The sequence below is a fragment of the Blautia sp. OF09-25XD genome (genome assembly GCF_003482095.1).
GTDB lineage: Bacteria > Bacillota > Clostridia > Lachnospirales > Lachnospiraceae > Fusicatenibacter > Fusicatenibacter saccharivorans.
On record NZ_QUMG01000012.1, the window covers coordinates 1 to 57,671 of the forward strand.

Annotated in this window: 45 protein-coding genes and 7 pseudogenes (1 of these 52 running past the window's edge); 44 read left to right on the forward strand and 8 right to left on the reverse strand. The window is 49.8% G+C overall.

The annotated features are described in order from the left end of the window. Window positions 1-130 precede the first annotated feature (130 nt). The 3 genes and pseudogenes from DXA93_RS10610 (at window position 131) to DXA93_RS10620 (ending at window position 4,892) form a co-directional block, all read left to right on the forward strand. Window positions 131-1,869: pseudogene (locus tag DXA93_RS10610) on the forward strand (ABC transporter ATP-binding protein). After that, window positions 1,850-3,694 (forward strand): ABC transporter ATP-binding protein, encoded by a 1,845-nt coding sequence (locus tag DXA93_RS10615; RefSeq protein ID WP_119208285.1) that lies wholly within the window; start codon window positions 1,850-1,852, stop codon window positions 3,692-3,694. The pseudogene DXA93_RS10610 and the gene DXA93_RS10615 overlap by 20 nt, the downstream one beginning before the upstream one ends. A 19-nt stretch (window positions 3,695-3,713) precedes the next feature. Beyond that, window positions 3,714-4,892: a phosphopentomutase gene (locus tag DXA93_RS10620; RefSeq protein WP_055219378.1), complete on the forward strand. Its 1,179-nt coding sequence runs from the start codon at window positions 3,714-3,716 to the stop codon at window positions 4,890-4,892. 16 nt (window positions 4,893-4,908) lie between these two features. On the opposite strand, the gene DXA93_RS10625 is transcribed toward DXA93_RS10620, so the two are convergent. Then, complete coding sequence (locus tag DXA93_RS10625; protein ID WP_119208287.1) at window positions 4,909-5,526, reverse strand: hypothetical protein; 618 nt, start codon at window positions 5,524-5,526, stop codon at window positions 4,909-4,911. 168 nt (window positions 5,527-5,694) lie between these two features. On the opposite strand from DXA93_RS10625, the gene DXA93_RS10630 reads away from it, so the two are divergent. From DXA93_RS10630 to DXA93_RS10730, 22 genes and pseudogenes are all read left to right on the forward strand, one after another. Beyond that, a complete protein-coding gene (locus DXA93_RS10630; protein ID WP_118594951.1) occupies window positions 5,695-7,026 on the forward strand; it encodes an MATE family efflux transporter in 1,332 nt (443 codons plus the stop codon). Continuing rightward, on the forward strand, window positions 6,999-7,301 hold the full coding sequence (locus DXA93_RS17645; RefSeq protein WP_147326094.1) for a hypothetical protein: 303 nt from the start codon (window positions 6,999-7,001) through the stop codon (window positions 7,299-7,301). Before DXA93_RS10630 ends, DXA93_RS17645 begins: the two co-directional genes overlap by 28 nt. After that, window positions 7,277-8,644 (forward strand): MATE family efflux transporter, encoded by a 1,368-nt coding sequence (locus DXA93_RS10635; protein WP_055219374.1) that lies wholly within the window; start codon window positions 7,277-7,279, stop codon window positions 8,642-8,644. The genes DXA93_RS17645 and DXA93_RS10635 overlap by 25 nt, the downstream gene beginning before the upstream one ends. Window positions 8,645-8,745: 101 nt before the next feature. Continuing rightward, entirely contained in the window at window positions 8,746-10,296 is a 1,551-nt protein-coding gene (locus tag DXA93_RS10640) for a Mur ligase family protein (protein ID WP_119208289.1), read from the forward strand. Between the two features lie 503 nt (window positions 10,297-10,799). After that, on the forward strand, window positions 10,800-11,747 hold the full coding sequence (locus DXA93_RS10645) for an L-lactate dehydrogenase (protein WP_119208291.1): 948 nt from the start codon (window positions 10,800-10,802) through the stop codon (window positions 11,745-11,747). 206 nt (window positions 11,748-11,953) lie between these two features. Then, window positions 11,954-12,751 carry a CoB--CoM heterodisulfide reductase iron-sulfur subunit B family protein gene (locus DXA93_RS10650; protein ID WP_022461168.1) on the forward strand — a complete coding sequence of 266 codons (798 nt, stop codon included), beginning with the start codon at window positions 11,954-11,956 and terminating at the stop codon, window positions 12,749-12,751. Next, a complete protein-coding gene (locus DXA93_RS10655; RefSeq protein WP_055219367.1) occupies window positions 12,748-13,131 on the forward strand; it encodes a 4Fe-4S dicluster domain-containing protein in 384 nt (127 codons plus the stop codon). The genes DXA93_RS10650 and DXA93_RS10655 overlap by 4 nt, the downstream gene beginning before the upstream one ends. Before the next feature lie 33 nt (window positions 13,132-13,164). Further along, on the forward strand, window positions 13,165-15,153 hold the full coding sequence (locus DXA93_RS10660; protein WP_118594949.1) for a CoB--CoM heterodisulfide reductase iron-sulfur subunit A family protein: 1,989 nt from the start codon (window positions 13,165-13,167) through the stop codon (window positions 15,151-15,153). After that, window positions 15,144-15,596 (forward strand): hydrogenase iron-sulfur subunit, encoded by a 453-nt coding sequence (locus DXA93_RS10665; RefSeq protein WP_055265382.1) that lies wholly within the window; start codon window positions 15,144-15,146, stop codon window positions 15,594-15,596. Before DXA93_RS10660 ends, DXA93_RS10665 begins: the two co-directional genes overlap by 10 nt. Then, window positions 15,581-16,549: a 4Fe-4S dicluster domain-containing protein gene (locus DXA93_RS10670; RefSeq protein ID WP_119208293.1), complete on the forward strand. Its 969-nt coding sequence runs from the start codon at window positions 15,581-15,583 to the stop codon at window positions 16,547-16,549. Before DXA93_RS10665 ends, DXA93_RS10670 begins: the two co-directional genes overlap by 16 nt. 3 nt (window positions 16,550-16,552) lie before the next feature. Next, entirely contained in the window at window positions 16,553-17,578 is a 1,026-nt protein-coding gene (locus tag DXA93_RS10675; RefSeq protein ID WP_055227522.1) for a 4Fe-4S dicluster domain-containing protein, read from the forward strand. Beyond that, window positions 17,579-18,433: an FAD/NAD(P)-binding protein gene (locus DXA93_RS10680; RefSeq protein WP_022461174.1), complete on the forward strand. Its 855-nt coding sequence runs from the start codon at window positions 17,579-17,581 to the stop codon at window positions 18,431-18,433. Between the two features lie 16 nt (window positions 18,434-18,449). Next, entirely contained in the window at window positions 18,450-19,124 is a 675-nt protein-coding gene (locus tag DXA93_RS10685; RefSeq protein WP_055265389.1) for a 2Fe-2S iron-sulfur cluster binding domain-containing protein, read from the forward strand. A 14-nt stretch (window positions 19,125-19,138) separates the two neighbouring features. Next, complete coding sequence (locus DXA93_RS10690; protein WP_055265391.1) at window positions 19,139-20,749, forward strand: FAD-binding protein; 1,611 nt, start codon at window positions 19,139-19,141, stop codon at window positions 20,747-20,749. 126 nt (window positions 20,750-20,875) lie between these two features. Then, complete coding sequence (locus DXA93_RS10695) at window positions 20,876-21,718, forward strand: fumarate hydratase (RefSeq protein WP_022461177.1); 843 nt, start codon at window positions 20,876-20,878, stop codon at window positions 21,716-21,718. 2 nt (window positions 21,719-21,720) lie between these two features. After that, the gene (locus DXA93_RS10700) at window positions 21,721-22,284 is read left to right on the forward strand and encodes a Fe-S-containing hydro-lyase (RefSeq protein ID WP_118640236.1); all 564 of its coding nucleotides are present in this window, start codon (window positions 21,721-21,723) and stop codon (window positions 22,282-22,284) included. Window positions 22,285-22,428: 144 nt separating this feature from the next. Then, complete coding sequence (locus DXA93_RS10705) at window positions 22,429-22,749, forward strand: hypothetical protein (RefSeq protein ID WP_243109209.1); 321 nt, start codon at window positions 22,429-22,431, stop codon at window positions 22,747-22,749. A 320-nt stretch (window positions 22,750-23,069) separates the two neighbouring features. Further along, complete coding sequence (gene larB / locus DXA93_RS10710) at window positions 23,070-23,822, forward strand: nickel pincer cofactor biosynthesis protein LarB (protein ID WP_119208295.1); 753 nt, start codon at window positions 23,070-23,072, stop codon at window positions 23,820-23,822. Further along, window positions 23,815-25,193: pseudogene (gene larC, locus DXA93_RS10715) on the forward strand (nickel pincer cofactor biosynthesis protein LarC). The gene larB and the pseudogene larC overlap by 8 nt, the downstream one beginning before the upstream one ends. 5 nt (window positions 25,194-25,198) lie before the next feature. Further along, complete coding sequence (gene fliB / locus DXA93_RS10720; protein WP_055227514.1) at window positions 25,199-26,380, forward strand: flagellin lysine-N-methylase; 1,182 nt, start codon at window positions 25,199-25,201, stop codon at window positions 26,378-26,380. 40 nt (window positions 26,381-26,420) lie between these two features. Then, window positions 26,421-26,885: a hypothetical protein gene (locus tag DXA93_RS10725; RefSeq protein ID WP_055227512.1), complete on the forward strand. Its 465-nt coding sequence runs from the start codon at window positions 26,421-26,423 to the stop codon at window positions 26,883-26,885. A gap of 137 nt (window positions 26,886-27,022) precedes the next feature. Continuing rightward, window positions 27,023-27,508 carry a cytidylate kinase-like family protein gene (locus DXA93_RS10730; protein WP_119208297.1) on the forward strand — a complete coding sequence of 162 codons (486 nt, stop codon included), beginning with the start codon at window positions 27,023-27,025 and terminating at the stop codon, window positions 27,506-27,508. Between the two features lie 79 nt (window positions 27,509-27,587). On the opposite strand, the gene DXA93_RS10735 is transcribed toward DXA93_RS10730, so the two are convergent. After that, on the reverse strand, window positions 27,588-28,376 hold the full coding sequence (locus tag DXA93_RS10735) for a DUF975 family protein (RefSeq protein ID WP_055227508.1): 789 nt from the start codon (window positions 28,374-28,376) through the stop codon (window positions 27,588-27,590). Window positions 28,377-28,671: 295 nt separating this feature from the next. On the opposite strand from DXA93_RS10735, the gene DXA93_RS10740 reads away from it, so the two are divergent. The 4 genes from DXA93_RS10740 to DXA93_RS10755 all read left to right on the forward strand — a co-directional run bounded on the left by DXA93_RS10740 (window position 28,672) and on the right by DXA93_RS10755 (window position 31,974). After that, a complete protein-coding gene (locus DXA93_RS10740) occupies window positions 28,672-29,583 on the forward strand; it encodes a RelA/SpoT domain-containing protein (RefSeq protein ID WP_243109210.1) in 912 nt (303 codons plus the stop codon). A gap of 32 nt (window positions 29,584-29,615) precedes the next feature. Continuing rightward, the gene (locus tag DXA93_RS10745; RefSeq protein WP_055227506.1) at window positions 29,616-29,843 is read left to right on the forward strand and encodes a hypothetical protein; all 228 of its coding nucleotides are present in this window, start codon (window positions 29,616-29,618) and stop codon (window positions 29,841-29,843) included. Continuing rightward, window positions 29,840-30,394 carry a hypothetical protein gene (locus DXA93_RS10750; protein WP_022461914.1) on the forward strand — a complete coding sequence of 185 codons (555 nt, stop codon included), beginning with the start codon at window positions 29,840-29,842 and terminating at the stop codon, window positions 30,392-30,394. The genes DXA93_RS10745 and DXA93_RS10750 overlap by 4 nt, the downstream gene beginning before the upstream one ends. 140 nt (window positions 30,395-30,534) lie before the next feature. Further along, the gene (locus DXA93_RS10755) at window positions 30,535-31,974 is read left to right on the forward strand and encodes an alanine/glycine:cation symporter family protein (RefSeq protein ID WP_055227504.1); all 1,440 of its coding nucleotides are present in this window, start codon (window positions 30,535-30,537) and stop codon (window positions 31,972-31,974) included. A gap of 10 nt (window positions 31,975-31,984) precedes the next feature. Here DXA93_RS10755 and DXA93_RS10760 read toward each other — a convergent pair. Then, window positions 31,985-32,875: pseudogene (locus DXA93_RS10760) on the reverse strand (polysaccharide deacetylase family protein). A 136-nt stretch (window positions 32,876-33,011) separates the two neighbouring features. On the opposite strand from DXA93_RS10760, the gene recQ reads away from it, so the two are divergent. The 3 genes from recQ to DXA93_RS10775 all read left to right on the forward strand — a co-directional run bounded on the left by recQ (window position 33,012) and on the right by DXA93_RS10775 (window position 36,256). Further along, complete coding sequence (gene recQ, locus DXA93_RS10765; protein ID WP_118666492.1) at window positions 33,012-34,847, forward strand: DNA helicase RecQ; 1,836 nt, start codon at window positions 33,012-33,014, stop codon at window positions 34,845-34,847. 51 nt (window positions 34,848-34,898) lie between these two features. After that, a complete protein-coding gene (locus DXA93_RS10770) occupies window positions 34,899-35,780 on the forward strand; it encodes a hypothetical protein (RefSeq protein ID WP_117509205.1) in 882 nt (293 codons plus the stop codon). A gap of 137 nt (window positions 35,781-35,917) precedes the next feature. Then, window positions 35,918-36,256 carry a cyclic-di-AMP receptor gene (locus DXA93_RS10775; RefSeq protein ID WP_055227503.1) on the forward strand — a complete coding sequence of 113 codons (339 nt, stop codon included), beginning with the start codon at window positions 35,918-35,920 and terminating at the stop codon, window positions 36,254-36,256. A gap of 4 nt (window positions 36,257-36,260) precedes the next feature. Here DXA93_RS10775 and DXA93_RS10780 read toward each other — a convergent pair whose 3' ends face one another. The 3 genes from DXA93_RS10780 to DXA93_RS10790 form a co-directional block, all read right to left on the reverse strand. Then, on the reverse strand, window positions 36,261-37,028 hold the full coding sequence (locus tag DXA93_RS10780) for a TIGR03915 family putative DNA repair protein (RefSeq protein ID WP_118749949.1): 768 nt from the start codon (window positions 37,026-37,028) through the stop codon (window positions 36,261-36,263). Window positions 37,029-37,126: 98 nt separating this feature from the next. Beyond that, window positions 37,127-38,566 (reverse strand): putative DNA modification/repair radical SAM protein, encoded by a 1,440-nt coding sequence (locus DXA93_RS10785; protein ID WP_055265409.1) that lies wholly within the window; start codon window positions 38,564-38,566, stop codon window positions 37,127-37,129. Between the two features lie 322 nt (window positions 38,567-38,888). Then, on the reverse strand, window positions 38,889-39,368 hold the full coding sequence (locus DXA93_RS10790) for a COG2426 family protein (RefSeq protein WP_055265411.1): 480 nt from the start codon (window positions 39,366-39,368) through the stop codon (window positions 38,889-38,891). A 278-nt stretch (window positions 39,369-39,646) separates the two neighbouring features. Here DXA93_RS10790 and hisH point away from each other — a divergent pair, with 278 nt between their 5' ends. The 5 genes and pseudogenes from hisH (at window position 39,647) to DXA93_RS17860 (ending at window position 43,360) form a co-directional block, all read left to right on the forward strand. After that, complete coding sequence (gene hisH, locus DXA93_RS10795; RefSeq protein WP_055265413.1) at window positions 39,647-40,264, forward strand: imidazole glycerol phosphate synthase subunit HisH; 618 nt, start codon at window positions 39,647-39,649, stop codon at window positions 40,262-40,264. Between the two features lie 3 nt (window positions 40,265-40,267). Next, window positions 40,268-41,027: pseudogene (hisF, locus tag DXA93_RS10800) on the forward strand (imidazole glycerol phosphate synthase subunit HisF). A 19-nt stretch (window positions 41,028-41,046) separates the two neighbouring features. Continuing rightward, complete coding sequence (locus DXA93_RS10805) at window positions 41,047-41,742, forward strand: uracil-DNA glycosylase (RefSeq protein ID WP_055265417.1); 696 nt, start codon at window positions 41,047-41,049, stop codon at window positions 41,740-41,742. Next, window positions 41,735-43,072: a polysaccharide biosynthesis protein gene (locus DXA93_RS10810; RefSeq protein WP_119208301.1), complete on the forward strand. Its 1,338-nt coding sequence runs from the start codon at window positions 41,735-41,737 to the stop codon at window positions 43,070-43,072. Before DXA93_RS10805 ends, DXA93_RS10810 begins: the two co-directional genes overlap by 8 nt. 144 nt (window positions 43,073-43,216) lie before the next feature. After that, window positions 43,217-43,360: a hypothetical protein gene (locus DXA93_RS17860; protein ID WP_158582799.1), complete on the forward strand. Its 144-nt coding sequence runs from the start codon at window positions 43,217-43,219 to the stop codon at window positions 43,358-43,360. Window positions 43,361-43,475: 115 nt separating this feature from the next. On the opposite strand, the gene DXA93_RS10815 is transcribed toward DXA93_RS17860, so the two are convergent. Next, window positions 43,476-47,729, reverse strand: coding sequence for a 2-hydroxyacyl-CoA dehydratase (locus DXA93_RS10815; RefSeq protein WP_055265421.1), 4,254 nt, complete (start codon window positions 47,727-47,729; stop codon window positions 43,476-43,478). Between the two features lie 257 nt (window positions 47,730-47,986). On the opposite strand from DXA93_RS10815, the pseudogene tgt reads away from it, so the two are divergent. From tgt to DXA93_RS10855, 7 genes and pseudogenes are all read left to right on the forward strand, one after another. Further along, window positions 47,987-49,122 (forward strand): annotated as a pseudogene (gene tgt / locus DXA93_RS10820) (tRNA guanosine(34) transglycosylase Tgt). A 123-nt stretch (window positions 49,123-49,245) separates the two neighbouring features. Next, window positions 49,246-49,587, forward strand: coding sequence for a preprotein translocase subunit YajC (gene yajC / locus DXA93_RS10825; RefSeq protein ID WP_055265423.1), 342 nt, complete (start codon window positions 49,246-49,248; stop codon window positions 49,585-49,587). Between the two features lie 280 nt (window positions 49,588-49,867). Continuing rightward, window positions 49,868-50,951, forward strand: a pseudogene (gene leuB, locus DXA93_RS10835) (3-isopropylmalate dehydrogenase). Between the two features lie 30 nt (window positions 50,952-50,981). After that, window positions 50,982-52,643: a dihydroxy-acid dehydratase gene (gene ilvD / locus DXA93_RS10840; RefSeq protein ID WP_117801682.1), complete on the forward strand. Its 1,662-nt coding sequence runs from the start codon at window positions 50,982-50,984 to the stop codon at window positions 52,641-52,643. A 95-nt stretch (window positions 52,644-52,738) separates the two neighbouring features. Next, entirely contained in the window at window positions 52,739-54,427 is a 1,689-nt protein-coding gene (gene ilvB / locus DXA93_RS10845) for a biosynthetic-type acetolactate synthase large subunit (RefSeq protein ID WP_119208305.1), read from the forward strand. 184 nt (window positions 54,428-54,611) lie between these two features. Then, window positions 54,612-55,694, forward strand: a complete 1,083-nt coding sequence (serC, locus tag DXA93_RS10850; protein WP_119208307.1) for a 3-phosphoserine/phosphohydroxythreonine transaminase — start codon at window positions 54,612-54,614, stop codon at window positions 55,692-55,694. Next, window positions 55,694-56,857 carry a phosphoglycerate dehydrogenase gene (locus DXA93_RS10855; protein WP_119208309.1) on the forward strand — a complete coding sequence of 388 codons (1,164 nt, stop codon included), beginning with the start codon at window positions 55,694-55,696 and terminating at the stop codon, window positions 56,855-56,857. The genes serC and DXA93_RS10855 overlap by 1 nt, the downstream gene beginning before the upstream one ends. A 186-nt stretch (window positions 56,858-57,043) precedes the next feature. Here DXA93_RS10855 and cysS read toward each other — a convergent pair. Next, window positions 57,044-57,671 (reverse strand): annotated as a pseudogene (gene cysS / locus DXA93_RS10860) (cysteine--tRNA ligase); it runs 818 nt beyond the window's last position.

The window sequence follows — 57,671 nt, forward strand, 5'->3', positions numbered from 1 at the left end:
ATGATTTCGGTCAATCAAAAGTATACACACTGAAGCAGTAAGTAAGATTCGTGAGAACTTACATTATCTCGATGTGATAAGTATATTTAATCACATTTTGAGTGGCAGGACATGACAGAAGATGAATGATATGAAGCGTCTGCTCTCGTATGCAGGTCCCTACAAGCGGGATATGATTTTCGGAGCAGTGCTGGTATTGGTAGAAACGTGTTTTGAACTTTTTATTCCGATTCTGATTTCCAATCTGATTGACATCGGCGTTGCGAACGGCGATATCCCTTACATTTACCGCAAGGGAATCCAGATGGGAATCTGCGCGCTCTGTGCGCTTGTGACCGGAATTTTATACGCGCACTTTGCGGCGCGGGCGACGTACGGCTGGGGAGCCGAGATCCGGAAGGCGGAGTATGAGAAAATGCAGCAGTATGCATTTTCCAACCTCGATCACTTTGCGGTATCATCCCTGATCACCCGTATGACGACGGATGTTACCGTCATCCAGAATATGGTAAGCGCCGGCTTCCGCCCGATCACGCGCGGACCGTCGCTTCTGATTATGGGAATCGGCCTTTCATTCTATATGAATCCGCGGCTGGCATTTGTATTCCTTGTATGTACCCCGCTTCTTGGCTTTATTCTCTCCCTGATTGTGCGGAGAGTTGCCCGATGTACACAAAACTGCAGTCCATGGTGGACCGTCTGAACAACGTTGTCCAGGAGGGGCTGACCGCGATCCGTGCCGTCAAAGCTTTCGTGCGGGATGAGTACGAGGAAGGCAAATTCAACGAGGTCAACACCGACCTGACCGCAGCGAGCGAGCAGACGTTCCACTACGCCGTGCTGAATCTGCCGGCATTTCAGGGCGTCATGTATACCGCGATCGTGCTGATTCTGTGGTTCGGCGGAAATATGATTCTGAAAAAACAGCTTGCCGTCGGAAACCTGACCGGATTTCTAAGCTACGTCATGCAGGTCATGAACTCGATGATGATGATTGCAAACGTCTTCCTGCTCCTGACCCGTTCCATGGCGAGCGCACACCGGATTGTCGAGGTGCTCGATGAGAAAATCGTGCTCACCTCGCCGGAAAATGGTGTAACAGAAGTGACAGAGGGCAGCGTGGAGTTTGACAACGTATCGTTTAAATACAAAGAAGAAGCAAAAGAGTACGCACTCTCCGATGTTACGCTGAAGATCAAAGCCGGTCAGACGGTAGGAATCCTCGGAGGAACAGGTTCTTCGAAAACGACGCTGGTGCAGCTCATTCCGCGTCTGTATGACACCAGCCGCGGCACCGTCCGCGTCGGCGGAAAGGATGTGCGCGCGTACGATCTTGCCGCTCTCCGCGATGCAGTCAATATCATTCTGCAGAAAAACGTGCTGTTCTCCGGAACCGTGCGTGAAAACCTGAAATGGGGCAATGCGGATGCATCCGATGAGGAGATCTGGGAAGCATGCCGCGCGGCGTGTGCGGATGAATTTTTGAACCGCATGCCGGACGGCCTCGACACCGTGCTTGAGCAGGGCGCAAGCAACCTCTCCGGAGGCCAGAAGCAGCGTCTCTGCATCGCGCGTGCGCTGATCGGAAAGGCAAAAATCTTGATCTTCGATGATTCGACAAGTGCGGTCGACACGGCAACGGAGAAAAAGATCCGCGAGGCACTGGCGGCGCGGAAGGATGTCACAAAAATTATCATTGCGCAGAGAGTAACATCCGTCATGAATACGGATCAGATCATCATTCTTGATGACGGAAAAGTACACCGGATCGGCACGCACGCTGAACTGCTGGCGGATGACCCGATTTATCAGGAAATTTACGCCTCACAGATGAAAGGAGGAGACGAAAATGGCAGCGAGAGCTTATAGCGGAAAGAAACCAAAGAACCTGAAACACACGCTGCGCGTCTTCCTGTCTTATCTGGGACGGCACAAAAAAATGCTCGTAGTCGTAGCGGTACTGGTAACAATCAGCGCGGGAGCCAACCTCCTTGGAACGTATATGATCCGCCCAGTTGTCAACGGACTGGCGGACGGAGATGTGCACACACTGCTGCGCGGCGTGCTGATTACGGCACTCATTTTCGGGTGCGGCGCACTCGCAGCATACGGCTACACGCAGACCATGGTAAAAGCAGCACAGCAGGTTGTCTTTGATATCCGCCGCGATCTGTTCGAACACGTCCAGACACTGCCGCTGCAGTTCTTCGACAGCAGACGCCACGGCGATATCATGAGTCTTTTCACGAACGATATCGACACGATGGCAGATGCCCTGAACAACAGTTTTGCGATGGTTATCCAGAGCTTCATCCAGATTGTGGGAACACTGACCTTGCTGTATATCCTGAACTGGCGGCTCTCGCTGATTGTAACGGTGTGCTACGGTATCATGTTCTGGTATATCAAGTTCAGCGGAAAGCGCAGCAAGGGTTATTATACGAAGCAGCAGAACAGCCTCGGAGAACTGAATGGCTATATTGAGGAGCTGATCACCGGACAGAAAGTCGTCAAGGTGTTCCACCACGAAGAAGAGAGCTTTACGGAATTCTGCAAAAAGAATGAGGAGCTCCGGAAAGCGGGAACCGGCGCGCAGGGGTATGCGGCGACGATGGTTCCTGTCGTTGTCAGCATTTCGTATGTCAATTATGCGATTGTGGCAGTGCTCGGCGGCCTTCTCGCCCTGCACGGAAAAGCCGATATCGGAAGCCTGGCAAGCTACCTTGTCTTTGTCCGCCAGGCGGCGCTTCCGATCAACCAGTTCACCCAGCAGAGCAACTTCCTTCTCTCAGCGCTCGCCGGTGCGGAGCGTGTCTTCGACGTGATGAGCCTGGAGCCGGAAATCGACGAGGGAAAAGTGGAACTGGTCAACGTAAAAGAAGAGAACGGCGCACTTGCCGTCTGCGAAGAGACAACAGGCCGCTGGGCATGGAAGCGCCCGGACGGAACGATGACGGAATTAAAGGGCGATGTGCGTTTTGAAAACGTGGATTTCGGCTACACGGCAGACCGTCTGATCTTAAAGAACATCAGCCTGTATGCCAAACCAGGCCAGAAAATTGCTTTTGTCGGTTCCACAGGAGCCGGAAAAACGACGATCACGAATCTGATCAACCGTTTCTACGACGTCCAGGGCGGTGCGGTTGTCTACGACGGCATTGACGTAAAAGATATCGAAAAAGACGCTCTGCGCCACTCCCTCGGTATCGTTCTGCAGGATACCCATCTGTTCACGGGAACCGTAGCAGAAAATATCCGTTTTGGAAAACTCGATGCCACGCAGGAAGAAATTGAACGTGCGGCCAAAATTGCGAATGCGGATTCCTTCATCCGCCGTCTGCCGAACGGCTACGACACGATGCTGACCTCCGACGGAGCCAACCTCTCCCAGGGCCAGCGCCAGCTTCTCGCGATTGCCCGTGCCGCCGTTGCCGATCCGCCGGTGCTGATTCTTGACGAGGCAACATCTTCCGTTGACACCAGAACCGAGGCGCTGATCGAAAAAGGAATGGACCAGCTCATGGAGGGCAGAACCGTATTTGTCATCGCCCACCGCTTAAGCACCGTGCGAAACGCCAATGCGATCATGGTGCTGGAGCAGGGAAATATCGTAGAGCGCGGCGACCACGACGCACTTCTGGCACAGAAAGGAAAATATTATCAGCTCTACCATGGAATGTTTGAGCTGAGTTAAAAAGAAAGGAGTAAAGAGTATGAGAAAATATAACCGTATTTTTCTGATCGTCCTGGATTCTCTCGGAATCGGGGCGATGGCGGATTCGGAGAAGTTTGGGGATGTCGGTGTCAATACCTTCGGCCACATCTGGGAGAGTCAGGGAGGCCTTGAAATCCCGAACCTGCGCCGCCTCGGCATGGGAAATCTCTGCGGTGTGACAGAGGATGAGGCAAAGGGTTACGCCAGAAGACTGAACGAGGCGAGCAACGGAAAAGACACCATGACCGGCCACTGGGAGATGATGGGAATTTACACGACAAAGCCGTTCGTTACGTTCACCGACCACGGATTTCCGAAAGAACTGATCGACGAGCTGGAAAAACGAACCGGCAGAAAGATCATCGGCAATAAGGCGGCGAGCGGAACGGAGATCCTCGATGAGCTGGCAGAGCGCGAGATCGAAAACGGAGAACTGATTGTCTATACCTCGGCGGATTCCGTACTGCAGATCTGCGGCAACGAGGAGACGATGGGACTGGAGACGCTGTATCATTACTGCGAGATTGCCCGTGAGCTGACCATGAAAGACGAGTGGAAAGTCGGCCGTGTCATTGCAAGACCGTACGTCGGAAAGAAAAAAGGAGAGTTCGTCCGCACCGCAAACCGTCACGACTACGCTGTCAAACCGACGGGAAAAACCGTGCTCAACGCGATGCAGGAGGCAGGATATGATGTCATCAGTATCGGAAAAATCAACGATATTTTCTGCGGCGAGGGCATCACGGAGAGTCTGAAATCCAAGAGCAGCGTCCACGGCATGGAGCAGACGATTGAGACGGCAGGAAAAGATTTTACCGGACTGTGCTTTGTCAACCTCGTCGATTTCGATGCACTCTGGGGCCACAGAAGAAACCCGGAAGGCTACGGAAAAGAGATTGAAAAATTCGATGTGAACCTTGGAAAGCTGCTGGAGCAGTTAAAAGACGACGATCTGCTCCTGATCACGGCAGACCACGGCAACGACCCGACTTATACCGGAACGGACCACACCAGAGAACAGGTGCCGCTCCTTGCGTACTCACCGTCTATGAAGGAGAGCGGCCTTCAGGAGACGAAGGACACCTTCGCTGTGATCGGCGCATCCGTTGCAGAGAACTTCGGCGTAAAAATGCCGGAGGGAACGATCGGAACATCGATCCTGGAATCGTGGAAATAAGGAAGCGATGGCGTTTTCAGCTGAGGCGGTAAGAACCTTTCGAAAGTTTCACAAGCTGTCCTTCTTCGAGCAGCTTCTTTAAAACTCGCTGGAGCTGGCGGCGGCTGCAGTGGAGCTGCATGGCCATCTTTTCCACGCCGGAAAACGTCTGATCCGGACAGCGCTCTGAGAGATAAGAGAGGAAGGATTCCTCGAGCGTGGAAAAATTCGACTGGGAGCTGGAATAAAGCATCAGCTTTTCGGTGACAGAGTTTAAAAGATATCGTAAAAAGCGGTTGTCGTTCAGCAGAAGCTCTTTCGTGGAAGCGAGCGGCAGAACAATACAAAGCGCGGTGGTGCGTGCCTCGATCTGGTGCGTATCATCGCGTTTTCCGCAGAATTCCATATCGCCGATGCAGGTAAAGCCGTCGAGATAGCCGATCGGGTAGCTCGTGCCGTCGGCGCGGTTGGCGCTGATCTCGATGGAACCGTCCACGAGGAACGAGAGGTATTCCTCCGGATTCAGCGTGTCGAGCCGTTCGCCCTTTTCAAACTGATACAGAGAAAATGCGAGATCCGGGGTATCGAAAAGAGATGGGATCTCATGTTTCTGAAGATAAAAGTTCAGCAGAGCCGGATCAAAAATTCGTTTCATAGGAAAATCCTTTCACAGAAAAATTTTTTGGAAAACTTTTTCTTTATTGTGACATATGACACAAGAAAAAGCAAGAAAGTCTGCTAAGATAAACCAGAATGAAAAATGTTACAGTTTGCTGGGTACCAGTGAACTGTAACCGAAAAAGAGGAAAGGGGAGTTTTCAAAATGGAAAACGAATTATTTGAGAAAACAAAAGTGTCCAAAGCATATATGACGCTCGCACTTCCGGTCGTGCTCGGCATGGTCGTGTCGCTGATCTATAATATGGTAGATACTTTTTTCATCGCGCGGACCGGAAACACGGCACTGATTGCCGGCGTATCGCTCGGCACACCGATTTTCACGCTGATGATTGCACTCGGTGACATCTTCGGCGTCGGCGGCAGTTCCGTCATTTCGCGCCTCTTCGGTAAAAAAGAGTACGAGGACGGAAGACGGATCAGCGTATTCTGCTTTTACGCAGCGATTGCTGTCGGCATTGCGGTCAGCATCATCCTGCTTGCCGCCAAACAGCCGATCCTTGGCCTGCTTGGCTGTGATGAGACGACGTGGCAGTATGCGGGGGACTATTACCAGTGGATTGCACTCGGCGCACCGTTTATCATCCTGCAGCTGACGCCGAACAATCTTCTTCGGACCGAGGGCTTCGCAAAAGCCTCGATGATCGGAACAATGCTGGGAGCCGTTGTCAACATCATTCTTGACCCGATCTTTATTTACACGCTCGGCATGGGAGCAGCCGGAGCAGCGATTGCAACGGTGATCGGCAACATCTGCGGTGATATTTTCTATGTTATCTTTATGATAAAGAAATGCCGCTATCTCTCCGTCGATTTCCGAAAACTGAAAATGACCGGAGCAGAGGTGCTCGCCGTTCTTGCCATCGGCATTCCGGCATCCGTCACAAACTTCATGCAGAGCATCGGCGTGACGCTGACGAACCGATTTTTGCAGCCGTATGGAACGGACAAAGTTGCAGCGATGGGAATTGCTTTGAAAATTATTATGATTTCTGTTCTTGTGATGGTCGGCTTCGCTTTTGGCGGACAGCCGCTGGTCGGATACAATTATGGAGCGAAAAATAAAAAACGTCTCAGTGAGACGATCCGCTTTGCCTTCCTCCTGGAAGTGCTGACCGGTGCCGGAATGGCGGTTGTGCTCGGTGCGGCGGCTCCGCTTCTCGTGGGACTGTTCTTAAAAGAGGCGGATGTCATTGCAGTGGCCCAGCAGATCCTCCGCGTCCAGCTCATTGGTATGCCGTTTGTTGGTATCGTACTCGCATCGACCTGTATTTTCCAGGCGATCGGAAACGGGGCAGGAGCAATGATTCTTTCAGCAGGACGTCAGGGCGTGATTTTTGCCATTGTAATTTTCTGCGCTTCAAAACTTGCCGGTTTTTCCGGTGTTATTGCCTCCCAGCCGGTTTCTGATTTTCTGACCGCATTGGTGGCTGTGATGATTCTGCTTCAGTGGAAAAAGAAAGAATTTGCAAAATAAGAAAGAACAGCAAAGCGGCTGCGGCACAGCGTTCCGGAACGGGAACCTGCCGCAGCCGCTTTTGGCGTGCGCAAAAAAACAGAATTCCTGCACAGGCGGCCGCCATGTCAAAAACACGTAAAAGTGATGAAAAAACGTCTCTTAATTCGGCAGTATTACGGGATTGCATTCTGAGAAAACAAGATATAAAATGGCATGAGATTCGACAAAAAGGGGAAGCAAAAACATACGACAATAGGGAGGACATCACATGGCAACAAAGAAAAGTGCAGTAAAAGATCTGACAAACGGCAGCCCGGTAAAACTGATTCTGGGGTTTGCACTGCCGCTGCTGCTCGGCATGCTGTTCCAGCAGTTTTACAGCATGGTCGATACGATTATTGTAGGAAAATTCTTAGGCGCGAAAGCGCTCGCGGCTGTTGGAAGCACAGGTTCGATCAACTTTATGATCGTGGGATTCTGTATGGGAGTCTGCAGCGGATTTGCAATTCCGGTTGCGCAGATGTTCGGGGCAGGAGACCGGAAAGCGCTGTGCCGGTATGTAGGAAATGGAGCCGTCCTGGCCGGTATTCTTTCCGTGGTGATGACCGTTCTTGTCTGCATCTGGTGCCGCGACATTCTGATTCTGATGAAAACCCCGTCCGATATTCTGGACGGTGCATACGCTTACATCTTTGTTATTTTCCTCGGAATTCCGCTTATGGTGCTCTATAACCAGACATCAGCAATCATGCGGAGCCTCGGCGACAGCCGCTCCCCACTGATTTTCCTCGGTATCTCTTCAATACTGAATATCGTGCTAGATCTTGCGCTGGTCCGCCCGATGGGAGTAGCGGGAACCGCGTGGGCGACGATTATCGCGCAGGGAGTCTCTGGATTCCTGTGTCTCTTTTATATGAAGAAAAAATTCACCATCCTTGCTTTTACGAGAGAGGACTGGAAGCTGCACAAGCATTATGTGCTTAATCTGTGCAATATGGGAATCCCGATGGGACTGCAGTATTCAATCACCGCGATCGGAAGTGTTATTTTGCAGACCGCTGTCAACGGCCTTGGTTCCACTGCGGTTGCATCTGTTACGGCTGCCGGTAAAATTTCCATGTTCTGCTGCTGTCCGTTCGACGCGCTCGGCTCCACTATGGCGACGTATGCCGGACAGAACGTCGGTGCGAAGAAGATGGATCGTGTCAACACCGGTATTTTGACAAGTTCCATTATTGGAAGCGTGTATTCCGTGGTCATTTTAGGAGTCATGTTTCTGTGGTCCCGCCAGATTTCGCTTCTCTTTGTAGATGCATCTGAGACGGTCATCCTCGACCAGGCGCGTCAGATGCTGCTGATCAACATGGTATTTTACATTCCGCTGACCCTTGTCAATGTCGTACGATTTACCGTGCAGGGCATGGGCTTCAGCAAATTTGCAATCCTTGCCGGCGTCTGCGAGATGATCGGCCGTTCGGTGGTAGCCTTTTTCCTTGTTCCGTATTTTGGTTACACCGCAGTCTGCTTCGCAAGCCCGGTGGCATGGATTCTCGCCGATCTGTTTCTCGTTCCGGCGTACCTGTACTGCGCAAAAACGCTTCGTTCTCTTTTTGAGAAAAATGCGCAGATGATGTAAGCCGTGCCGCAAGATGGACAAGCTGTTTCAATTCTGGTATAATGGAGCCTGGATTTTAGGAAAGCTGAAAAAGAATCCCATAGAAGAGAGGAAGATATCCTATGAAACAGTCGGTATTAGAATATAAGAAACTTCTGGAGCAGGAAGGCCTTCTGGTGGAATTTGCAGAGCCGGAAGGAAAAGAAGGAGAGGACAGACCCGTTACCCTCGTAACGTATTTTTCGGGCGGAGCGGCTCAGGGAACTCTGTTTCTCTGCAAAGGAGCTGCATTCAAAGAGGCATACTTAAAAGACGCCGTAAACCGCGGTGCTGTTGCCTATGTAAGTGAAAAAAAATACGAAGCGGGAAAAGAAATTCCGGCGCTCATCGTCAACGATGCCAGAAAAGCACAGTTTGTGCTGGGTGAGGCGTTTTACGATTATCCGGCAAAGTCGCTGCATGTCACGGCGCTGACCGGAACAAAAGGAAAGACAACGACAGCCTATTACCTGCAGTCGATGCTCGATGCCTGCCTGAAAAAACAGGGCGGAAACGGATGTGCACTGTTAAGTTCGATTGAATATTACGACGGAAAGACGAGAGAAGCATCAACGCTCACCACGCCGGAATCCCTGGAGCTGTGCCGCCATATGCGCAATGCCGTAGATGCAGGCCTTTCCCATATGGTGATGGAAGCATCCTCCCAGGCGCTCAAATACGAGAGAGTCGGAAACACGCATTTTGATACCGCCATTTTCCTGAACATCTCCGAGGACCACATCAGCCCGACGGAGCACAAGGATTTTGATGATTATTTCCAGTCGAAATTAAAGATCTTCGACCGCTGCACCTGCGCCTGCGTGAACCTGGACAGCGACCATATCGAGGAAATCCTGAAAGCTGCGGCAAAATGCGAGCGCGTCGTTACGTTTGGATCGAAAGAAAATGCTGTAATCCGCGTGAGTGATATCAAGCCGGGCAGAGGAAAATTCTATTTCCATGTGGCAGGACCGGATTTCTCGGAAGATTTTACCCTGCCGGTGCACGGAGCCTTCAATGTGGAGAATGCCGTAGCTGCCATTGCGGCTGCCTGGTCGATGGGAATCCCGGTTTCGCTGATCAAGGAAAGCCTCCTTGGCGTCACCGTTCCGGGAAGGATGGAGACGTATGAGAGCAGCGCGGGCGAGGTCACGGCGATCGTGGATTTCGCGCACAATGGCCTGAGTTTTGAAAAAATGTTTGATACCGTAGCACTCGAATACCCGGGGAGCCGCGTAAGCGTTGTGTTCGGAACCCCGGGCGGAAAAGCATTCAACCGCAGAAAAGATATGGGTGAGATTTCCGGAAAACGGGCGGACCGGATTTTCCTCGTACCGGATGATCCGGGAAACGAAGATCCGCAGGCGATCTGTGAGGAGATCGGCGGGTACATAGCAAAGGAAGGTGCATCCTTCCAGATCCGCATGGACCGCGGAGCAGCAATCCGGGAGGCGATTCTTGGCGCCGTACCGGGAGAGGTTGTTCTGATCCTTGGAAAAGGCGCGGACGTGACGATGCACGTCGGAAACAGAAATGTGCCGTACCGGTCAGATGCCGTCTATGCAAAAGAGGCGCTTGCCGAATATGGAAATGCATTTGCCGAAGCGGCAACGGCTCGTGAAACAGAAGAATAGAAGCAAAAACAGAAAAAACAGAGCAAAAAAGACACGGAACAGAAAAATCCGTGTCTTTTTTGCGTCTGGCGGCAGCAGAAATGAAAATCAGACAGGAAATTTGGCGGATACATCCTACAAAATGTAGAAAAGAAGGACAGAAACTAGCCCGTATGACGAAAAGTTGTTAAAAATATAACGAACGAAAGTTAGACGTGTGAAACTAAACACAGAAAGCAAAAACCCGGGAACCATGCGGAAAAAGACGAATTCTGCGGGATGAAGGACAAAGCTGTAAGTTTTTGGAAAGAATTCTTGTGAAAAAGAACAAAAAATGGTATAATTGTATTGAAATATATCCAGAACACCCCTTCTGGAAGCGTACGGGCTCAGTGAGAAAAAAGATTTCACGAAAATGCTCGAAAAAAACACTTGTTAAATTCTTGTCATAGTGCTATGATAAGGAAAGTGAAAAATTTATCAATCACAAAAACCAACTAGGGGTATTTTAGAAAGGAGTATTTATGAGCAGCAAGATTACCATCATTGGAGCTGGAAGCGTTGGATCTACGATCGCCTATACACTGTCGAACGAAGACATCGCGTCTGAGATTGTTCTCATCGATATTAACAAGAAAAAAGTAGAGGGAGAGGTTATGGATATCGCGCAGGGTACCTGCTTCCGCGATCCGGTCTCCATCATCGCAGGTGAGTATGAGGATGCCAAGGACTCTGATATCGTAATTATTACTTCCGGTATTGCAAGAAAGCCTGGCCAGACCCGTATTGAGCTGACCCAGACCAATGTAAACATCTTAAAATCCATCACACCGGAAATCATAAAAGCGGCTCCGAATGCCATCTACATCATTGTAAGCAACCCGGTTGATATCATGACCTACGTGTTTACAAAGATCTCCGGACTTCCGGAAAACCAGATCCTTGGTTCTGGTACCATGCTGGATTCCGCGAGACTTCGCTGCGGACTGTCTGAACACCTCAACATTGCCCAGAAAAACATCCACGCTTACGTATTCGGTGAGCACGGCGATACTTCCTTCATTCCGTGGAGCGGCGCTTACGTTTCCGGTGTCAGCCTGGACGAGTACTACGAGACCGTAGAAAAAATGGGCAAGAACGTAACCAAGATCGACAAAGATGCTATGCTGGAGTACGTAAGAACTTCCGGCGGACAGGTTATTGCAAACAAAGGAGCTACTTTCTATGCAGTATCTGTTGCAGTATGCAAACTGGTAGCAACCATTCTTTCTTCTTCCGATTCTGTAGCAACCGTATCTTCCATGATGCACGGTGAGTACGGCATCGAGGATGTATGCTTAAGCACACTGACCCTCGTTGGACCGAAAGGCGTACAGGGCAAGATTCCGATGCGTATGACAAAAGAGGAAGTAGAAAAACTCAAAGCAAGTGCCGACGCATTAAAAGCAGTTATCGCACAGATCGAGCACTAAGAGCGGGCAATAAGCTCAAAACATAAAATTTATGGCAGTGGCAGAAAGTGCGAAAGAGCGGTATCTCCCACTGCCTTAACGTGCGCCTGAAGAAATTTTCCGCCGGGTGTACATAAAAAGAGTACCGGAAATTTTTCCGGTGCCGGACAGAAGATACCGCAGGAAAAATGGAAACCAACAGGAGCAAGTAAGAAAGGAGCAATTCCATGACCTACAGTTATTTTCCGGGCTGTACGCTGAAGAACAAAGCAAAAGATCTGGATCATTATGCCAGAGAGTGCGCAAAAGTTCTGGGATTTGAACTGGAAGAAATTGAAAACTGGCAGTGCTGCGGAGCTGTGTATCCACAGGCATCCGATGAAATCGCCACAAAACTTTCTTCGGTTCGCGCCTTAGCAGACGCCAAAGAAAAAGGACAGGATCTGATCACAGTCTGTTCCGCCTGTCATCACGTGATCAAACGCGTAAACGATGACATGGCGAATGTAGAAGACATTCAGACAAAAGTAAACAACTACATGGCTCTTTCCGAGCCATATCTTGGCGAAACGAAAGTACTTCATTATCTGGAAGTGCTGCGTGACGTCGTTGGATTTGACAAGATCAAAGAGAAAGTGGTAAACCCATTAAAAGGAAGAAAAATCGGCGCATATTACGGCTGCATGCTGCTTCGTCCGAGCACCACAATGCAGTTTGACGATCCGGAGAATCCGACAATCATTGAAGATTTTATCAAGGCCCTTGGCGCAACACCGGTCGTATATCCGATGAGAAATGAGTGCTGCGGCGGCTACATATCCCTGAAAGAAAAGAAAATGGCATCCAACATGGTAGACCAGATCATGGCATCCGCATCCTACAAAGGAGCTGAAGAGCTGATTACTGCATGTCCGCTTTGCATGTACAACCTGCGCAATAACGGAACAAAAGAAGGTCTTCCGGTTACCTACTTTACCGAGCTTCTTGCAGAAGCACTCGGCATCAAAGAGGAGGTGCAGGCATGAAAATTGCAACATCCGATGAAATCCGTGCCATCGCCGGTGTGGATACCAGAAAATGTATGAAATGTGGTAAATGTTCCGCATCCTGTCCTGCTTATAACGAAATGGACATCCGTCCGCATCAGTTTGTATCTTATGTACAGAACGGCGATGTGGAAGCACTGATGAACTCCAAGTCCATCTGGAAATGCCTCTCCTGCTTCGCATGTGTAGAGCGCTGTCCAAGAGACGTAAAACCTGCCAAACTGATCGAGGCAGTTCGTCTTTCCGTGATCCGTCAGAGAGGAGAGAATTATCTTTCTCCGGATGAAATTCCGGCTCTTCTGGATGATGAGACTCCGCAGCAGCTTCTGATGAGTGCATTCCGTAAATATAGAAAGTAAAAAACAACCCATCCACAGAAAGGTGAGAGAAAAGTGCAAAGAATAGGAGTATTTGTCTGCCACTGCGGTACAAATATTGCGGCTACGGTTGATGTCAAAAAAGTTGTTGACGTCATCAGCAAAGAGCCGGGTGTTGTTCATGCAGAGGATTATCAGTATATGTGTTCCGAAACAGGTCAGCAGAAAGTGATCGATGCCATTCAGAACGAGCATCTGACCGGCGTTGTCATCTGTTCCTGCTCTCCGCGTATGCATGAAGGAACGTTCCGCAAAGCAGCAGAAAAAGCGGGCCTGAACCCGTATCAGCTGGAGATTGCAAACATTCGTGAGCAGTGTTCCTGGATTCATAAAGACATGGAAGAGGCTACCGAGAAGGCCGTAATTCTGGCCCGTGCAGCCGTTGCTAAAGTTATGCTGGATACCCCGCTTACCCCGGGCGAGAGCCGCGTTGTAAAACGTGCGCTGGTGATCGGAGGCGGTATCGCAGGTATTCAGACTGCACTGGATATCGCAGATGCAGGCTATGAAGTAGATATCGTAGAGAAGACCCCGAGTATCGGCGGAAGAATGTCACAGCTTGACAAGACATTCCCGACCCTCGACTGTTCTTCCTGTATCCTGACTCCTCGTATGGGAGAGGTAAACGCGCATGAGAAGATCAACATCTATACCTACAGTGAGGTAGAGAGCGTTGGCGGATTCGTCGGTGATTTCAAAGTAGACATCCGTAAGAAAGCAAGATACGTAGATATGGACAAATGTACCGGATGTGGACTCTGTCAGGAGAAATGTCCTTCCAAGAAGAACCTGAGCGAGTTCAACAGAGGCCTGTCCAACCGTACTGCAATCTACACACCGTTCGCACAGGCAGTTCCGAACGTACCGGTTATTGATACTGCAAACTGTATCCACTTCAAAACCGGAAAATGCGGTATCTGCTCCAAAGTCTGTGCAGCAGGTGCAGTAAACTACGACCAGAAAGATGAAGTAATCACCAGAGAGTACGGCGCAATCGTTGTGGCAACTGGTTTCGATACCATCAGTCTGGACAAGTTTGACGAATATTATTACAACCAGAGCAAAGACGTAATTACCTCCCTTGAGATGGAGCGTCTGATGAATGCTGCCGGCCCGACAGGCGGTAAAGTAGTACGTCTTTCCAACGGCGAGCATCCGAAGGATATCGTATTTATCCAGTGTGTCGGTTCTCGTGACGTGACCTGCAGAGGAAAGAGCTACTGCTCCAAGATCTGCTGTATGTACACCGCAAAACAGGCTATGCTGGTGCGTGACCATTATCCGGATGTCAACGTACATGTCTTCTACATTGATGTTCGTACCCCGGGTAAAAACTTCGATGAGTTCTATCGCCGTGCGGTAGAAGAGTTCAATGTAGACTACATCAAAGGCCAGGTAGGAAAAGTATCCGAGGCTCCGAACGGACGTCTTCTGGTACAGGGTTCCGACCTGCTTGACAACCGTCAGATCAAAATGGAAGCAGACCTTGTTGTCCTTGCAACTGCTATCGAGCCGAGCAAAGATGCAAGAAAACTGGCTACCATGCTGACCGCAAGTATGGATACCAACGATTTCTTTACTGAGGCACACGCAAAGCTGCGTCCGGTAGAGTCCCCGACCGCAGGTGTCTTCCTCTCCGGCGTATGCCAGGGACCGAAAGATATCCCGGAGACCGTTGCACAGGCAGGAGCTGCTGCTGTCAAAGTAGTCGGACTGCTGGCAAAAGACAAACTGACCACCAACCCGTGTACAGCAGAATCCAATCCGCTGTTCTGTAATGGATGTGCATCCTGTGAAAAAGTCTGCCCATACGGCGCAATTTCCTACGAAGACCGTCAGGTCAACGACCATGGAATCCGTGAAACCAGACATGTGGCAGTCGTTAACGGCGCACTTTGCCATGGATGCGGTGCATGTACCGTTGCATGTCCGTCCGGCGCTATGGACCTGAAAGGATTCTCCAATAGACAAATTCTCGCGGAGGTAGATGCAATATGCCGATAGATAACAACGAAAACAAAGAATTTAAGCCAGTCATCGTGGCATTCTGCTGCAACTGGTGCTCCTACGCAGGAGCAGACCTGGCAGGTTCCAGCCGTCTTTCCTATCCGGCAGACGTAAAGATTATCCGTGTTCCATGTTCCTGCCGTGTCAATCCGCTCTTCATCTTAAGAGCATTCCAGAAGGGCGCTGACGGAGTCATCCTCTGCGGATGCCATCCGGGAGACTGCCATTACAGCACAGGAAACTATTATGCAAGAAGACGTATGACCCTGCTGTTCTCCATGCTGGATTACATGGGCGTTGAGAACGGACGTACCCGTGTGGAATGGGTATCCGCCGCAGAAGGTGTGAAATTCTCCCAGACCATGAACGAGTTCATCGAGCAGGTTACAAGCCTTGGTAAGAATGTCAGATTGGAGGATTTACGATGCAAGAAAAATTAGTATCCCGCGCAAAAGAGCTTCTGTCTGACGGTACCATAGTCCGTGTTCTTGGCTGGAGAAAAGGTGACACTGATTTCAGTGCAGAGCCTGCATTCTTCGAGACTGCCGAGAGCCTTTCCGAGTTTACCTACGACGGATTCTGCGGCGCAAATCTTAGCAAATACATGATTAAAGCATCGAAAGAAGAAGGAAAAACACTCGTTTTCTTAAAACCGTGTGATACTTACAGCTTTAATCAGTTAATCAAAGAGCATCGTGTGGATCGCGAGAAAACCTACATCGTCGGCATCGGCTGCGATGGAAAACTCGATATCGAAAAGATCCGTGAAGCAGGATGCAAGGGTATTACCGCTGTAACAGAAGACGGCGATACCATCAAAGTGGCAACTGTTTACGGCGACAAAGAGCTCGCAAGAGAGGATGTTATCCTGGAAAGATGCAAAGCCTGCAAGGGCGGAAAACACGTTGCCTACGACGAGCTGGCAGAGAACTGCGACGAAGAGAAACCGGCAAAAGAAGGCCGTTTTGAACTGGTTGAGAAGCTCGAGGCAATGGCTCCGGAAGAGCGTTTCGCATTCTGGCAGAACGAACTGTCCCGCTGTATCCGCTGTAATGCATGCCGTAACGTATGTCCGGCCTGCAGCTGTATCAAATGTGTCTTCGATAATGACCGTTACGATACCGCACAGAAAGCAAATACGACTACATTTGAAGAGCAGATGTTCCACATCATCCGGGCATTCCATGTTGCCGGACGCTGCACCGACTGTGGCGAGTGTTCCCGTGTATGTCCGCAGCACATTCCGCTGCACCTGCTGAACCGTAAATTCATCAAAGATATCGACGAGTTCTACGGAGAGTATCAGGCAGGCGCCGATACCGACAGCCGTGCACCGCTCACCAACTTCACACAGGAAGATGTAGAGCCAAGTATCGTTAAGGAAAGGGGTTAAGGGATGTATCAGATTAGCAGAGAAAAAATGCCGGAGCTCCTTGCCGCTGTTGCAAAGGAGATGGATCTTTTCCTTCCGGTACAAAACAATGGAATTACCAATTTCGGTTTCTGGACTGAGGACGCGAAAGTGGATCTCGATACCTTAAAAACCGTAAAATCCCCAAAAGACGCCTTTTTCCCGCAGAGTGAAGTTCTTTACTCCTGCTATCAGAAGGCAAACAAGACCAGCATCGAGCCGGCAGCATTAAAAGACGCGCCGTTCGCTATTTTCGGCGTTCGTCCATGCGATGTCCGCGCTTTCGATGTTCTGGACCGCGTATTCTTAAGCGAGCCGGCTGACGTTTACTATGCAGCAAGAAGAGAGCACGGCATTGTGGTTTCTCTTGCATGTCATGAGCCGGAAGACAGCTGCTTCTGCAAGACCTTCGGTATCGATGCGGCAGAACCGCAGGCTGATGTTGCGATGTGGCAGGTAGCTGACGGTTATGCATGGGAAGCAAAAACCGAAAAGGGTGAGAAGCTGACAGAGCTTGTGAAAGAATACCTTACCGAGCAGGATCTTGCAAAAGAGGTTGAGGCTGAAAAAGAAGCCATCCGTACCCTGATCGACAAGATGCCAAACAGCAATCTCTCCCTCGAGGGATGGGGCGTAGGCAAGACAAAAGAGCGTTTCGATGATCCGAAATGGAAAGAGCTTTCCGATGCCTGCTTAGGCTGCGGAACCTGTACGTTCTCCTGTCCGACCTGCCAGTGCTATGATATCAAGGATTTCAATACAGGAAACGGTGTACAGCGTTATCGCTGCTGGGATTCCTGTATGTACTCTGACTTTACGATGATGGCAGCAGGAAACAACCGTACCACACAGATGCAGCGTTTCCGTCAGCGTTTCATGCACAAGCTGGTTTACTTCCCGGACAACAACGATGGAATGTATTCCTGTGTCGGATGCGGACGCTGCGTAGAGAAATGCCCGCAGTCGCTGAATATCGTAAAAGTCATCAAACGCATGGGAGGTACCAAGTAAATGTGCAATTGTAGTTGTGGAAGCGAAGAAAAGAAAAACGCTTTGCTGCCGCAGGTCGGTATCATCACAGATATCCGCCGCGAAACACCGGACGTAAAAACATTCCGTATCGTTCGTCCGGACGGCACCAAGCTGTTTGAACATATGCCTGGCCAGTGCGCAATGCTCTGTGTACCGGGTGTCGGAGAGGCACTGTTTTCCATTACCTCTTCCCCGACAAACAAAGAGTACCAGGAGTTCTCCATCAAGGAGTGCGGTACTTTAACGAATTATCTTCACAACATGTCCGTAGGAGATGAAATCCTGGTTCGTGGACCGTATGGAAATCATTTCCCGGTAGAAACCGTATTAAAAGGACAGGATCTGCTGTTCATCGCCGGTGGTATCGGACTTGCTCCGCTGCGTTCCGTGATCAATTACGTACTGGACAACCGTGACAACTATGGTACCGTAGATATCGTTTACGGTTCCCGTTCCAAAGACGATCTGGTACAGTTAAAAGAGATCCAGGAAGTATGGGCGAAAGCAAAAGATGTCAATGTGCATCTGACGATTGACCGTGAACAGGAAGGCTGGGACGGCCATGTAGGATTCGTTCCGAACTATGTAAAAGAACTGAACATGTCCGTTGACAAAACAGCTCTGATCTGCGGACCGCCGATCATGATCAAATTTGTTCTTCAGGGACTTCAGGAGCTGGGCTATGAGAAAACACAGGTTTACACCACTTTGGAGCTTCGTATGAAATGCGGTATCGGAAAATGCGGCCGCTGCAACATCGGAGATAAATACGTCTGCAAAGACGGCCCGGTTTTCCGCTGCGACGAGATTGACGAATTACCGAACGAATATTAAACGGAGGTTGAAGAAAATGCAGGAAATGGTAAATATTTACGTTTACGGCAAAAAGTATTCCGTACCTGGCGATCTGACCATCATGACCGCTATGGAGTACGCCGGATATCAGTTAAAACGCGGATGCGGATGCCGTCACGGATTCTGCGGTGCATGTGCGACCATCTACAGAATCAAAGGAAAGAATGAGCTGAAAACCTGTCTGGCATGTCAGACACAGGTAGAAGACGGTATGTATATCGCAAGCCTTCCGTTCTATCCGATCGACAAGAGAACCTACGATATTGAAGAGATCAGCGCAGAGCAGAGAGTCATGATGGATCTGTATCCGGAAATCTACAGCTGCGTTGGATGTAATGCATGTACCAAAGGATGTCCGCAGAGCCTGAACGTTATGCAGTATATTGCATACGCACAGAGAGGCGACTTCAAGAAATGTGCAGAAGAGTCCTTCGACTGCATCGGCTGCGGAATCTGTGCATCCCGCTGTCCGGCTGGTATCTCCCATCCGATGGTAGGAGAACTGGCAAGACGTCTGAACGGAAAATACATTGCTCCGAAGTCTGAACATGTAAAGAACCGTGTAGCAGAGATCAAAGAAGGAAAATTCGATGATCTGATCGAGCAGGTTATGCAGAAACCGATCGAAGAAATGCAGGAACTTTACAACAACCGTGAGATCGAGAAATAAGGAGGGAATTTCGAATGTATACACTGGCCAATATGCAGGACTCTATTAAAAAGGTAGAAGCTACCAGAGCCCAGAGAATGGCAACAGAGCCAAGAAGAATGACAGCGGATGAGAAAGATGCCCTTCTTGCAGCATATCATCCGGACTATAAAGAGGAAGGCTTCATCACCCTGAAAGTCGGTCCGAACAAAGGCGAGAAAGTTCCGACAGAGCTCGGCTATCTGCTGGAGTCCAACAGCCGTATCCTCGGTGTTGACATCGACCTTGACAAAGTAGATTATGACGTAGATGTACTGGTTATCGGTGCCGGTGGAGCAGGTTCTTCTGCAGCTATCGAGGCTCACGAGGCTGGCGCAAACGTTATGATTACCACCAAACTGAGAATTGGTGATGCAAACACCATGATGGCAGAAGGTGGAATCCAGGCAGCGGACAAAGAAAACGATTCCCCGGCACAGCATTATCTGGATGCGTTCGGCGGCGGACACTTTGCTGCAAGACCGGAACTGCTCCGCAAACTGGTTATGGAAGCTCCGGATGCAATCTCCTGGCTGGAAAACCTGGGCGTTATGTTTGATAAAGATGAGAATGGCCGTATGGTAACTACGCACGGCGGCGGAACTTCCAGAAAACGTATGCATGCATGCCGTGACTACTCTGGAGCAGAGATCATGAGAACACTGCGTGATGAAGTCATCAACCGCGGTATTCCGGTGATCGAGTTCTCTTCCGCAGTAGAGCTGATCAAAGACGATAAGGGACAGGTTGCAGGTGCTGTTCTCCAGAACATGGAGACTGGCGAGTACCAGGTAGCAAAGGCAAAAACCGTTATCATCGCAACAGGTGGTGCGGGACGTCTTCACTACAACAACTTCCCGACATCCAACCATTACGGTGCAACCGCTGACGGTCTGATCCTTGGATACCGTGCAGGCGCTCCGCTTCTGTATCAGGATACCATTCAGTACCATCCGACCGGAGCTGCTTACCCGGCTCAGATCTTCGGTGCTCTGGTAACCGAGAAAGTACGTTCTCTGGGCGCAATGCTCGTAAACGTAGACGGCGAAGCATTCATGCATCCGCTGGAAACCCGTGATGTATCTGCAGCAAGCATCATCCGCGAGTGCTCCGACGACCGCAACGAGGGCGTTGAGACTCCACAGGGCAAGGCTGTATGGCTGGATACTCCAATGATCGAGCTGATCCACGGAGAAGGCACCATTGAGAAGAGAATCCCGGCTATGTTCCGTATGTTCATGCAGTATGGCATCGATATGAGAAAAGAGCCGATCCTGGTTTACCCGACGCTGCATTATCAGAACGGTGGACTGGAAATCAACGGCGAAGGCTTTACCAACACCGTAAGCAACCTGCTCGTAGCAGGTGAGGCAGTTGGAGGAATCCACGGAAGAAACCGTCTGATGGGTAACTCTCTGCTGGATGTTATCGTATTTGGCCGTGATGCAGGAAAAGCTGCAGCAGCAAAAGCAAAAGACGTAACACTTGGAAAGATGAATCTGGATCATGTGGAGAAATATGCTGAGACCTTAAAAGAGGCAGGCATTGACACCGGTATGGTATCTCCGCAGCTTCTGCCGGATTATGCAGGAAAGAGACACCTGTAAAATGCAGTAACCGCGAAAAAGCGTGGCCCGGGGCAGAAATACTGTCCCTGGACACGCTTTCCGTGCTGAAAATCCATTGGATGATCGGTATGATAAAATAGCAAGGAAAGAAAGGTGGAGAATCCCATGCGTGAAATTCAGGCTAGTACCATTACGGATGTGGTAGAGAAACTTTGTATCGAAGCAAACTACCATCTTCCGGAAGACGTAAAATGTGCCATCACAGGCTGCCGTGCCTGCGAGGATGGCGAGATTGCAAAAGGTGTTCTGGACAAAATCGTAGAAAACTATGAGATCGCAGACGCACAGAACGTGCCGATCTGCCAGGATACCGGAATGGCATGTGTTTTCCTGGAAATCGGACAGGATGTGCACATTGCAGGAGGGGATCTTGCAGAGGCAGTCAACGAAGGTGTCAGAAGAGGATATGACAAAGGATACTTAAGAAAATCCGTTGTCAAAGATCCGGTCAGAAGAGGAAACACCGGCGACAATACACCGGCTATGCTCTACACCGAGATCGTTCCTGGCGAGCAGATCAAAGTTACCGTAGGCCCGAAAGGCTTCGGAAGCGAAAATATGAGTATGATCCGTATGTTCAAACCGTCCGCAGGTCTTCAGGGAATCAAGGATTTCATCCTGGAAGTTGTTGAGACAGCAGGCCCGAACCCATGCCCGCCTATGGTAGTCGGCGTTGGTATCGGTGGAACCTTCGATAAATGTGCACTGCTTGCGAAAAAAGCACTGATGCGCCCGATCGATTCCGAGAACCCGGATCCGTTCTACGCAGATCTGGAAAAAGAAATGCTGGAGAAAGTCAACAAACTCGGCATCGGACCGCAGGGCTTCGGCGGAAAAACCACAGCCATCGGCCTCAACATCGAGACAATGCCGACTCATATCGCGGGAATGCCGTGTGCAGTCAACATCAACTGCCATGTTACCCGTCATAAAACGGAGGTGATCTGATCATGGAAAAACATATTCAGCTGCCTTTAACAGAAGAACTGGCAAAAACACTGCATGCCGGAGATACCGTATATCTGACCGGAACTATCTATACTTCCCGTGACGCCGGACATAAGAGAATGTGTGAAGCGCTCGCAAGAGGAGAAAAAATCCCGTTTGATCCGACAGACGCTACGATTTACTACGTAGGACCGACCCCTGCAAAACCAGGCCAGGTCATCGGATCTGCAGGTCCTACCACCAGCGGCCGTATGGATGCGTATGCTCCGACCATGATGTCCGTAGGCGCAAGAGGAATGATCGGTAAGGGCGCACGTCTTCCGGAAGTTGTAGAAGCCATGAAGAAATATCATGGCGTATACTTCGGAGCCATCGGCGGAGCCGGCGCACTGCTTGCAAAATGCATCAAAAAAGCAGAGCTGATCGCATACGAAGATCTCGGTGCAGAGGCACTTCGTCGTCTGGAAGTAGAGGATATGCCACTTTTCGTTATCATCGACTGTGAGGGAAATAACCTGTATGAGATGGGAAGAAAAGAGTATTTAGAAGCGCATAAAGAAGACTAAAGGTTACATTTGTAACGACGAAATACAAGAGAGACCATAGACCCGTCTGATTATTTCAGACAGGTCTCAAGCTGAAAAGACATCAGGGCATTAACACTTGCAAGCGACTTTCGGCAGAAAAAGAAATGAAAGAGGAAGAAAAACATGACTGTAGAAATGATAAGCCACTTACTGGAAGCACTGATGATCCTGTGCTTTGGCCTGTCCTGGCCGCTGTCCATTTATAAATCCTGGACTTCAAGAACAGCAAAAGGAAAGAGCCTTTACTTTGAGGTGTTCATCTGGATCGGATATATTTTCGGTATTGCCAACAAATTTATCAGCTATATGAACAACCCGGACAAAGACTGGATCTTTTTCCTTGCATGGGCTTTCTATTTCCTGAACATTGCAGAGATCACCGTAGATATGGTGCTGTACTTCCGCAATGTAAAACTGGATAAGAAAAGAGAAGCAGGGAAATAAAGCAGCGGAATACAGTTAAACTTACAGAATCCCCGGCGGTGCGGCATTTGAGGCGGCATCAGCGGGGATTCTTACGTTAAAAAAGGTAAAGGGGTTCTTCTAAAAGAGGGATTGCGGGAACCGGAAAAGAACGGTATACTTGTGTATAGAATCTGCTTGACTTAAAGTGCACTTCATAGTTTAAAATAAAGAAAGCTGGAGATTTGCCGTGTCAGAAAAGAGAAGGTTCTGGCAGAGCAGAGGTTTCAGCTTTCTTTTTATGTTGTACCGTAGTGGGTACGAAAGAAAAGAGTTGAAAAACGAAAACGAGGTGAAATGTTTTGGAGGCAAGAGAGGTACTGGAAAAAGTAAAAAACAACGAAATCTCCATCGAAGAGGCAGAAAAATATTTCAAAAAAGAGCCGTTCGAGGAGATGGGATATGCGAAGCTTGACACGCATCGTGAAATCCGAAGCGGGTTTCCGGAGGTGATTTTCTGTGCGCGGAAGGCGGATGAACATCTGCTGAAGATTTTTACGCGCCTGTATGAGCAGGACGGCGAGGTTTTCGGAACGAGAGCCAGTGAGCACCAGTATGAGCTGATCCGGGAAAAGTTCCCGGAAGTGGTTTATGATCCGCTGTCGCATATTTTAAAAATAGAGAAGAAAGACAAAAAGCGAATCGGCAAAATTGCTGTCTGTACGGCGGGAACCGCAGACATTTCCGTTGCTGAGGAAGCGGCGCAGACGGCAGAATACTTCGGAGCAAACGTCGAGCGAATTTATGATGTCGGCGTGAGTGGTATCCACCGTCTGCTGTCACGCCTCGATACGATTCAGAGTGCCAACTGCGTTGTAGCCGTTGCCGGTATGGAAGGAGCGCTGGCAAGCGTGCTCGGCGGCCTGGTGGATAAGCCGGTCATCGCAGTTCCGACCTCTGTGGGCTACGGGGCCAGCATGAACGGTCTTTCGGCGCTGCTTACGATGATTAATTCCTGTGCGAACGGAATTGCTGTCGTAAACATCGACAACGGTTATGGGGCCGGATATATTGCAACACAGATTAACAGAATGGGAGTGCATAAAGATGAGTAAAAGTTTATATCTGGAGTGCGGGAGCGGAATCAGCGGGGATATGACCGTTGCAGCTCTGCTCGATCTGGGAGCAGACCAGGAGGTACTGGAGAAGGCACTGGAAAGCCTTCAGCTGCCGGGATACAAACTGCCGTTACGAGAGTGAAAAAATCGGGGCTGGATGCCTGCGACTTCAATGTCATTCTGGATGCGGAGCATGAGAACCACGATCATGATATGGCGTATCTGCATGGGGATATGGCGAAAGCGCATGGACATGGAGAGGAGCATCCTGCACATGAACAGGAACACACGCATGACCATGACCACAATCAGGAGCATCCGCACGATCATAACCATACACACACACATGACCATGCATACAGCCATGACCATGCGCACGCAGGAGAGCATCATCACCATCATGAGCACCGCGGCCTGCCGGAAATTCTTACCATTATCCGCCGCGGTGATCTGACACCGGGAGCGAGAGCTCTGGCAGAGCGGATTTTCCAGATTCTTGCAGAAGCAGAAGCAAAAGCGCACGGTGTGCCGCTCGATCAGGTGCATTTTCACGAGGTAGGAGCGGTCGATTCCATCGTAGATATTGTTGCCGCCGCCGTCTGCCTGGACAACCTGGCGCCGGACGAGGTGATTGTGACGGGGCTCTGCGAGGGAAGCGGTTTTATCCGATGCCAGCATGGACTGATCCCGGTTCCGGTACCGGCCGTTTTAAATATCGTGCAGACGCACGGCCTGACGCTTATTCCGACCGGAATCAAGGGCGAGCTTGTTACACCGACCGGTGCAGCTATTGTTGCTGCTATCCGAACAAAAGAGAAACTTCCGTCCTCATTTAAATGCACGAAAACAGGTCTTGGAGCCGGAAAACGGACGTATGAGCGGCCGTCACTTTTACGGGCTATGATGCTGGAAACCGAGGAAAATGACGAAAAAGATACGATCTGGAAGCTGGAATGCAATATCGACGACTGCACCGGTGAGACGCTTGGCTACTGTATGGGAAAACTGCTGCAGGCAGGTGCAAGGGATGTTCATTATATTCCGGTCTATATGAAGAAAAACCGTCCGGCATATCAGCTGGATGTGATCTGCGAGGAAGAAAAGCGGGAAACACTGGAGAATATTATTTTCACGGAGACAACCACGATCGGAATCCGTCGCTGCCAGATGGAGCGTACCGTGATGAAACGCGAATTTGCAACGATCACGACCGAATACGGGGATGCCGCTGTCAAGATCTGCCGTCATGGAGAGATAGAAAAAGTTTACCCGGAGTACGAGAGTGCCGCACTCATTGCTGAAAAAAGCGGTATGCCGGTTGGTGAGGCCGGTGCGTGGATCGTACAGAAATATAAAGAAGGAAAGTAAAAAACATGAGATATTTGAAACCACATTTTTACGATCAGTTTACATGCACAGCAGGAGATTGTCCGGATACCTGCTGCGCCGGCTGGCAGATTGTGATCGACGAGGATTCTCTGGAGCGGTACGGAAAGGAGCAGGGCGAGTTTGGAAAACGTCTGCGCAATTCCATCGACTGGGAAGAGGAGTGTTTCTATCAGAAGAACCGCCGCTGTGCTTTTTTGAATGATGAGAATCTCTGTGACCTCTACAAGGCACTGGGCCCGGATGCGCTTTGCGATACGTGCCGTCTGTACCCGAGACATACGGAAGAATATGAGGGACTGCGGGAGCTTTCCCTGTCCCTTTCCTGCCCGGAGGCGGCGCGAATCATTCTGTCCTGCCAGGAGCCGGTGCGCTTCCTTGCGGAGGAGACCGACGAGGAGGATGATTTCGAAGAGTTCGATTTCATGATGTTCTCGCAGCTGGAAGATACCAGAGATGTTCTGTTCAAAATTCTGCAGAACCGTACGATGCCGCTGCAGGAGCGCATGAGGGCGGCGGAACAGCTTGCCGAACAGTATCAGATCTGCATGGAAGAACAGCGGGAATACGATATTGATGATCTGCTTCGGAAATATGAGAAGCATTTGGAAGAGGGAACCCTAAGCGAGTGCGCGGCGGAAAGTCTGGCCCAAAAAGGTGTGGACGCTGCGGGATTCCACGTATGGGAACGTCAGAGAAAAGAACTGGCTGTTCTCCGAAGCCTCGAGCGCCTGCGCCCGGAATGGGATGAGGTGCTTGACGGTACAGAAAAAGTGCTGTACCAGAATGGCGAATCTGCTTACCAGGCTATCTGTGAAGAATTCCACCGCACCTTTGGAGCGAAAAGCAGCCGTCGTGCCGAGTGGGAAAACATAGGCGAGCAGCTTCTGATGTTCTTCGTCTACACCTATTTCTGCGGTGCCGTCTACGATGATATGGTCTGTTCCAAAATGGAACTTGCCCTTTTCTCCGTTCGCTGGATCCAGGAAATCCTGCTTGCGCGGTGGCTGGAAAACGGAAAAACACTTTCCATGCATGACGTTGAGGAGCTTTCCTGGCGTTACGCACGCGAGGTTGAGCATTCCGACGATAACCTGAATGCGCTCGAGGACTGGCTGTTTGAGACTTACGCGCCGGAAGGATGTGTACTGGAAGAAGAACAGGAATAGAAGAGGAAGAAAAATCATGCAGGAAAAGCAAAAGAAATAGATGCTGCGTATTGCGCTTTATCTGGTTGGAATTATTGTGCTGGCACTTGGCATCACATTGAAAACAAAGACGAACCTCGGCGTGTCGCCCATCATCTCCATTCCGTACGCTGTGGCACAGATTTTTGGCTATGAAACAGGAACGGCAGTCTTTGTGGCGTATCTGATCTTTATCGTATTACGGATTGTGCTGCTGAAAGGAAAATTTCCACCGTTCCAGCTCTTACAGGTTGCGGCCAGCTACCTGACCAGCGCCTTTATTACCATCTTTGACCGGGTTCTCCCGGTACCTGAACAGATGGGAAGCCGGCTTCTTGTCCTTGCCCTTGCTATCGGAATGATCGGTGCAGGACGACCGGTGGGAATCGGAATCGGCACTGTTGTAGCCATGGTCTGCACGGGAAGAGTGATCGCGCTGTTTAACCATTTTGGAAAGAAGAAAATAGAAGAAATCACAATCGCATAGCACGCCAATACCCCTGTCGAAAAACCTTGAGTTTTCGGTGGGGGTTTGTTATAATGAAAGACAGCGAAAGAAAAATTTTTTGATTTGTCATAAGGCGTTTGTTTGCGTTATGAGAAGTGCGAAGGAGGAAGTGGCAAATGAACTTAGTTATTACGATGAGCCGCCGGTTTGGCACAGGGGCGAGTATTATTGCAAAAGAACTTTCCGAGAGACTGCATATCCCGGTATATGATAAGGACGATGTAGAGCACGGCATGCGTGAAAATGCCTTTGAATCTGAGGCGGATGCGATCTGCGAACTGGCAAAACAGCCGTGTATTATTATTGGACGGTGCGCTTCGGAGTTTCTGAAAAATAAGAGCAACGTCATTAATATTTACGTTTGCGCGGACAAAGAGGATCGCATCAATCGTATCATGAAGTTGTTTTCTCTGACAAGAGAAGCTGCTGAGGTGATGCTGGAAGAGACCGATAAGCAGCGTGCCGAGTATTATTACAAGAATACCGGAAAAACATGGGGAGATGTGAATAACTATCATATGATCCTGAATACATCGGATCTTGGCATCGAGAACTGCACAGATATTCTGATGCGGTATTTTGAAATGAAAGATTATATCTAAACGAGATACAGAAAAAGTAAGAGATTATAAAAAATCAGGTGTTTCCCAAAAAGAGAAGCACCTGATTTTTTGATCCCATTTAGTAAGTCTGATACGTATTGCTGTAACTGCGGCCAGAGAAGTAATTCTGTTTCAGAACCAGAAACAGTTCGGCATCGGTTGCGTACTCATACGGATTCGCATAGAAGAGACCGACAAGACCGCAGGTGATGGAAGAGAGAATCTTCCATCCGATAAAGGAAAGATCCAGGATGAAGGCATTCATTTTTTCGCCATCCATCATTTCACGGCTGATCCGAAATGCGTCCTCTGTGGAAAGATCCGGGCAGTCGGCTAAAAGATACGGTACCATACGGTATTCATAAGATTTTACAATTCCAGGAATAATAAGAAGCAGCGACCAGAGGAAAGTGTAAAGCTTCATCAAAAACAGAGTCCAGACTGTTTTTCCGTAGGTGCCATTCTGGAATCCAGACAGCATATAGCCAAGTCCCGCTTTTTCCATTGAGTTTTCGATGAAAAACCTTGCGCCTCCGACTTCGAAGGGAGCCAGGATAAAAATGTCGATGAGAATAAATGCAAGTCCGATGATAAGAAGCACAATACCACCGAAAACAGAAAAAACAAATTTAACCGGACCAAGCGGGGTGAATCTTTCAGCAAAAGATGCAACATTAAGGTTATCGGAAGAAATGGTAAATCCGGATATACTGGACGTATTGTGCTGATTTCCATTATTGGAATTTCCGGAATTGGAAGTACCGCTTCCGACCAGCAGCGTCAGAATCAGGGCTGCTACCACACAGATCCAGTAATTGCGTAAAAATGCGGCTTTTCCGCGGGTTTTCAGTTGCTCTCGTGTCCACATAAAAAGACCTCCCTCTTAATGTAAGTGTAAACAGCAGACAATTCTGCCAAGTCACGATTATCTTACCATGGAGCAGGTGAAACATCAAGACAGCTTAAGGAAAGTTTAAGAAATTGGCAGAAAGATTAAAGTGGAAATGTGCATTCTTAAATAAAGATTTTACTTGTGAAGCGGGGATGAATGTGCTATAATCTCTCCGGTGCGTCAGAACGCAGCGGGGCCGGGTTTCTCCGGGGTGCGTTCTGAAAAAAAAGAAACCTGTACGTTGAATTGACAAAGAGAGCGAGGAATTTACGTGTATCTGACAAAGGACGAGTTTCTGCAGAAATTTGGAATTCTGCCGCAGGAATTTGAAGAAGCAGATATTTCCTGGGAAGAACTGCTGGAAATTGCGGATGATTATGAACGGCGCCGGCCGACGCTGGAAAAGATCCGAAAAGAATTTGTGGCAGAATTTCTGCAGGACAAGGAAAAAGAGATCGGACTGCAGTCGTACCACAGCCGCCTGAAGGACACCGAACATCTGGTGGAAAAGCTGGTGCGCAAGCGTCTGGAAAATTATGCAAAATACCGGAAAATGGATGCGACAAACTATATGCGTTATGTGACAGACCTGATCGGAATCCGGGGACTTTTGCTGTATCGGGAGGACTGGGTAAACTTCCATAAATATATTACCCACTGGTTTAAAAACGATCCGGAAAAATACATCCGTGATTACGGCCGTGACTACGACAAAAATGCGTCGGGCTATATGGCAGAGCCGCCGAAAGTCCATACAAGACTTGGCGATTACGCCGACATCTATATGAACTGGATTCCGGAGGAGAACATTCTGGACCGGAAACATTACCGTGCGGTGCATTACATTGTCGTTTACCGCGGCGTCTACATTGAAATTCAGATTAAGACGCTGTTCGAGGAGGGCTGGGGAGAGATTGACCACAGCATTCTTTATCCGCGGCGCAAGGGAAACGCCATGCTGACAGAGTTTTCCGAGCTGCTGAACCGTCTGGCGGGCATGGGAGATGAGATGGGATCGTTCTACCGCCGTCTCCAGGTTGTGCCGGATGAGAAGTTCCAGAGCAAGGAAACGATCGTGCGCAAGCGTGAATTAAAACCGCAGGTCAAGGCAGCGGTGGAAAAACGCGATCTGAACGAAATTCATACGATGGATGATGCCGTCTGGAGCATACTGAAAGAATAAAACTGCTTTTTAGACATGGGAAAGGATAAAAAATGGATGGAAGAAACACGGGCCGCATGGGCTTCTCTCATGCAGCAGAGGACTCTGCGGAGAATATGATGGCGGCAGTCAAAGCCGGAAAAATCCGAAAACATCTGATGGGAAATACTTCGCCGATCCGCTATGGAACGATGGAAAAGCGCGAGATGACCGAATATACCGACTTTGTCCGGACGAAACTCTGTTATGAAATTCTGAATCTGCCCGGGGAGGAAAAATGAATACAATAGAAAAAATATATACAAACTACGACGGACTCCTGGAAGAATTTTCTGAGGAAGTGATTCAGAGCCGTTATGCCGTTTTTTATGAAGAGATCGAGGAATTTGCCAAAAGTCTCGGCATTCGCGAGAAAATCCAGATCAGTGAATCGCTGTTAAGCCATGCGGTGCTGGACTATTTCACGGATATTTCCCGCCTGAAACATTTTCACCAGGCGAAACATATCAATTCGCTGAAAGTAATCTCCTATGAGACATACTGGCTGCTGCGGAGAAAACCGATCCAGATTCTGGTGGAGGATGAGACATCGGATGCGATGGCATTTCTGAATGAAAAATTTGTCTTTTCCCGCATTGCAAAGTATCTGATGGGTGACGGAAAACGAGTGATTTTAAGCCCGGAAACGAAAAAGGGCTTCTTGAACTATCTGGATTCCCTGTTTTATTACTTGAAATACCGCAATTACGATGCGGAAATGCTCGAGATGATGCTGATGGGCTTCAAAGCGGGCGTTCTGGTGGCGGACGATTTAAAAGAGCAGGAATCCTGAGAACGGGCGAAAGCAGAATACAGTAAAATAGGATGAACACAGAAAGAACCGGACGGGGCTGCAGGCCGCTGTCGGGTTCTTTTTTTTGCACAGCTCTGCATAAAGTGCAAAGAAAACGTTGTGATGTACGGGGAAGGAAAATGAGTGCAGACAATCTGGAAAAAATCCATGCATTTCTAAAAAAGGCGAATGAAATCGCCTGGGGGCCGCCGCTTCTTTTTCTGCTGCTTGGGACAGGCATTTTTCTGATGATCCAGCTTCGTGCGCTGCCGGTTCGCCGTCTGGTTTTTGCACTTCGGACAGCGTTTGGCCGCAGAGCGAGGCGCACCGGGGAACCAACAGAAGCAGGTGTTTCGCCGTTCGCATCGTTGATGACGGAACTGGCAGCAGAGATCGGGACAGGCAATATCGTGGGCGTTGCCTCGGCGATGGCACTTGGCGGTCCGGGAGCACTGGTGTGGATGATGCTGGCAGCGGTGATCGGGCTTGCACTGAAATTTTCGGAGAGCTTTCTTTCTGTGAAGTACCGGATGCAAAAGAAAGACGGGACCTACTGCGGTGGTCCGATGGTAACGCTGACGAGAGCCTTTCCAGAGGAAAAACTGGCAAAGGTGCTGGCTGTATTTTTTTCCGGGAGTGCCGTTCTGGTATCGCTCGGAATGGGAAATATGACGCAGGCGAACTCGATTGCGCTGGCGATGCAGGATACCTTTGGCGTGGAAAGAGAAAAAAGCGCACTGGTACTGACGATTCTTCTGCTGCTCGTTGTGACAGGCGGACTGCGTTCCATTGCAAAAGCGGCGGAGGTATTGGTACCGGGTATGGCACTTTTTTATCTGGGCGGGGCAGGAATTGTGATCTGTCTGCATGGTGGAGAGCTACCTCGAACGCTGTCTGAGATGGTGCAGAATGCGTTTTCTTTCCGGGCGGCATCGGGAGGCGCAGTGGGAGCCGGAATTGCCCTGCTGCCGCCGGCTCTGCGGTATGGGATTTCCCGCGGTGTGTTTTCCAATGAAGCGGGGCTGGGAGCAGGCGGAATCAGTGCCGCTGCGGCGCAGACGGACGATCCGGTGCGGCAGGGATATATCAGTATGACCGGTGTGTTTGTTGATACCATGGTAATCTGCCTTGTGACCGGTCTTGCCGTCGGAGTGACCGGTGCGGCAGAGCGGGCAGCGGAAGCGGAAAAAGCGGATGGCGCGGCGATGGTAATCCGGGCATTTGAAAGTGTGTTCGGACCGGCGGGAGGTTATCTTGTTACGATCGGGATTCTGCTGTTCGCGTTTGCAACGATGGCGGGCTGGGCCTACCAGGGGGAGCAGGCGTTTGTCTGGCTGGTGAAAAAGGAGAGTTTCGGAATGGTTTACCGTGTTTTCTTCTGCTTTGCAGCATCAGCAGGATGTGTCTGTATGGCAGAAATCGTCTGGAACTTTGCAGAGCTTGCCAATGCCTGCATGGCGGTGCCGAATCTGATTTGTGTGCTGCGGCTCTGGAAAACAGTAAAAGAAGGGGCAGTCAGGTTTGAGAGCAGCATAAAAAAGTCGGAACAGAGGAAAAACGGAGGCAGGGGAGGAACATGAGAAAACGTATTCAGGCAGATTTCACGGTGAGCTGGTTAAGAGAGCCAAAAGAATAGCCCATTTCTTCCCACTTTGTCAGCAGCTCATCGAGAATCTCCGCGTTGGTGGATGAGGTATTATGAAGCAGGACGATGGCGCCGGGATGAATGCGTCCGGTCAACTTTTTGAAAGCCTCCTCGTGGGTCGGCTGCTGATCCTGGTACCAGTCTACATAGCAAGACTCCAGAAAAAAGTCTGATAGCCGAGATCTTTTGCCATCTGCAGGTTCTGCGTGCTGTATTTTCCCTGCGGAGGCCGGTAAAATTTCACCATTTCCTGGCTGGTGGTTTCCTGGTAAAGAGCGGAAACACGGTTCAGCTCTTCGGAGAAGGCTTCCTGCGTGGAAATTTTGGACATATCCGGGTGCGACCAGGTGTGGTTTCCGACGATATGGCCTTCTGCCGCCATGCGTTTGACAAGATCCGGCTGGTCGGAGAGAAAATTGCCGACAACAAAGAAAGCCGCGGGTGCCTGATGCTTCTGGAGTGCGTCAAGGATCGCCGGGGTGTTGCCGTTTTCATAGCCGCAGTCAAACGTCAGATAGATGATGTTTTCTTCCGGTGAAGCGGCAAACCAGGCGTTGTAGGCGGCAAGCTCTTCGGATGTAGCATTGCGACGGGAGTCTTCCCTTTTCCGGGAAGGAGAGCCCCCAGTTTTCGGCAGCAGAGGAGAGGACGGGCATCGAAACGGAAGAAACAGGTGTCTCCGACGCAGCAGAGAGAAAAACTGGGGCTGCCTTTCGGAGCGCACGGCAGGTAAAGTGGGACAGAACAGAGCCAAAAAGAAAAGCGGAGCAGAAAAAAGCGGCGGCGATACCGGCTTTTTTCAGGATCCGGCGGGAAAGGGGTGAAAGAGAACGCATAAAATCCCCCTCCAGGACTTTTTGAGACAATATATGTATGGATGAAAGAAAACATGCGGCACACATCTGTTTGACTTTACCTGCAATCTATGTCACAATGGAGGTAGAGTGGATGGAAAGGGCAGAGAAAAACAAGATGACAAAATATGAGGTTTTAAAAAAGTACTTCGGTTACGATTCCTTCCGGGAGGGGCAGGAGATGCTGGTGGATGCGCTTCTGAACGGACAGGACGTGCTCGGCATCATGCCGACCGGAGCAGGAAAATCGCTGTGTTATCAGATTCCGGCGCTTCTGCTGCCAGGAATTACCCTGGTGGTATCACCGTTGATTTCTCTGATGAAGGATCAGGTATCGACCCTGAACCAGGCGGGGATTCACGCTGCGTTTCTGAACAGCTCCTTAAGTGCGGCGCAGTACCGGAAGGCACTCGGCTTTGCCATGGAGGGCCGGTACAAGATTATTTATGTCGCCCCGGAACGCCTTCTGACACCGGAATTTTTGTGCGCGGTGCAGTCGATGGAAATTTCGATGATTAGTGTTGATGAGGCACACTGTATTTCCCAGTGGGGTCAGGATTTCCGCCCAAGCTACCTGAAAATCACAGAGTTTGTCGAGCAGCTTCCCGCACGGCCGGTGATCGGTGCCTTTACGGCAACGGCAACAAAAGAGGTACGGGATGATATCGAAGCACTGCTGTCTTTGCGTGATCCGGTACGTCTGGTCACAGGCTTTGACCGGAAAAATCTGAAATTTACGGTACAGCAGCCGAAAGATAAATTCGCAGCCGTGGAATCATTCCTTGCAGAGCACGAGGCGGACTGCGGAATTATTTACTGTCTGACCAGAAAAAATGTGGAGGAGGTCTGTGAGAAACTCGAGCAGAAAGGATATTCTGTCACAAGATACCATGCGGGTCTCTCTGACCTGGAACGGAAGGAAAACCAGGAAGATTTTATTTATGACCGGAAGCAGATCATGGTAGCGACAAACGCTTTTGGTATGGGAATCGATAAATCGAATGTGCGGTACGTCATCCATTATAATATGCCGAAAAATATGGAAAGCTATTACCAGGAGGCCGGCCGTGCGGGACGGGATGGCCTTCCGGCGGAATGTATTCTGCTGTATGCGGGACAGGATGTGATCACAAACCAGTTTTTTATCGAACACATGGCGCAGGAGAGTGAGGATCCCGAGACGACAGCGCTGATCCGTCAGCGGGAGGAGGAACGGCTGAAGAAAATGACGTTTTACTGTTTCACCCATGAGTGCCTCAGAGATTATATCCTGCGGTATTTCGGGGAATACGGTTCCAATTACTGTGGAAACTGTTCCAACTGCCTCTCGGAATTTGAAACGGTGGATGTGACAGCGGCGGCAAAGGCAATCCTTGGCTGTGTGCGGGAATGCCGTCAGCGCTACGGCACGACGGTGATTCTCGATACCCTGCACGGTGCGAATACCGCGAAAATCCGCCAGTACCGCATGGATGAAAACTCCCATTACGGGGAACTGGCAAAAGAGCCGGTCTACCGGCTGCGGCAGATCTTAAATGAACTGCAGGTCCGGGAATATCTCTATGTAACGGCCGACACATACAGCATTGTGCGCCTGTTGCCAAAAGCGGCGGAGCTGCTGGATGAGGACGGCACGATGCTGATGAAGATGGCAAAAGAAGAAAAACGGATTCCGAAAGCCGCAAAAGAGAAGACAAAGACAAAAACCTCGGCAGCGGCAAAGGATCTTTCCAACGAGGAGGCCGCGGTATTCGAAAAACTGCGGGCACTCCGGATGGAGCTTGCAAAGGAGCATAAAGTGCCTCCGTATATTATCTTCTCGGATAAAACACTGATCCAGATGGCGATGGAGAAACCGTCCAACAAAGAGGAAATGCTGGCGGTCTCTGGTGTCGGCGAGAGCAAATTTGAAAAGTACGGGGAACCGTTTCTTGCATGTCTTGCAGAAAGATAAAACAAGTCGTGTAAAAAAACGGGAAAACAACAGGAAAGGAAGAATACGCTTATGAAAAAAGAAAACGCAGTTATTTTTGGAGTGACCGGTGTTGTAGTTGCCGCCGTGCTGATTGGAGGCGGAATCTATATGAAAACGGAACGGGACCGAAATCTGAATGCAGATACAGCAAGTACTGCAGCGGACAGCAATAGGGCAGAAGAAGTACAGAAAGCCGTATTTCTTGCAGAAGATTCCGGGTTATGGTACCTGGGAGATCTGGAACACGGAAACATCTATGTGACACATACACCGTCCGACACACTTTACGATGAAAATGGAAATGCTATTGATCCGTCCGAGATCAAAAAAGGAGATTTTCTTCAAGTGGAGGGCGACGGTATTATGCTGAACTCCTATCCGGGACAATATCCGGGTATCAGCCGTATTATGAGAATCAGCGGCGGTACGGAGGCGGATGCAGAAAAATTCGATGAGGAACTTTCCCAGATTCTGCCGGAAAAGGATCCATCGGAAATTCCGTTTCTGAATCTGTGCTACACACAGCCAAATGCCCAGGTGACAGCTATGGCAACACAGGGAGGTTATACCTGGTCTTATGTTGATGAGGACGGCAATGGTCAGAACGTCGTTGCGGACAGTGCGTTCATTCTGGAATGGACGGAACTGAGTGATCTGCATACAGCAAATGACGAAGGAAAAACCGATCTGGAGCTTGTCTTCTCGGAGGAGCCGGATTCTGTCACAGCAGAAAGATGGCCGGCCGAAGACCGGGGGCAGAACTTTGGCAATGGTTACCCGGAGGGAGAAAGCGTTTCTGTGGAGCATGCGGAGAGCTGGAGCATTCCGGGAGCCGAGGCCGGCTACATCTACGAAGTGGACGCGGTATTCGAAAATGGAACCGTGTCATACGGATTTGAAGTGAAAAAGTAAAAAAAGACTTTCTTTTTCCGTGACATTATGCTATTTTTACTGTGAAAACAGAAAAATGCAATGTGCCATACGGCATAAGCAGCTGACTTTTCAAAAATCAGAATCCGTTTGACCGGAGGATGCGAGGAGGAATTTGTATGAAGTTAATTGTTGCTGTATTACGGAAAGAGGACGAGGCAGACACCATTGCCGAGTTGAACAAAAAAGGCTTTTTTGTGACGGAGCTTGCCACGACCGGCGGTTTCCTGAAGGAGAAGAACACAACACTGCTGATCGGAACCGATGATCATAAGCTCGACGCTGTGCTTGCGATCTTAAAACAGGAAGCAGGGCTTCGGAAAACAGTTACCTATGCGGCCACCCCGATGGAAAGCGGAAACTTCTGCCCGGGCGGAAATTACTCTGTTCCGATTGATACCCAGACAGGAGGCTGTACTGTGTTTGTGCTGAACATGGAACAGCTGGAAAAATTCTAAGACTCTAAAGATTTTTAAATTCCGGCATATGATCCCGGTAGTGGAGCGGCAGATGCGTACGCTGACAGTCGGGATTGGAACGCTCTTTGATGGCAATTGCGGTGAAAAATCCTTTCCAGAGTTCTTCGTAAGGGTCCGAAGTGGATTCCGTGAGGGAAAGGCGTTCTATTTCATCCGGAGAAAGACGGGTCAGATAAAAGGGCCGGTCAGCGGGATGCACGACAGCAAGCTGCCGGTTATCATCGAGAATCATCCAGTTTTCTGAGGGGAGCCGGTCAGAAAAATGGGGAGCGACCAGGGTCAGCACATTGGCTTTCGGGGAAATATGCGAGACCAGGATCGGAAAACCGGAGGAAATATTTGCAAAACGGATAAATTCCCGGAACGAATGCGCTTCATTTGTGACCTGACGGGAAACTTCAAAAGCGTGGAATACCGCCGGTTCCTGCAGCATATGCAGGGTATCCTTTCCATAGGAAAAGCCGTAGAGCAGAAAACGATAAATGACGTCGGGAGCGTCGCTTCTCTCGGACATTGCACAGAGATAGACGAGCCGCCAGGCTGCTGCGCCGATCTTCTTTTGAATGGATCGCGTGACGCTGGCGGCTTTTTCTGTGTCCGGCTCAACATGGCAGTAATCGCAGAACAGCTCCAGATTGCCGACTGGTTCCGTCATCAGCCGTACATTGCGGTAGCCGAGACGGGAATTCCAGGCTTCATAGATGCAGGTCAGGATCGACGCAAGATCCGGGCTGCAGGTGTAAACAGTCATAATAAAATCCTTTCTGAAATCAATTGATACAGACAACAGCCTTCTGCAAAAAGCGCAGATACAGCAAAAAGGCTTTTCCGTGAGAAGAACGCCCGGGATTATATATGCCCAGGTACGGCAGCATCAAACAGAGAAAGCTGCTGATACTGTTCCGGATGGGAAACCTCCCAGTTGGAGGCGGCTTCCTCTCCCGTGAGCTGCCGGGTCAGAAACTGCTGTTCCAGCCGCATGTGATACATCATTTTTCCCTCGCAGGTGATAAAATATTTGGCGCGTTTCAGCACCACACCGATCTTTTTCAGATGCTCAAAGGAAAGATGGGAGCTTCTGCGGCTCTTTACAATCCGCATGGCCGATTTCGGCCCGATGCCGGGAACGCGCAGAAGGTCGGCATACTCAGCCGTGTTGATCTCCACCGGAAACAGCTCCATATGGCGCAGCGCCCAGTCGCATTTCGGGTCGAGCTGTGCATGAAAGTTCGGGTGGGCTTCATCGAGCAGTTCATCCGCCTGAAAACCGTAGAAGCGGAGCAGCCAGTCTGCCTGATAAAGGCGGTGTTCCCGAAGAAGCGGCGGCTTGGTTTCACGTGAGGGCAGGGCGGAATCCTCGTTGACCGGAATGTAGGCGGAGTAAAAGACGCGCTTCAGGTCATACTGCTGGTAGAGAAGCTGTGAGGTGGAGAGAAGCTGGTAATCGTTTTCCTTTGTCGCACCGATGATCATCTGCGTGCTCTGGCCGGCAGGAACGAAGGGAGCAGAGCGTTCCTTTTCCGGCAGTGACCGCGCGGAGGAGGAAGAGATCCAGCCCAGATCGGCAGCGGAGGCGGAAATCTGCTTTCGTGTATCGAAAATGGAGTGGGAGAGATAGCGGTTTCCCGAGGAACGCTCTAAAAAAGCGCTTTTCCCTGCGGTCAGCCGGTAATCTACAATACCGGACTGGATCTGGCGCATGGGTTTTAAAATCGCTTTCTGTGTCTTCTGCGGGGCCAGTTTCTGCAGCCCTTCTCCGGTCGGGAGTTCCAGATTGACGCTCATGCGGTCGGCGAGATAGCCGGTCTTTTCGATCAGCTCGGCGGGTGCGCCCGGGATAGCTTTGACGTGGATGTAGCCGTTAAAGCGGTAACGATTACGTAAAAGATGCAGAGTGCGGTACATGAGCTCCATCGTATGGGCAGGATTTTTGCAGACGGCGGAACTTAAAAAGAGTCCCTCAATATAGTTTCGGCGATAAAATTCCGTGACGAGTGTACAGACCTCCTCCGGTGTAAACGTGGCGCGCTGCCGGTCATTCCCGGCGCGGTTGACGCAGTATTTACAGTCGTAGATACAGTCGTTGCTCTGCAGAATTTTCAACAGAGAGATACAGCGTCCGTCGGAAGAAAAGCTGTGGCAGATACCGCAGGAGACCGAATTGCCGAGATGTCCCTGTTTTCCGGCACGGTTCACACCGCTGGAAGTGCACGCAACGTCGTATTTGGCCGCGTCAGCGAGAAGATTCAGCTTCTCGGAGAGAGAAAGTGTTTGTGATGATAACTGCATGGCAGAAAAATTCCTTTCTATGTCCAAATGAATACGAATAAAAGTAAAACAATAAGATAACAGGTATTTTATAAAAAGAACAACTGTTCGATAAAAGAAGTGTAACACAAATCGAACGAATGTTCAAGAGGAAAAATGAAAATAGTACAAGAAAATACTGGAAGAAAAGAAACAGAATTCGATCCGGAAAAACGTGAACAGGAAACAGCAGGGAAAATTTCTGTTAGAAAAAAGTTATACAAAAACAGCCGCACAGATCGGAAAAACAAATCTGTGCGGCTGTAAGCCAAATTTTATGGAATTGAAACGGAAGCAGAGCCGTTTACGCCAAAAGCGCCCCAATTGCCCCGAATACGCCGGAACTTGCAAGCAGCATGATGACGCTTGCAAGGAGAACACCGCCCATGATGGCGAGAACGCTGGTCTTAAAGTCCATATCGAGGATACTTGCGGCCAGTGTGCCGGTCCATGCGCCGGTTCCCGGGAGCGGGATGCCGACGAAGAGCAGCAGGGCGAGCGGAAGTCCGCGGCCGGCTTTTGCTTTCAGTTTTTCCCCGCCTTTTTCGCCTTTTTCCAGACACCAGGTGAAGAACTTTCCGATATACTTTTTATCACATCCCCAGACAAGAACCTTTCGAGCGAACAGGAAAATAACCGGAACCGGAAGCATATTTCCGATGACGGCGATCAGATAGGCCGGAAGCGTCGGAATATGGAAAGCTACCGCGTACGGAATCGCACCACGCAGCTCGATGAGCGGAACCATGGAAATCAAAAATACAATCAGATATTTGGTAATCATATACACCTCTCGTTTTTTACAAAATGTTATCGTTTCTTAGTGCAACGCTCTTATTGTAGCGTGATGCCCGCCATTTGTCCAGTATAAAAAGAAAGAAAGGAGCGGGAGTAAAAGAAATCTTAAGAATTTCTGCATTTTTGTATAATTTTATAACTTTCAAAATTTGAATTTTAGAAAACGGTATGTTAGAATGAAGTGTACTGTTTGCAAAAGAACAGCAGAGATGCCCCCAATGACAGGGGGCGTGGACTGAAATAACAAACGAGGAGGACCCACCTATGATTGCACTGATCGATTATGATGCCGGAAATATAAAAAGCGTGGAAAAAGCCTTTCAAAGCCTTGGAAAAGAGGTTGTACTGACCAGGGATCCAGACGTGTTAAAACGCGCAGATCACGTCGTTCTGCCGGGTGTCGGCAGCTTTGGAGATGCGATGGAAAATCTGAACCGCTATCATCTGGTGCCGGTTATTCATGAAATCGTAGAAAAAGGGACTCCGTTTCTTGGAATCTGCCTCGGACTTCAGATCCTGTTTGAACGCAGCGAAGAGAGCCCGGGCGTTGCAGGCCTTGGTCTGTTAAAAGGAGAAATTCTCCGGATTCCGGACAAAGAGGGCTTAAAGATTCCGCACATGGGCTGGAATTCCATCCATCTGCAGAACGGTGGACGCTTATTCAAAGGCATCCCGCAGGAATCGTATGTTTACTTTGTCCACTCCTACTATCTGAAAGCAGAAGAGGAGGAAATTGTAAAAGCAACGACAGAGTACAGTACACACATCCATGCATCTGTGGAAAAAGAAAATCTGTTCGCCTGCCAGTTCCACCCGGAAAAGAGCTCAGATCTTGGGCTTGCCATTCTGAAAAATTTTGCGGAAATTGGAGAGGAGGACTGACGGATGTTTACAAAACGAATTATCCCATGCCTGGATGTAAAAAACGGAAGAGTCGTAAAAGGCGTTAATTTCGTCGATTTAAAAGATGCCGGTGACCCGGTGGAGATCGCAAAAGCGTACGACAAGGCAGGAGCCGATGAAGTTGTTTTTCTTGACATCACTGCTTCCTCCGATCAGAGAGGAACCGTCGTTGATATGGTACGCAAAGTAGCAGCAAACGTTTTTATTCCATTCACCGTTGGCGGCGGAATCCGTACCGTGGATGATTTCAAGATGCTGCTCCGCGAAGGAGCCGATAAAATCTCGATCAACTCCTCTGCCATCAACAATCCGCAGCTCATCCACGACGCGGCACAGAAATTCGGCAGCCAGTGCGTGGTCGTTGCGATCGATGCAAAGAAAAGAGCGGACGGAAGCGGCTGGAATATCTATAAAAACGGCGGCCGCATTGATGTCGCATCGATGCGTTGCGTGGGCAAAAAAAGCAGAAAGCCTTGGCGCCGGAGAAATCCTGCTCACCAGCATGGACTGTGACGGAACAAAGGCAGGGTATGATATTGAGCTGACAAGAACCATCGCAGAAAGTGTCGGCATTCCGGTCATCGCATCCGGCGGCGCAGGAACGCTGGAGCATTTCTATGACGCTTTAACCGAAGGAAAAGCCGATGCCGCACTTGCCGCATCTCTGTTCCACTACAAAGAACTGGAAATTCGTGAAGTCAAAGAATATCTGGCAGGCCGCAATGTGCCGGTCCGCCTGTAAAAGGAAGGGAGAAAACGATATGCCGCCTCTTAGCGGAAGCTGGGCCAATGCCCTGAAAGGAGAATTCTCCAAAGATTATTATAAAAAACTGTTTCAGACGGTGGGAGCGGAGTACAAAACCCGCACTATTTACCCGCCGGCTGATGATATTTTCAATGCGTTCCACTTTACCCCGCTCGAGCAGGTCAAAGTGGTCATCTTAGGCCAGGATCCGTACCACGAGCCGGGACAGGCGCACGGACTCTGCTTTTCCGTAAAACCGGAAGTAGACATTCCGCCGTCTCTGGTCAATATTTACAAGGAACTCGAAGACGATCTGGGATGCTACATCCCGAACAACGGTTATCTCGAAAAATGGGCACGGCAGGGTGTTCTGATGCTGAACACGGTGCTGACTGTGCGTGCGCATCAGGCAAATTCCCACAAGGAAATCGGCTGGGAGCAGTTCACGGACGCGGCAATCAAAGTGCTCGCCGGGCAGGACCGCCCGATGGTATTCATCCTCTGGGGCCGTCCGGCGCAGCGGAAAAAAGAGATGATCCACAATCCAAAGCATCTGGTGCTGATGTCCGCTCATCCGAGTCCGCTCTCTGCATACCGTGGATTTTTCGGCAGCCATCCGTTTTCCAGAACAAACGAATATCTGGAAGAAAACGGTCTTGCGCCGATTGACTGGCAGATCGAAAATGTAATACGGGAGCAAAAGCATGAGTAAAAAGAAAAATACATTATTGAGAAATACTTCTATTTTAATGGCGGCAACGATTATCTCACGTGTGATCGGTCTTTTATACCGGTCACCGCTCGGCGAAACGATTGGAAATGAGGGACTTGGCTATTACAGTACGGCGAGTAATCTGTATACGATTCTGCTTCTGATCTCCTCCTATAGTATTCCGATGGCAGTGTCAAAAATCGTATCCGAACGTCTGGCATTAAAAGAGTACCGAAATGCACATCGCGTGTTCCACGGTGCCCTTCTTTACGCCGTGATCGTAGGTGGAGTTGCTGCACTGGTGGCATTCTTTGGCGGGAAATTCCTTCTGCCGTATAACCAGCAGAATGCACTCCTCGCCCTGCGTGTATTGGCGCCGACGATCTTTTTCTCGGCTGTTCTCGGCGTTCTGCGTGGCTATTTCCAGGCCCACAGCACGATGATGCCGACCTCAATTTCACAGATCATCGAGCAGGTATTCAACGCCGCATTCAGTATTGGCGCCGCCTGGTTCTTCATCCAGCAGTTCGCGACAAACGATACCGAACATGCCAAATTCGGTGCCGCCGGCGGAACCCTCGGAACAGGAGCCGGTGTCCTGGCAGGCCTCTGCTTCATGTTGATTGTCTATGGCGTAAATCGGAAAACCATTCTGCGGAAAGTGGCAAAGGACACGCGCCACCGCGAAGAATCCTACCGCGAAATTTTTCAGGTTCTTTTTCTGATGGTAACACCGGTTATCTTTACGACCTTTATTTATAACTGCAACGCTTACCTGGACAATTACCTGTTCTTCACCATCCTCGGATGGCACGGAGAGAATCAGAAAGCACTGAATGCCGCATATGGAGAGTTTTCCAACTATTATGTTACCCTGATCAACGTCCCGCTTGCTATGGCAAGTGCATCCGCATCCGCGATGATGCCGGAGGTATCCTCGTGTTATGCGACCGGTGATCTCGATGAGGCAAACGACAAGATTCTTGAGACGATCCGTCTGACGATGTTCATCTCCATCCCGGCAGCTGTCGGTCTTGGCGTCCTGGCATTCCCGATCACAGGAGTTCTGTTCCCGTCAAGCTCGAGCCTTTCCGGCAAACTGTTGATGATGGGGTGCAGTCTCAGTTGTGTTTTCGGCACTGTCCACCATTACCAACAGCGTCCTGCAGTCCATCGGCCAGCAGAAAAAAGCCCTGCACAACGCTGCCATTTCCCTTGGAATGGATCTTGCCATCCTGGCTTTGATTCTCACAGTCTTCCCGAAGACAAATATCTATGCTGTTGTCTTTGCGGGAATCTTGTTTTCCTTAAGCATGTGCATACTAAATAATCTATCAATCCGCAAACACTTGAATTTCCGCAACGAATTCAAAAACACCTACGTAAAACCATTGATTGCAGCTGCAATCATGGGCGTCGTAACCTGGGTTGTTTACTATGGCTTTTTGCCATCACCAAACGCCCATCCATCAGCATGCTGATCGCAATCCTGATTGCAATTGTTGTATATTTGATTGCTTTTGTGGTTGTAACCGGGACAACCGAGGCCGAAATGCGCCGCATGCCAATGGGAACAAAACTGGTAAAGGTTCTCCGTATCCTGCGGATTTACCGCTAAAACCAATAGAAAAGGCGGTCAGAGTTTTTCGACTCTGACCGCCTTTTCGGTTAACTGAATCAAGCAAATAGCAAAGCGGATTGCGAATATCCGCTTTGCTTGAAACTATGTAAATTTACACGTCTTTTTCTTCACGCAATTCCTGCTTCAGATTCTTATTTGCAGTAGAAAGCATCAGTTTAATACGGTTCAGCTGATTCACCTCCGAAGCACCGGGATCGTAGTCGACAGCCACGATATTTGCCTTCGGATACTCCTTACGGATTGCCTTAATCACACCCTTACCAACAATGTGGTTCGGCAGGCATGCAAACGGCTGGATACAGACGATGTTGTAAACATCACTGTGAATCAGCTCCATCATCTCGCCCGTCAGGAACCATCCCTCACCGGTCTGGTTACCACAGGATACAATCGGGGAAGCATATTTTGCCAGATCCCGCACATCGGCCGGTGGATCAAAATGCTCACTCTTCTTGAACTCCGCAACCGCCGCACTGCGCAGCCAATTGATCAGTTTAATACCGGTATTTCCCAACATCGAAGAACTTTTTTTGAATCCCAGGTGCTCTACCTTGAAGTTCGTATTGTAGAAGCAGTAACAGAAGAAGTCGATCAGATCCGGGACAACCGGTTCCGCGCCTTCACTCTCAAGCAGCTCCGCCAGATGGTTGTTAGCCGCCGGAAGGAACTTAACAAGAATCTCGCCGACAATACCGACACGCGGTTTCTTTTCATCGGTGATCGGAATGTGGTCGAAATCGCGAATCATCGTGCGGCAGATCTGTTTGAAGCGGGTATGGCTTAAGCGTTTTGCTGAAATAAAATCAATACAGATCTTTTCCCATTTCTGATGAATCCGGTCTGTTGTACCCTTCTTCTGCTCATAAGGACGCATCCGGTAAATACATTTCATCATGATATCGCCGAATTCTGCTGCATAGCAGAGACGAATCGCAAGATCCGGTGTGATCTTGAAGCCCGGATTTTCCTCCAGACCGCTCAAGTTAATCGAGATGACCGGAATCTGCGTCATATCGGCCTTCTCCAGCGCACGGCGGATAAATCCGATGTAGTTCGAAGCACGGCAGCCGCCGCCGGTCTGGCTCATGATGACTGCTACTTTGTTCAGGTCATACTTGCCGGAGAGCAGCGCCTGCATAATCTGTCCAACTACCATCAGAGACGGATAGCAGGCATCGTTGTTGACGTATTTCAGTCCGACATCAACCGCCTCTTTGTTGTCGTTCGGAAGCACTTCCAGATTGTATCCGGCTGCGTTGAACGCCGGCTGCAGAATCGAGAAGTGGATCGGTGACATCTGCGGGCAGAGGATGGTGTAGTCTTTCCGCATTTCTTTCGTGAAGACCGGTTTCTGGATCGAGGACGGAAGAATCTCGCGTACCGCCTGTTTCCGGTCATGTGCACGCAGAGCAGCGAGCAGAGAGCGGACACGGATTCTGGCAGCGCCGAGGTTGTTGACCTCATCGATCTTCAGGCAGGTATAAATCTTGCCGCTTCTGGTCAGAATCTCATAAACCTCATCAGTGGTAACGGCGTCGAGACCGCAGCCGAACGAGTTCAGCTGAATCAGGTCAAGATCGTCGCGTGTCTTTACATAGTTTGCAGCTGCATACAGACGGGTGTGGTACATCCACTGGTCATTGACACGGAGCGGACGCTCGAGCGGTGCCAGATGGGAAACAGAGTCCTCCGTCAGCACGCACAGTCCGTAGGAGTTGATCATATCCGGGATACCGTGATGGATTTCCGGATCGATGTGGTACGGACGGCCGGCAAGCACGATGCCTCTGCGGCCGGTTTCTTTCATATACTGAAGCGTTTCCTCGCCTTTTTTCTGCATATCGCGTCTTGCAGCGCCAAGCTCTTCCCATCCGGCATGAACAGCAGCACGGACTTCATCCTCCGGCAGACCGGAGAACTCTTTGACAAGACCATCGGCAAGCACCTTTTCACTCGTAAACGCAAGGAACGGATTGCGGAACGTAATGGAATCGTCCTGCAGCTCGTCCACGTTGTTTTTGACATTTTCCGCATACGAGGTAACGATCGGGCAGTTGTAGTGGTTGATGGCTTCCGGGAACTCGGTGCGCTCGTACGGGATACACGGGTAGAAGATGAACTTCACACCGTGGCGTAAGAGCCAGGTCACATGGCCGTGCGCCAGTTTGGCCGGATAGCACTCGGATTCACTTGGAATCGACTCAATACCGAGCTCGTAGATCTTGCGGCTCGAGGTCGGAGAGAGTACCACGCGGTATTTCAGCTGCGTAAAGAAGGTGTACCAGAACGGATAATTCTCAAACATATTGAGGACTCTCGGAATGCCGACCTCTCCGCGGATCGCTTCATCCTGCGGCAGCGGCTGGTAGCCGAAGATCCGTTTGTATTTGTATTCGAACAGGTTCGGAATATGATCTTTGTTTTTCTCTTTTCCGATACCGCGCTCGCAGCGGTTTCCGCTGATGTACTGACGGCCGCCGGAGAATTTGTTGATGGTCAGACGGCAGCTGTTCGTACATCCCTTACAGTTTGCCATCGTGGTCGAATATTTCAGCTCGTTGATCTTTTCAATGGAGAGCATCGTGGTCTCCTGATCGGCGGAGTAGCGCTCTCTTGCGATCAGCGCCGCACCGAACGCACCCATAATGCCAGCGATGTCCGGGCGGATGGCTTCGCAGTTGGCGATCCGCTCAAAGCTTCGAAGAACGGCATCGTTGTAGAACGTACCGCCCTGTACGACGATGTGGCGTCCCAGCTCGGTGGCATCGGAAACTTTAATTACTTTATATAATGCGTTTTTGATGACGGAACAGGCAAGTCCGGCAGAAATATCAGCAACGGATGCGCCTTCTTTCTGTGCCTGTTTTACCTTGGAATTCATAAATACGGTACAGCGGGTACCAAGATCGATCGGGTGTTTTGCGAACAGTGCTTCGTGTGCAAAATCCTGTACACTGTAGTTCAGGGACTGCGCGAAGGTTTCGATAAAGGAACCGCAGCCGGAGGAACATGCTTCATTGAGCTGTACGCTGTCTACAGTGCCGTTTTTGATCTTGATACATTTCATATCCTGACCGCCGATGTCGAGAATACAGTCGACTTCCGGATCGAAGAATGCTGCGGCATAGTAATGAGAAATCGTTTCAACCTCACCCTCGTCCAGCATCAGCGCAGCTTTGATGAGTGCTTCGCCGTAACCGGTGGAACAGGACCAGGCGATCTGTGCGGAATCCGGCAGTTTGGAGTAGATTTCCTGGATCGCGCGGATCGAGGTGCCGAGCGGATTTCCGTGGTTGTTGCTGTAGAAGGAATACAGAAGAGCGCCATCCTCACCAACGAGTGCGGCTTTTGTGGTTGTGGAACCGGCATCGATTCCGAGATAGCAGTTTCCTTCGTAAGTGGAAAGATCAGCCGTTACAACATTGTTGACGCTCTGGCGGGCCAAGAATGCATCGTACTCCTCCTTGTCTTTAAACAGCGGTTCGAGACGGGCAACCTCAAAATCGATGGCTACTTTTTCTTCGAGCCGTTTTTTCAGCGCGAGAAGAGAAACCTCGGTCTTTCCATCTGCATTCATTGCAGAACCGATGGCTGCAAACAGATGAGAGTTGTCCGGCACGATCGCGTGCTCGTCATCCAGCTTTAAGGTGCGGACGAACGCTGTCTTTAATTCCGAGAGGAAGTGCAGCGGGCCGCCAAGGAAGGCAACGTGGCCGCGGATTGGTTTACCGCAGGCAAGACCGGAAATGGTCTGGTTGACGACTGCCTGGAAAATAGAAGCGGCAAGATCCTCTTTTGTTGCACCGTCGTTGATGAGCGGCTGGATATCCGTTTTTGCGAATACACCGCAGCGGGCAGCGATCGGGTAGATGGCCTGGTAATGTTTCGCATACTCATTCAGGCCGGTTGCATCGGTCTGCAGAAGAGAAGCCATCTGGTCGATGAACGAACCGGTACCGCCGGCGCAGATACCGTTCATACGCTGTTCGACATTGCCGCCTTCAAAATAGATGATTTTGGCATCCTCGCCGCCGAGCTCGATGGCAACGTCGGTCTGCGGAGCCAGTGCTTTTAACGATGTGGAAACTGCGATAACCTCCTGCGTGAACGGAATGCCAAGATGGTTGGCAAGCGCGAGTCCGCCGGAACCGGTGATGACGGGCTGCAGGGTCAGTTCGCCCAGTTTTTCGTGGGCTTCCCCGAGCAGATGGGCAAGTGTTTCCTGGATGTTTGCAAAATGGCGCTCGTAATCGGCAAAGAGAAGCTGGTTCTCTTCGTCGAGGATCGCAATTTTAACAGTAGTGGAACCGATGTCGATTCCGAGAGTATATTTTTTATCAGTCATGAATCAAACTCCTTTTATAATAAGAAACAATCTCAACACATTATACGACAAAAAATAAGGAATACAATTGGAAAAAGGGCGATGTCTTATGAAAAAAGTATAAAGTCCTTGTGAAAAATGGAGAAAGCGGGAAAGAAAAAAGAGAGAAAAAAGAAAATTCAGGCATTGTCAAAAACAGATTTTGCCTGTATACTAAAAATAGTATGCCCTGCATGAAAACAGGAGGCAGGGATCATTGAGAAAGGATGAAAAGCGTTATGTATAAAATTCTGAAAATGGAAGGAAGAGCGAAGCGCGCCCATATGGAAACCGTGCACGGCAATATCGAAACGCCGGTATTCATGAATGTCGGAACTGCAGCAGCAATCAAGGGAGCTGTTTCCACCGAAGATCTCCAGCAGATCGGCACGCAGGTAGAACTTTCCAATACGTATCACCTCCATGTGCGCCCGGGAGATGAAGTCGTAAAGAAGATGGGCGGACTCCACAAATTCATGGTCTGGGACAAACCGATCCTGACCGATTCCGGCGGATTCCAGGTGTTTTCTCTGGCAGGCCTCGGAAAATCAAGGAGGAGGGTGTCTATTTCCACTCGCACGTAGATGGAAGAAAGATCTTTATGGGACCAGAGGAGAGTATGCAGATCCAGTCCAACCTGGCTTCAACCATCGCGATGGCTTTCGACGAGTGCCCGTCGAGTGTGGCAGAGCGCCGTTATGTGCAGAACTCTGTCGACCGCACGGCGAGATGGCTGCAGCGATGCAAAAATAAGATGCAGGAGCTGAACCAGCGGGAAGACACGATCAACAAACATCAGCTTCTGTTCGGAATCAACCAGGGTGCGATTTATGAGGATATCCGCATTGACCATGCAAAACGGATTTCCGAGATGAATCTCGATGGCTATGCAGTCGGCGGTCTGGCAGTAGGAGAGAGCCACGAGGAGATGTACCATATTCTCGACGAAGTGGTTCCGTACCTGCCGAAAGACAAACCGACGTATCTGATGGGCGTTGGAACGCCGGCAAATATCCTCGAGGGCGTAGAGCGCGGCATCGATTTTTTCGACTGCGTATACCCGAGCCGGAACGGACGTCACGGCCACGTTTACACAAACCATGGAAAAATGAACCTGTTCAATCAGAAATACGAGCTGGATCCGCGTCCGATTGAGGAAGGCTGCCAGTGCCCGGCGTGCCGTCATTACAGCAGAGCCTACATCCGTCATCTGCTGAAAGCAAAAGAAATGCTCGGCATGCGTCTCTGTGTTCTGCACAACCTGTATTTCTACAATAATATGATGACAGAAATCCGGACCGCACTGGACGAGGGCAGCTTTGCTTCCTACAAACGGGCAAAACTCGCAGGATTTGAGGAATACGACAAAAAGTAAGCGGGAAAGTATGAAATCTTTGGAAAATATCCGAAAAAGACTTGCCCATCGGTTACGGATTGTGTATTATGATAGGTGTGTCGAAAGAACGGGATGTATTCTCGAATAACAGGAGGAAAGAAAATGTTTTTAGCAACAACAACAGCAGGCAGCGGTGTGATGAGCACTGGTATGTTAATTATGTGGCTGGTCATCATGTTCGGTATGATGTATTTCTTAATGATCCGCCCGCAGAAAAAAGAGCAGAAAAAACTTCAGGCAATGCTGAATGACCTCGCAGTCGGCGATGCAGTCATCACAACAAGCGGTTTCTACGGCGTAGTGATCGATATCACAGACGACGATGTCATCGTAGAGTTCGGAAACAACAAAAACTGCCGTATCCCGATGCGTAAAACAGCCATTACAGAGGTTGAAAAACCGGAGACAGCAGTCGTTGAAGAAAAAACAGAAAAGAAAAAATAATTTTACACGGCGAAAAGCAAGAAAAACGCAGGTATTCAAAAAAACGAATGCCTGCGTTTTTTCTGCCCCGAAACTTCTTCGGCGGAACACGGCGAAAACGGGGAAAAATGCCGCGTATTTTTCTTTTAAATGGGAAAAAAGCAAAAAGATTATTGCGTTTCGTCCGATGCAAAGAAATTTCGTGTTGAAATTAGCGGAAAAATGGCGTATAATTTAGAAATGCTATAGACGCAGAGAAAATAGAACGGTTTTTCAGCCGGAAGAAAAGAGGGAGAAAGATATGGAATACCGTATTGGGTTAATTCACGGAGACGGAATCGGACCGGAAATTGTAAAGGAAGCAAAAAAAGTTCTGGACGCTGTCTGCGAGAAATATGGACATAAGTTTGAATATACCAACCTTCTGCTGGGCGGAGCTCCATTGATGTGCACGGCGTGCCGCTGACAGATGAAACCATAGAAGAAGCAAAGAAATGCGACGCTGTCTGATGGGCTCCATCGGAGGAGATGCAAAAACATCCCCATGGTACAAATTAAGCCCGGACAAGCGCCCGGAGGCAGGACTCTTAAAAATTCGGAAATCGTTAGGCCTGTTTGCAAACCTGCGTCCGGCTTACCTGTATCAGGAATTGAAAGATGCCTGCCCGTTAAAAGAAGAGATCATCGGCGAGGGCTTCGACATGCTGATTATGCGTGAACTGACCGGCGGCCTGTACTTTGGAGAGCGCAGCACTGTAGAAGAAAACGGCATCCGGAAAGCAACCGATACGCTGACCTACAGCGAGACCGAAATCCGCCGCATTGCAATCCGTGCATTCGACATCGCCATGAAGAGAAAGAAAAAAGTAACGAGCGTAGATAAAGCAAACGTTCTCGATTCCTCCCGTCTGTGGAGATCCGTAGTAGAGGATGTTGCAAAAGATTACCCGGAAGTTACCTTAGAGCATATGCTGGTCGACAACTGTGCGATGCAGATCGTCCACAATCCGTGCCAGTTTGACGTCGTTCTGACCGAGAACATGTTCGGAGATATTCTTTCCGATGAGGCAAGTATGGTAGCAGGCTCGATCGGAATGCTTTCTTCCGCCAGCCTGAACGAGACAAAATTTGGTCTGTACGAGCCAAGCCACGGCTCTGCACCGGACATCGCAGGAAAGAACATCGCAAACCCGATTGCAACGGTTCTGTCCGCAGCCATGATGCTCCGCTATTCCCTGGATCTCGATCAGGAGGCAGAGGCAGTCGAAAATGCTGTACAGAAAATTTTAAAAGACGGATACCGCACCGTAGACATTATGTCTGAGGGATGTACCCAGGTATCTACATCCGAAATGGGAGATCTGCTGGTAAAAGCACTGGCATAAAACTGTAAGATAAGAAAAGAGGAAAAAATCATGAGAAGTGATGCTGTAAAAAAAGGAATCGCACAGGCGCCACAGCGTTCTCTGATGCGTGCGCTGGGTCTGACCGAAGAAGAAATGAAAAAACCGCTCGTAGGAATCGTAAGCTCCTACAATGAGATCGTACCGGGTCATATGAACCTGGATAAAATTACAGAAGCTGTAAAAATGGGCGTTGCCATGGCAGGCGGAACACCGATCGTGTTCCCGGCCATTGCAGTCTGTGACGGTATTGCCATGGGCCACATCGGAATGAAATATTCCCTCGTTACCCGTGACCTGATCGCCGATTCCACCGAGTGTATGGCAATGGCTCACCAGTTTGATGCACTGGTATGTATCCCGAACTGTGATAAGAACGTACCTGGCCTTTTGATGGCAGCAGCAAGAGTCAATGTTCCGACCGTATTTGTCAGCGGTGGTCCGATGCTTGCCGGCCATGTAAAAGGTGAGAAGAGAAGTCTTTCCAGCATGTTCGAGGCGGTTGGATCCTACGCTGCCGGAACTATGACAGAGGAAGATGTTTATGATTTTGAGTGCAATGCATGCCCGACCTGTGGTTCCTGCTCCGGTATGTACACTGCAAACAGCATGAACTGCCTGACCGAGGTTCTCGGCATGGGCTTGAAAGGAAACGGAACGATTCCGGCCGTATATTCCGAGCGTCTGCGCCTGGCCAAGAGAGCCGGTATGCAGGTTATGGAGCTGTTAAAACAGAATATCCGTCCAAGAGACATTATGACAAAAGAAGCATTCTTAAATGCTCTGACCGTCGATATGGCACTTGGATGTTCCACCAACAGTATGCTGCATCTGCCGGCCATCGCGCATGAGGCAGGCGTAGAGCTGAATCCGGAGATGGCAAATGCCATCAGTGAGAAGACCCCGAACCTCTGCCATCTGGCTCCGGCAGGATACCACTACATCGAGGAGCTGAACGAGGCCGGCGGTGTTTATGCCGTTATGAACGAGCTGAATAAACTGGGACTTCTGCACACCGAGTGCATGACCGCAACCGGAAAGACCGTTGGCGAGAATATCAAAGGCTGTGTCAACAAAAACCCGGAGATCATCCGTCCGGTAGAAAATCCATACAGCAAGACCGGCGGTATTGCTGTCCTGAAAGGAAATCTGGCACCGGATACCGCAGTCGTCAAACGTTCTGCCGTTGTACCGGAGATGCAGGTTCACGAAGGACCGGCCAGAGTCTTCGACTGTGAGGAGGATGCCATCGAGGCAATCCGCGGCGGCAAGATTGTGGCAGGCGACGTTGTTGTCATCCGTTATGAGGGACCAAAGGGAGGTCCTGGTATGCGTGAGATGCTGAATCCGACCTCTGCGATTGCAGGTATGGGACTTGGCTCTTCCGTAGCTCTGATTACAGACGGCCGTTTCTCCGGCGCATCCCGCGGTGCATCCATCGGCCATGTCAGCCCTGAGGCAGCAGAAGGCGGTCCGATCGCGCTCGTTGAGGAAGGCGACCTGATCCGCATCAATATTCCGGAGCACAAGCTGGAGCTTGCCGTATCGGATGAAGAGCTGGCACGCAGAAAAGCTGCATGGACTCCGAGAGAGCCGAAAGTAACCACAGGCTATCTGAAACGCTACGCAAAGATGGTTTCCAGCGCAAATAAGGGAGCCATTCTGGAGTTCTAATAGAAAAAAATCATATCAGCCGTCCGAACGTGCATTTTCATCGGATGGCTGATTTCATACACAAAGCCAAAAGATAAGGAAGGAATCATACAGACATGGAATTAACTGGATCACAGATTGTTATTGAGTGCCTGAAGGAGCAGGGCGTGGACACCGTGTTCGGCTATCCGGGGGGAACGATTTTGAATATCTATGATGAGCTTTACCGTCATCCGGAAATCCACCACATCCTGACCTCCCACGAGCAGGGTGCTGCCCATGCGGCAGACGGGTATGCGCGTGCGACCGGAAAAACAGGCGTATGTATGGCAACAAGCGGCCCTGGTGCGACAAATCTTGTCACTGGAATTGCAACTGCCTACATGGACTCTACCCCGATGGTAGCCATCACCTGCAACGTAGGAAAGGCACTGCTTGGAAAAGACAGCTTTCAGGAGATTGACATTGCAGGCGTTGCAATGCCGATCACAAAATACAGCGTGATCGTAAAAGATATCACGGTTCTCGCAGACACGCTGCGCCGTGCGTTTTCGATTGCAAAGAGCGGAAGACCGGGCCCGGTTCTGGTGGATATCACGAAAGATGTCACGGCGGCAACGTATGAATATGAGCCAAAGACACCGGAAGCAATCGCACCGTCTACCGAAAAAATCACAGAAGAAGGACTGGATCACGTTGTATCTCTGATCCGGGAGTCGAAAAAACCGTATATTTTCGTGGGCGGCGGCAGCATCATCTCCGGTGCGGCCGAGGAAGTGCGTGAACTGGCACACCATATACAGGCGCCGGTCTGCGATACCCTGATGGGAAAAGGCGCTTTTCCGGGAACCGATAAGCTGTACACCGGCATGCTCGGTATGCACGGAACAAAAACATCGAACTATGGCGTGACGAAGTGCGACCTGCTGATCGTGCTTGGTGCAAGATTTTCCGATCGTGTCACCGGAAACGCCGCAAAATTTGCAAACAACGCGAAAATCGTTCAGATCGATGTAGATGCGGCAGAAATCAACAAGAATGTTGTTGTCGAGTCGAGCATCATCGGAGACGTCAAAGAGGTCTTAAAACGGCTGAATGCGAAGCTGGAGCCGATGCACCATGATGAGTGGATTGCAAAGACCAGGGAAATGAAAGAAAAATACCCGTTAAAGCATGAAGAGGGGCTTACCGGACCGTATGTGATCGAGGAGATCTATAAGGCAACGGACGGACAGGCAATTATCACAACGGATGTCGGCCAGCACCAGATGTGGGCGGCACAGTATTACCGCTATACGAAGCCGAGAACGCTTCTGACATCAGGCGGTCTTGGAACGATGGGCTTTGGTCTTGGAGCAGCGATGGGTGCAAAAATGGGACGCCCGGACAAGGTTGTCATCAACATCGCAGGAGACGGCTGCTTCCGTATGAACATGAACGAGCTGGCAACCCTTTCCAGACATAACATTCCGGTCATTGAGGTTGTTGTCAATAACCACGTGCTCGGTATGGTGCGCCAGTGGCAGACTCTGTTCTACGGAAAGCGGTATTCCAACACGGTTCTGCAGGATCAGGCAGACTTTGTGAAGGTTGCCGAGGCGCTCGGTGTAAAGGGAATCCGTGTGACAAAAAAAGAGGAGATGGGTCCGGCGATCCGTGCAGCAATCGAGAGCGGAAAACCGGCGCTGATCGATGTGTGGATTGACTGTGATGAGAAGGTATTCCCGATGGTTCCGGCCGGAGCACCGATCGAGGATGTTTTCGATGCGGAGGATCTGGCAAAAAAGGAGCAAGAAAAGGATTGACAGATTTCTGACAAAGGGGTATCATAGTTTCAACGTGGTAAAGCAATACCGTATTACCATATGAATTGCAGACTTGTAAGAAAAGATACAAAGGAAATACATAAGATTACAATGGAAACCACCGGTATAGAAACGGTGGTTTCCAAGTAATATAAAGCAGTAAGAGAAACAGGAGGACAAAAAAATGAGCAGAGTCTATAATTTTTCCGCAGGACCGGCGGTTCTGCCAGAGGAAGTGTTGAAAGAAGCCCAGGAGGAAATGCTGGATTACCGCGGATGCGGCATGTCCGTCATGGAGATGAGCCACCGTTCCAAAGTATTCCAGAACATCATCGATGAGGCAGAAGCAGACCTTCGTGACCTGATGGGAATCCCGTCAAATTACAAAGTCCTGTTTCTCCAGGGCGGTGCATCGCTGCAGTTTTCCATGATCCCGATGAACCTGATGAAAAACGGTGTCGCAGATTACATCGTAACAGGCCAGTGGGCAAAGAAAGCATACGCAGAGGCACAGAAATACGGAAAGGCAAACAAAATTGCCTCCTCTGAGGACAAAACATTTTCCTACATCCCGGACTGCAGCGATCTTGCCATCAGCCCGGATGCCGATTATGTTTATATCTGTGAAAACAACACCATTTACGGAACCAAATACAAAAAACTGCCGAATACCAAGGGCAAAACCCTGGTGGCAGACGTCTCCTCCTGTTTCCTCTCCGAACCTGTCAATGTCTCTGATTACGGCATCATCTACGGCGGTGTCCAGAAAAACATCGGACCTGCCGGCATGGTGATCTCCATTATCCGTGACGATCTGATCACCGACGATGTCCTGCCGGGAACACCGACCATGATGAAATTCAAGACACACGCAGACGCAGGATCCCTGTACAATACACCGAACTGCTACTGCATCTATATGTGCGGCAAGGTATTCAAATGGCTGAAGAAAATGGGCGGCCTGGAAGTTATGAAACAGCGCAACGAAGAAAAAGCAAAACTTCTGTACGATTTCCTGGATCAGAGCAAGCTCTTCAAAGGAACCGTCGTACCGGAAGACCGTTCTCTGATGAACGTTCCGTTTATCACCGGAAATGCAGATCTGGATGCAAAATTCGTCAAAGAGTCCAAGGAAGCCGGACTTGAAAACCTGAAAGGCCATCGTACCGTCGGTGGTATGCGTGCAAGCATCTACAATGCAATGCCGAAAAAAGGCGTAGAAGCACTCGTAGCCTTCATGAAAAAGTTCGAGGAGGAAAATCTCTAATGTTTCAGTATCATTGCTTAAATCCGATTGCAGGCGTAGGCCTTGCAAACTTTAATGAAAACTATCAGCAGACCGAGAGTCTGGAGGGAGCCGATGCGGTTCTCGTCAGAAGTGCAGCCATGCACGGCATGGAGCTGCCGAAGAGCCTCCTCGCTGTAGCAAGAGCAGGGGCCGGTGTCAACAACATTCCGCTTGCCGACTGCGCAGAGCAGGGTATCGTGGTCTTCAACACACCGGGAGCCAATGCAAACGGTGTCAAAGAGCTCGTGCTTGCCGGCATGCTGCTGGCATCCCGTGATATCGCAGGCGGTATCGAATGGGTGAAGAGCGACAAAGAAGACGGCGACATCGCAAAGACAGCAGAAAAACAGAAAAAGAAATTTGCCGGCTGTGAGATCAGCGGAAAGAAACTCGGTATCATCGGACTTGGCGCGATCGGACAGCTTGTAGCAAATGCAGCGACGCACCTTGGCATGGAAGTATACGGATATGATCCATACATCTCCGTCGATGCAGCATGGAATCTGTCCCGCGACATTCATCACATCCAGAACGTGGAAGATATCTACCGCACCTGCGATTACATCACTATCCATGTGCCGCTGATGGACAGCACAAAGGGCATGATCAACAAAGCAGCAATTGATGAGATGAAAGACGGCGTCGTTCTTCTGAACTATGCAAGAGACCTTCTAGTTGACGAGGATGCCGTTCTGGAGGCTTTAAAGGCCGGCAAGATGAAGAAATACGTAACCGACTTTGCAAACCCGAGAGTAGTCGGCGCAGAAGGAACGATCGTTACCCCGCACCTTGGAGCATCCACCAAAGAGTCCGAGGATAACTGTGCTGTAATGGCAGTTAAGGAAATCCGCGATTTTCTGGAGAACGGAAACATCAAAAACTCCGTCAACTTCCCGAACTGCAGCATGGGCGTATGCACAGGCGCAGGCCGTGTGACGATCTGCCACAAGAATATCCCAGGTATGCTGGGAGCCTTCACAACCGTTATGGGTAATGCGGATGTCAACATCAGCGATATGACAAACAAAGGTAAAGGAGATTACGCTTACACGATGATGGATCTGGAAAGCGAAGCAACCGAGGAGATAGTAAAAGCCCTCGAAGCAGTTGATGGTGTATTAAAGGTTCGTATCATTAAATAAAGAGAATCAAAGAAAATCAAAAAGTGACAGGAAAAGGCGGTGCCCGAAAACAGGGGTCCGCCTTTTCTTGTCAAGAACGGCAGAAGTTACTGCTGTTTGACTTCCTTTGGGTAAAGAATAGCACAAAAAAGAGAACTGCCCTGGGACAGTTCTCTTTGCCTGTAATGTATGGTTACGAAAAGATTTTCAGATCCGTTTCCAGACGGCTCCGCCGCGTACATCAGCAACTTCAATGCCTGGCTTTCAGGTCATCGCGGATTTTATCTGCTTCTGCAAAGTTTTTGGCTTTTTTTGCTCATATCGTTTCAGAACAAGAGCATCAATTTCCGGATCTCCTTCGCCGGTAATCTGATAGCCGGACGCGGTGGAAGCAGAAGTTGTCTTTGCAGCCTCTTTTCTCTTCGCATCTGCATGAGCGAGAAGGGAAAGACCGAGTACCTGATCGAAACTGTCGAGAAGCGCCAGCTTTGCAGCATCATGCATGTCTGCTTTTAACACATCGTACAGCGTTGTGATGGCAAGCGAGGTGTTGAGGTCGGCATCGAGCGCTTTCTGGAATTTCTCTTTTAAAGCAGTCATAGAAGCTTCCTCGGCCGGTCCGTCTTTCGGGTCTAAAGCGGCGATGCGGGCGATCAGCTTGTCGTAGGCAATTTTGGCGTTGTCCAGGTTTTCCCAGGTGAAGACAAGCGCCTTACGGTAATGAGACTGGAGGCAGAAGAAACGGTAGACGAGAGGATCATAACCTTTTTCCTCAAGAAGAGAAACGGTTAAAAACTCACCTTTCGATTTCGACATCTTTCCAGTCGATGTATTC

Bases quoted from the DNA above. Each gene is read 5' to 3' on its own strand.
- DXA93_RS10780 (WP_118749949.1), bottom strand. From the start codon at position 37,028: ATGACTGTTTACACCTGCAGCCCGGATCTTGCGTCGATCCTGACCTGC.
- DXA93_RS10675 (WP_055227522.1), top strand. From the start codon at position 16,553: ATGTATCAGATTAGCAGAGAAAAAATGCCGGAGCTCCTTGCCGCTGTT.
- DXA93_RS10745 (WP_055227506.1), top strand. From the start codon at position 29,616: ATGGATGGAAGAAACACGGGCCGCATGGGCTTCTCTCATGCAGCAGAG.
- DXA93_RS10815 (WP_055265421.1), bottom strand. From the start codon at position 47,729: ATGACTGATAAAAAATATACTCTCGGAATCGACATCGGTTCCACTACT.
- DXA93_RS10725 (WP_055227512.1), top strand. From the start codon at position 26,421: ATGCTGCGTATTGCGCTTTATCTGGTTGGAATTATTGTGCTGGCACTT.
- DXA93_RS10700 (WP_118640236.1), top strand. From the start codon at position 21,721: ATGGAAAAACATATTCAGCTGCCTTTAACAGAAGAACTGGCAAAAACA.
- DXA93_RS10620 (WP_055219378.1), top strand. From the start codon at position 3,714: ATGAGAAAATATAACCGTATTTTTCTGATCGTCCTGGATTCTCTCGGA.
- DXA93_RS10670 (WP_119208293.1), top strand. From the start codon at position 15,581: ATGCAAGAAAAATTAGTATCCCGCGCAAAAGAGCTTCTGTCTGACGGT.
- yajC (WP_055265423.1), top strand. From the start codon at position 49,246: ATGTTTTTAGCAACAACAACAGCAGGCAGCGGTGTGATGAGCACTGGT.
- DXA93_RS10640 (WP_119208289.1), top strand. From the start codon at position 8,746: ATGAAACAGTCGGTATTAGAATATAAGAAACTTCTGGAGCAGGAAGGC.
- DXA93_RS10685 (WP_055265389.1), top strand. From the start codon at position 18,450: ATGCAGGAAATGGTAAATATTTACGTTTACGGCAAAAAGTATTCCGTA.
- DXA93_RS10730 (WP_119208297.1), top strand. From the start codon at position 27,023: ATGAACTTAGTTATTACGATGAGCCGCCGGTTTGGCACAGGGGCGAGT.
- DXA93_RS10655 (WP_055219367.1), top strand. From the start codon at position 12,748: ATGAAAATTGCAACATCCGATGAAATCCGTGCCATCGCCGGTGTGGAT.
- DXA93_RS10785 (WP_055265409.1), bottom strand. From the start codon at position 38,566: ATGCAGTTATCATCACAAACACTTTCTCTCTCCGAGAAGCTGAATCTT.
- fliB (WP_055227514.1), top strand. From the start codon at position 25,199: ATGAGATATTTGAAACCACATTTTTACGATCAGTTTACATGCACAGCA.
- DXA93_RS10650 (WP_022461168.1), top strand. From the start codon at position 11,954: ATGACCTACAGTTATTTTCCGGGCTGTACGCTGAAGAACAAAGCAAAA.
- DXA93_RS10855 (WP_119208309.1), top strand. From the start codon at position 55,694: ATGTTTCAGTATCATTGCTTAAATCCGATTGCAGGCGTAGGCCTTGCA.
- DXA93_RS10790 (WP_055265411.1), bottom strand. From the start codon at position 39,368: ATGATTACCAAATATCTGATTGTATTTTTGATTTCCATGGTTCCGCTC.
- DXA93_RS10755 (WP_055227504.1), top strand. From the start codon at position 30,535: ATGAGTGCAGACAATCTGGAAAAAATCCATGCATTTCTAAAAAAGGCG.
- DXA93_RS10750 (WP_022461914.1), top strand. From the start codon at position 29,840: ATGAATACAATAGAAAAAATATATACAAACTACGACGGACTCCTGGAA.
- ilvB (WP_119208305.1), top strand. From the start codon at position 52,739: ATGGAATTAACTGGATCACAGATTGTTATTGAGTGCCTGAAGGAGCAG.
- DXA93_RS10630 (WP_118594951.1), top strand. From the start codon at position 5,695: ATGGAAAACGAATTATTTGAGAAAACAAAAGTGTCCAAAGCATATATG.
- recQ (WP_118666492.1), top strand. From the start codon at position 33,012: ATGACAAAATATGAGGTTTTAAAAAAGTACTTCGGTTACGATTCCTTC.
- DXA93_RS10665 (WP_055265382.1), top strand. From the start codon at position 15,144: ATGCCGATAGATAACAACGAAAACAAAGAATTTAAGCCAGTCATCGTG.
- DXA93_RS10625 (WP_119208287.1), bottom strand. From the start codon at position 5,526: ATGAAACGAATTTTTGATCCGGCTCTGCTGAACTTTTATCTTCAGAAA.
- DXA93_RS10690 (WP_055265391.1), top strand. From the start codon at position 19,139: ATGTATACACTGGCCAATATGCAGGACTCTATTAAAAAGGTAGAAGCT.
- DXA93_RS10615 (WP_119208285.1), top strand. From the start codon at position 1,850: ATGGCAGCGAGAGCTTATAGCGGAAAGAAACCAAAGAACCTGAAACAC.
- serC (WP_119208307.1), top strand. From the start codon at position 54,612: ATGAGCAGAGTCTATAATTTTTCCGCAGGACCGGCGGTTCTGCCAGAG.
- DXA93_RS10645 (WP_119208291.1), top strand. From the start codon at position 10,800: ATGAGCAGCAAGATTACCATCATTGGAGCTGGAAGCGTTGGATCTACG.
- DXA93_RS10635 (WP_055219374.1), top strand. From the start codon at position 7,277: ATGGCAACAAAGAAAAGTGCAGTAAAAGATCTGACAAACGGCAGCCCG.
- DXA93_RS17860 (WP_158582799.1), top strand. From the start codon at position 43,217: ATGCTGATCGCAATCCTGATTGCAATTGTTGTATATTTGATTGCTTTT.
- DXA93_RS10695 (WP_022461177.1), top strand. From the start codon at position 20,876: ATGCGTGAAATTCAGGCTAGTACCATTACGGATGTGGTAGAGAAACTT.
- DXA93_RS10735 (WP_055227508.1), bottom strand. From the start codon at position 28,376: ATGTGGACACGAGAGCAACTGAAAACCCGCGGAAAAGCCGCATTTTTA.
- DXA93_RS10705 (WP_243109209.1), top strand. From the start codon at position 22,429: ATGACTGTAGAAATGATAAGCCACTTACTGGAAGCACTGATGATCCTG.
- DXA93_RS10810 (WP_119208301.1), top strand. From the start codon at position 41,735: ATGAGTAAAAAGAAAAATACATTATTGAGAAATACTTCTATTTTAATG.
- DXA93_RS10805 (WP_055265417.1), top strand. From the start codon at position 41,047: ATGCCGCCTCTTAGCGGAAGCTGGGCCAATGCCCTGAAAGGAGAATTC.
- DXA93_RS10775 (WP_055227503.1), top strand. From the start codon at position 35,918: ATGAAGTTAATTGTTGCTGTATTACGGAAAGAGGACGAGGCAGACACC.
- DXA93_RS10680 (WP_022461174.1), top strand. From the start codon at position 17,579: ATGTGCAATTGTAGTTGTGGAAGCGAAGAAAAGAAAAACGCTTTGCTG.
- DXA93_RS10770 (WP_117509205.1), top strand. From the start codon at position 34,899: ATGAAAAAAGAAAACGCAGTTATTTTTGGAGTGACCGGTGTTGTAGTT.
- ilvD (WP_117801682.1), top strand. From the start codon at position 50,982: ATGAGAAGTGATGCTGTAAAAAAAGGAATCGCACAGGCGCCACAGCGT.
- hisH (WP_055265413.1), top strand. From the start codon at position 39,647: ATGATTGCACTGATCGATTATGATGCCGGAAATATAAAAAGCGTGGAA.